The organism is Bacillus sp. S2(2019) (assembly GCF_005144805.1).
Lineage (GTDB): Bacteria > Bacillota > Bacilli > Bacillales > Bacillaceae > Bacillus > Bacillus altitudinis.
The window spans coordinates 173,015-230,685 of the sequence record NZ_SWFL01000004.1 but is presented as its reverse complement, the minus strand read 5'-3'; the positions used below and the strand labels follow the sequence as shown (position 1 = coordinate 230,685).

At 43.3% G+C, this 57,671-nt stretch carries 38 protein-coding genes and 1 riboswitch (2 of these 39 running past the window's edge); of the genes, 10 read left to right on the top strand and 28 right to left on the bottom strand.

Annotated features, from left to right (window positions below; genetic code table 11):
* The 8 genes from FBF75_RS15860 to FBF75_RS15825 form a co-directional block, all read right to left on the bottom strand.
* A protein-coding gene (locus FBF75_RS15860; protein WP_136944913.1) for a non-ribosomal peptide synthetase crosses the window boundary here: on the bottom strand, positions 1-7,948 show its 5' portion. Its footprint begins 2,747 nt before the window's first position; the window shows 7,948 of its 10,695 coding nt (coding positions 1-7,948); it begins with the start codon at positions 7,946-7,948; its stop codon lies off the left edge, out of view.
* Between the two features lie 19 nt (positions 7,949-7,967).
* A complete protein-coding gene (locus tag FBF75_RS15855; protein WP_169476115.1) occupies positions 7,968-18,683 on the bottom strand; it encodes a non-ribosomal peptide synthetase in 10,716 nt (3,571 codons plus the stop codon).
* A 147-nt stretch (positions 18,684-18,830) separates the two neighbouring features.
* Positions 18,831-18,924, bottom strand: a riboswitch (cyclic di-GMP riboswitch).
* Positions 18,925-19,292: 368 nt separating this feature from the next.
* Complete coding sequence (locus tag FBF75_RS15850; RefSeq protein ID WP_008347828.1) at positions 19,293-20,096, bottom strand: ABC transporter permease; 804 nt, start codon at positions 20,094-20,096, stop codon at positions 19,293-19,295.
* Positions 20,089-20,958, bottom strand: a complete 870-nt coding sequence (locus tag FBF75_RS15845; RefSeq protein ID WP_046527169.1) for an ABC transporter permease — start codon at positions 20,956-20,958, stop codon at positions 20,089-20,091. The genes FBF75_RS15850 and FBF75_RS15845 overlap by 8 nt, the downstream gene beginning before the upstream one ends.
* Positions 20,958-22,046: an ABC transporter ATP-binding protein gene (locus FBF75_RS15840; protein ID WP_007498225.1), complete on the bottom strand. Its 1,089-nt coding sequence runs from the start codon at positions 22,044-22,046 to the stop codon at positions 20,958-20,960. The genes FBF75_RS15845 and FBF75_RS15840 overlap by 1 nt, the downstream gene beginning before the upstream one ends.
* Positions 22,047-22,054: 8 nt before the next feature.
* The gene (locus FBF75_RS15835) at positions 22,055-23,140 is read right to left on the bottom strand and encodes an ABC transporter substrate-binding protein (RefSeq protein WP_008347834.1); all 1,086 of its coding nucleotides are present in this window, start codon (positions 23,138-23,140) and stop codon (positions 22,055-22,057) included.
* A complete protein-coding gene (locus tag FBF75_RS15830; RefSeq protein ID WP_136944911.1) occupies positions 23,137-25,122 on the bottom strand; it encodes a hydantoinase B/oxoprolinase family protein in 1,986 nt (661 codons plus the stop codon). The genes FBF75_RS15835 and FBF75_RS15830 overlap by 4 nt, the downstream gene beginning before the upstream one ends.
* Positions 25,112-27,181: a hydantoinase/oxoprolinase family protein gene (locus FBF75_RS15825; protein WP_017366592.1), complete on the bottom strand. Its 2,070-nt coding sequence runs from the start codon at positions 27,179-27,181 to the stop codon at positions 25,112-25,114. The genes FBF75_RS15830 and FBF75_RS15825 overlap by 11 nt, the downstream gene beginning before the upstream one ends.
* A 366-nt stretch (positions 27,182-27,547) precedes the next feature.
* Between FBF75_RS15825 and FBF75_RS15815 the strand changes: the two genes are divergently transcribed.
* From FBF75_RS15815 to comJ, 3 genes are all read left to right on the top strand, one after another.
* Complete coding sequence (locus FBF75_RS15815; protein WP_007498233.1) at positions 27,548-27,976, top strand: NucA/NucB deoxyribonuclease domain-containing protein; 429 nt, start codon at positions 27,548-27,550, stop codon at positions 27,974-27,976.
* Between the two features lie 126 nt (positions 27,977-28,102).
* On the top strand, positions 28,103-29,800 hold the full coding sequence (locus FBF75_RS15810) for a methyl-accepting chemotaxis protein (RefSeq protein WP_099496297.1): 1,698 nt from the start codon (positions 28,103-28,105) through the stop codon (positions 29,798-29,800).
* Positions 29,801-29,937: 137 nt separating this feature from the next.
* Entirely contained in the window at positions 29,938-30,324 is a 387-nt protein-coding gene (gene comJ / locus FBF75_RS15805; RefSeq protein WP_081114847.1) for a competence protein ComJ, read from the top strand.
* Position 30,325: 1 nt separating this feature from the next.
* Here comJ and FBF75_RS15800 read toward each other — a convergent pair whose 3' ends face one another.
* Both FBF75_RS15800 and FBF75_RS15795 read right to left on the bottom strand, forming a co-directional pair.
* The gene (locus FBF75_RS15800; RefSeq protein WP_048001303.1) at positions 30,326-31,132 is read right to left on the bottom strand and encodes an AAC(3) family N-acetyltransferase; all 807 of its coding nucleotides are present in this window, start codon (positions 31,130-31,132) and stop codon (positions 30,326-30,328) included.
* A gap of 24 nt (positions 31,133-31,156) precedes the next feature.
* Positions 31,157-31,576, bottom strand: a complete 420-nt coding sequence (locus FBF75_RS15795; RefSeq protein ID WP_026050043.1) for an Lrp/AsnC family transcriptional regulator — start codon at positions 31,574-31,576, stop codon at positions 31,157-31,159.
* Positions 31,577-31,692: 116 nt separating this feature from the next.
* On the opposite strand from FBF75_RS15795, the gene FBF75_RS15790 reads away from it, so the two are divergent.
* Entirely contained in the window at positions 31,693-32,457 is a 765-nt protein-coding gene (locus FBF75_RS15790) for an MBL fold metallo-hydrolase (protein ID WP_017366587.1), read from the top strand.
* Positions 32,458-32,503: 46 nt separating this feature from the next.
* Here the strand turns inward: FBF75_RS15790 and FBF75_RS15785 are convergent, their stop codons facing one another.
* On the bottom strand, positions 32,504-32,833 hold the full coding sequence (locus tag FBF75_RS15785; RefSeq protein ID WP_017366586.1) for a YckD family protein: 330 nt from the start codon (positions 32,831-32,833) through the stop codon (positions 32,504-32,506).
* A 238-nt stretch (positions 32,834-33,071) separates the two neighbouring features.
* Here FBF75_RS15785 and FBF75_RS15780 point away from each other — a divergent pair, with 238 nt between their 5' ends.
* A complete protein-coding gene (locus FBF75_RS15780; RefSeq protein WP_370529221.1) occupies positions 33,072-33,887 on the top strand; it encodes a transporter substrate-binding domain-containing protein in 816 nt (271 codons plus the stop codon).
* A 12-nt stretch (positions 33,888-33,899) separates the two neighbouring features.
* Complete coding sequence (locus FBF75_RS15775) at positions 33,900-34,577, top strand: amino acid ABC transporter permease (protein WP_008347854.1); 678 nt, start codon at positions 33,900-33,902, stop codon at positions 34,575-34,577.
* 224 nt (positions 34,578-34,801) lie between these two features.
* Here FBF75_RS15775 and FBF75_RS15770 read toward each other — a convergent pair whose 3' ends face one another.
* The 5 genes from FBF75_RS15770 to FBF75_RS15750 form a co-directional block, all read right to left on the bottom strand.
* The gene (locus FBF75_RS15770; protein WP_008342056.1) at positions 34,802-36,100 is read right to left on the bottom strand and encodes an arsenic transporter; all 1,299 of its coding nucleotides are present in this window, start codon (positions 36,098-36,100) and stop codon (positions 34,802-34,804) included.
* Positions 36,101-36,229: 129 nt separating this feature from the next.
* Positions 36,230-37,462, bottom strand: coding sequence for a PucR family transcriptional regulator (locus FBF75_RS15765; RefSeq protein WP_017358555.1), 1,233 nt, complete (start codon positions 37,460-37,462; stop codon positions 36,230-36,232).
* A 125-nt stretch (positions 37,463-37,587) separates the two neighbouring features.
* Positions 37,588-39,135: an L-glutamate gamma-semialdehyde dehydrogenase gene (gene pruA, locus FBF75_RS15760; RefSeq protein ID WP_072367505.1), complete on the bottom strand. Its 1,548-nt coding sequence runs from the start codon at positions 39,133-39,135 to the stop codon at positions 37,588-37,590.
* A gap of 23 nt (positions 39,136-39,158) precedes the next feature.
* Entirely contained in the window at positions 39,159-40,076 is a 918-nt protein-coding gene (locus FBF75_RS15755) for a proline dehydrogenase family protein (RefSeq protein ID WP_007498256.1), read from the bottom strand.
* Between the two features lie 160 nt (positions 40,077-40,236).
* Entirely contained in the window at positions 40,237-41,040 is an 804-nt protein-coding gene (locus FBF75_RS15750) for a nucleotidyltransferase domain-containing protein (RefSeq protein WP_136944910.1), read from the bottom strand.
* Positions 41,041-41,100: 60 nt separating this feature from the next.
* Between FBF75_RS15750 and FBF75_RS15745 the strand changes: the two genes are divergently transcribed.
* The gene (locus FBF75_RS15745; protein ID WP_008342068.1) at positions 41,101-41,415 is read left to right on the top strand and encodes a hypothetical protein; all 315 of its coding nucleotides are present in this window, start codon (positions 41,101-41,103) and stop codon (positions 41,413-41,415) included.
* A 70-nt stretch (positions 41,416-41,485) separates the two neighbouring features.
* Here the strand turns inward: FBF75_RS15745 and FBF75_RS15740 are convergent, their stop codons facing one another.
* On the bottom strand, positions 41,486-42,448 hold the full coding sequence (locus FBF75_RS15740; RefSeq protein WP_060832064.1) for an acetylxylan esterase: 963 nt from the start codon (positions 42,446-42,448) through the stop codon (positions 41,486-41,488).
* A 210-nt stretch (positions 42,449-42,658) separates the two neighbouring features.
* On the opposite strand from FBF75_RS15740, the gene FBF75_RS15735 reads away from it, so the two are divergent.
* On the top strand, positions 42,659-43,444 hold the full coding sequence (locus FBF75_RS15735; protein WP_060832063.1) for a carbon-nitrogen family hydrolase: 786 nt from the start codon (positions 42,659-42,661) through the stop codon (positions 43,442-43,444).
* 45 nt (positions 43,445-43,489) lie between these two features.
* On the opposite strand, the gene FBF75_RS15730 is transcribed toward FBF75_RS15735, so the two are convergent.
* A complete protein-coding gene (locus FBF75_RS15730) occupies positions 43,490-44,395 on the bottom strand; it encodes a LysR family transcriptional regulator (protein WP_060832062.1) in 906 nt (301 codons plus the stop codon).
* Positions 44,396-44,513: 118 nt separating this feature from the next.
* Between FBF75_RS15730 and FBF75_RS15725 the strand changes: the two genes are divergently transcribed.
* Positions 44,514-45,287: a class I SAM-dependent methyltransferase gene (locus FBF75_RS15725; RefSeq protein ID WP_035390510.1), complete on the top strand. Its 774-nt coding sequence runs from the start codon at positions 44,514-44,516 to the stop codon at positions 45,285-45,287.
* A gap of 229 nt (positions 45,288-45,516) precedes the next feature.
* Here FBF75_RS15725 and FBF75_RS15720 read toward each other — a convergent pair whose 3' ends face one another.
* The 5 genes from FBF75_RS15720 to FBF75_RS15700 form a co-directional block, all read right to left on the bottom strand.
* Positions 45,517-46,893 (bottom strand): MFS transporter, encoded by a 1,377-nt coding sequence (locus FBF75_RS15720; RefSeq protein ID WP_060832061.1) that lies wholly within the window; start codon positions 46,891-46,893, stop codon positions 45,517-45,519.
* 120 nt (positions 46,894-47,013) lie between these two features.
* On the bottom strand, positions 47,014-48,021 hold the full coding sequence (locus tag FBF75_RS15715; RefSeq protein ID WP_098680995.1) for a LacI family DNA-binding transcriptional regulator: 1,008 nt from the start codon (positions 48,019-48,021) through the stop codon (positions 47,014-47,016).
* Positions 48,022-48,098: 77 nt separating this feature from the next.
* Positions 48,099-49,046: a dihydrodipicolinate synthase family protein gene (locus FBF75_RS15710; RefSeq protein WP_098680994.1), complete on the bottom strand. Its 948-nt coding sequence runs from the start codon at positions 49,044-49,046 to the stop codon at positions 48,099-48,101.
* Between the two features lie 411 nt (positions 49,047-49,457).
* Entirely contained in the window at positions 49,458-50,015 is a 558-nt protein-coding gene (locus FBF75_RS15705; RefSeq protein WP_007498270.1) for a shikimate kinase, read from the bottom strand.
* A gap of 85 nt (positions 50,016-50,100) precedes the next feature.
* Entirely contained in the window at positions 50,101-50,874 is a 774-nt protein-coding gene (locus FBF75_RS15700) for an IclR family transcriptional regulator (protein ID WP_017366579.1), read from the bottom strand.
* A gap of 143 nt (positions 50,875-51,017) precedes the next feature.
* Between FBF75_RS15700 and FBF75_RS15695 the strand changes: the two genes are divergently transcribed.
* On the top strand, positions 51,018-52,379 hold the full coding sequence (locus tag FBF75_RS15695) for a hypothetical protein (protein WP_098680993.1): 1,362 nt from the start codon (positions 51,018-51,020) through the stop codon (positions 52,377-52,379).
* Between the two features lie 241 nt (positions 52,380-52,620).
* On the opposite strand, the gene FBF75_RS15690 is transcribed toward FBF75_RS15695, so the two are convergent.
* The 5 genes from FBF75_RS15690 to aroD all read right to left on the bottom strand — a co-directional run.
* Positions 52,621-53,931 carry an MFS transporter gene (locus FBF75_RS15690; protein ID WP_046342583.1) on the bottom strand — a complete coding sequence of 437 codons (1,311 nt, stop codon included), beginning with the start codon at positions 53,929-53,931 and terminating at the stop codon, positions 52,621-52,623.
* 45 nt (positions 53,932-53,976) lie between these two features.
* Positions 53,977-55,179 (bottom strand): CaiB/BaiF CoA transferase family protein, encoded by a 1,203-nt coding sequence (locus tag FBF75_RS15685; protein WP_046342582.1) that lies wholly within the window; start codon positions 55,177-55,179, stop codon positions 53,977-53,979.
* 86 nt (positions 55,180-55,265) lie between these two features.
* Positions 55,266-55,646: a cupin domain-containing protein gene (locus FBF75_RS15680; RefSeq protein ID WP_017366575.1), complete on the bottom strand. Its 381-nt coding sequence runs from the start codon at positions 55,644-55,646 to the stop codon at positions 55,266-55,268.
* 23 nt (positions 55,647-55,669) lie between these two features.
* Complete coding sequence (locus FBF75_RS15675; RefSeq protein WP_060832057.1) at positions 55,670-57,430, bottom strand: thiamine pyrophosphate-binding protein; 1,761 nt, start codon at positions 57,428-57,430, stop codon at positions 55,670-55,672.
* Positions 57,431-57,468: 38 nt separating this feature from the next.
* Positions 57,469-57,671, bottom strand: partial view of a type I 3-dehydroquinate dehydratase gene (aroD, locus tag FBF75_RS15670; RefSeq protein ID WP_099496290.1) — the 3' portion only. Its footprint extends 571 nt past the window's final position; only the last 203 of its 774 coding nucleotides appear in the window; the start codon falls outside the window, past its right edge; it ends in the stop codon at positions 57,469-57,471.

Genomic DNA, 57,671 nt, shown 5'->3' with positions numbered 1-57,671 from the left:
TGAAGAGGGTATGACCTGTGAAAGAAGGTGGTGCAGTGAGCCCATTCTGAATCAGAAGGACCTCTGCCCCGCAATCTTCTAGCATATAAGCAATGCGCTGCGCTGGATAATCAGCATCAATCGGCACAAATGCCGCACCTGCCTTGAGAACTCCGAGAACAGCGGCTGTCATCTCGAGCGATGGACGCGTGAGAATGCCGATGCGGTCTCCCGGTTTTGTGCCACTGGACATAAGTCTTGCGGCGACTGTATTCGCCCGGTTGTTCAGTTCTTCATACGTCCAGCTTGTGCCGCAGAAAGTTGCGGCTTTATGATGAGTTACTTCCTGTGACTTCGCCTCAATCAATGCATGAACCGTTTGATCTGTCGGGACATCTAGGACAGGTCCGGACCATTCATCAAGCAGATGTCGCTCTTCTTCTTTTGTTAAGATGGAGATGGTTGAGATCGGCTGATTCAATTTCGCAAGCATTTCGTCTATGATTCGCTCAACATATTGACTCCATCGCTGAATGGTACTCTTTTTAAATAGTGCCGCTGCATATTCAAAGCGCAAGCCCACTTGATCTTGTTCCTCAAAGATGCCGAGCGTTAAATCAAACTTTGCCTGAACGGCTTCTTGCTGTTTGTGCGAAAGCGTAAGTCCATTCAATTCCGGTAACGTCAGATCACGCTCATCCGTTGTCATCATGACACTAAATAACGGGTTGCGACTCGTGTCTTTCGGAAGGTCTAACTGCGCGACCAAATCCTCAAATGGGAATCCTTGATGTTCATAAGCTGATAGATTGTGATCTCTTATTTTTTCTAGCAGATGCTCTGCAGTTTCTTCTAACTGAACGTCATGTCGAAGGGCCAGTGTATTCACAAACATGCCCGGAATCCGTTCGATTGACGCATGTGTACGTCCAGCCGTTACAGCACCTATGACGATGTCATGCTGCCCAGTCAATTTATGAAGGAGAATGACAAAGGCCGTTTGCATCACCATGTTCAAGCTCACATTTTTTTCAGCCATGAGCGCTTTGAGATGCTGCGCCTTTTCAGCAGACAGGCATCTATCAACCCGGTCTCCTGCAAATGACTGCACGCTAGGCCGCGGGAAATCAAGCGGAAGTGCCAAGTCTTCTGGTGGCTGTGCATATTGCTCCAGCCAATACTGCCGCTGTTTTTCAAGTGCTACTTGCTGCTCTTCCTCTTGCTGCCATACCGCATAATCCTTGTAGTGCAACTGAACTGGCGGTAACGTCTTATGCTCATACAACTCCGCTAATTCTTGAATGAGCAGACTGCGTGTCACCCCATCTGCGATGATATGGTGCATATCCATCATGAACACATATTTATCATCAGACAGCTTTGCCACTTTCGCCCTCATTAGAGGTGCTTGATGTAATGAGAATGGTGTCATGAAGTTGTCTACGACGGATTGTACCTGATCGCATTCTACTTCAACCATCTGTAACGTAAACGGCACACGGCGATAAATTTTTTGGACGGGACTCCCGTCAATTTCAACAAAGGCTGTCCGCAATGACTCATGTCTATCAATTAAAGCGTGAATCGCTCCTTCTAGCTGCTTCAGATCAAGGTTTCCTTCCATCATGAAAACGGCTGGCATATGGTAGGTGACGGATTCTGGATGCAGCTGCTGTAATACGTACATTCGCTTTTGTGCGGAAGAGACTGGATAGAAATCTTGCTTTTCCGCTGGCTGAATGGATGTAACGAGCGAAGCATCAGCTTCTTCCAAATAGGCAGCTATCGCCCGTATCGTTGGCTTTTCAAAAAGAACCTTGAGTGGAACATGCTGATTCAGTTTGGCTTGGATTTTCGAAATGAGCACCATGCCTTTCAGAGAATGCCCGCCTAATTCAAAGAAATGGTCATCAATGCCAACTTTCTCAATTCCAAGAACATCTGACCAAATATCACAAAGCGTCTGCTCAAGCGCTGTTTCTGGTGCTGCATGTGCCGTGCGGTTCATATGTGCCTCATGAGGAAGCGGCAGAGATTTCGCATCCACTTTTCCGTTTTGCGTCAGCGGAATATGATCCACTTTGACAAAATAAGTAGGAATCATGTAATCCGGCAGTGTCTCTGAAAGCTTTTCTCTAAATGTCAGCGTTCCAATGTGATCAGGTGCTGTATAATATAACGCCAGCTCCGGTAAACGAGATGTGTTGATCACTTTGACATACACTTTTTGAATGGTTGAAAGGGCACGTACGGCATGCTCAATTTCTTGTTTCTCAATTCGATAGCCGCGAATTTTCACTTGATCGTCTACTCTTCCAAGGAATTCAATCTCCCCATTTGCATGCTGTCTGACCAAATCTCCCGTTCGATACATCCGCTCTTGAGGGAAATAAGGATTTTCAAGAAAACGCTCTGCTGTTAATTCAGGCTGATTCAAATAACCTTTTGAAACACCATCACCTGAAATGTAGAGCTCACCCGGTGCGCCATAAGGGACAAGACGCTGCTGGCGATTGCATACGAGCGCTCTTGTATGAGCAATAGGCTTTCCGATGATAGAACGCTCCTTTAAAGCGTCCAGCTCATGCGGTGTCATTAGCTTGCTCACTGTACCAATCGTTGTTTCTGTCGGACCGTAATGGTTCATCACTGCCACACATGGATGCTGCTTCATAAATGTTTCAACATCTTCAGAGACAATCGGTTCTCCTCCCAATACCACAAGCCGTAAAGCGTCAAATGTATAACCCTTTGAATCTGCCATCATATGAAATAAGGATGGTGTCATTTTGATATAAGTCAGCTCTTGTTCATCAATAAAACGCATGAGACGTACAGGGTCTGTATACACGTCTTCACGAGGAATATAGAGTGTCCCGCCTGCTTTTAGAACCGGGAAAATGCTTGTGTAACCAAGGTCGTATGCATAAGAAGACAGGAGTGCCGTTCGATCGCATTCTTGTAAAGTCACTTCATGTGTCAACCAATTGACGTAGTGTGATAGATTACGATGCGTGAGCTGTACACCCTTTGGCTTCCCTGTTGTTCCAGATGTGTAAATCACATAAGCCAGTTGATCAACCGATACGTCCGGCAGGTCTAGAGAATCGTTTCGTTGGACGGCTTTCTCCACATGTACGACCTGAATCGACTTGAGATACTGATAGGAATCGCCAAGAGACTCATTTGCCACGATGACTTTTGCCCCTGAATCTTTTAGTGTGTAACGAATACGTTCCGCAGGAAAAGCTGGATCAATTGGTACAAATGCACCGCCTGCTTTCATTACACCTAGCATCGAGACAATGACATAGACAGAGCGATCAAGAATAAGCGCGACTGTGCTTTCTTTCTCTACGCCTTGCATCTTCAGCTCACTGCAAAGAGCATTGGACATGCGATCCAGTTCGCAGTAGGTGAGCTTCCTTTCACCATCCATCACCGCAATGGCATCAGGCGTTTCCATGGCTTGCCTTGAAAATTGCACATGATACGGCTCATGTTGACCTGTTTGTTCTCCATCCCTTTTCTCCAGCCGCTCCATTTGCTCATGCTGATCCAAGAGATTGAACAAGCCAATTTGTTCATGCGGATGCTGGACCGCCTCACGAATAATCGCAAGCAGATGTGTTCCGAACCGGCGGATGGTTTCCTCTTTAAATAATGCCGTTGCATAGTCTAGGCTTAGTTTTATTTCTCCCTCACGTTCAAATGCTTCTAGAGACAGATCAAATTTGACGGATCGGTGCTGTATTGCATAAGGCGAAATGTTCAGATCGCCGAGCTTTAGTGCAGGAACATCCATGTTCTGCATATTAAACGAAACACTAAAGAGCGGGCTTCGGGTTGTATCACGATCAAGTGGCAGACGCGCGATTAACTCTTCGAGCGGATAGCTTTGATGTGCAAAAGCATCTACACTCGTTTCTTTTATTTCTTCAAGCAGCTGTATAAATGACTTTGTTTGTTCCGGTTTCCCGCGCATCGCAATGGTATTGATGAACATCCCCGGCATGTCCTGAATATCTGGATGTGTTCGCCCCGCAACAGGAGATCCGACAATGATATCTTCCTGTCCGCTGTAGGAAGCGAGCAGTACTTGAAATGCAGATAACAAGAACATGTACAGCGTCGTATCTGTATTCTTGAGCAGCTCATGAATACGCTGAGTTGTCGCTTGATCACAGCCAAACATCACCCGTTCTCCAGAAAAATCACGTTCCACGGGACGTGGGTAGTCTGTCGGCAAATCTAAAACCGGTATATCTCCTTCGTATTGCTTCAGCCAATACGTTTCATGCGCACGTTGTTTCTCTGTTTCTTCTTCACTTAACTGCCAGACAGCGTAATCTTTATAATGAATGGCTCTTTCTGCAAGTGCCTCTCCATCATAGGCTTTCGCCAAATCCTGAATGAACGTCTTCATGGAACTGCCATCTGTAATGAGGTGATGTGCTTCCAAGACTAATAGATGACGATCATGACTCACTTTGAGCAGTTGTGCCCGCAGGAGGGGAGCGGCTGTCAAATCAAACGGCGCCTGACGTTCAGCAAGAAATGCCTCGGCCTCTTCTTCCTTTACATCATGGACAGGGAGATCAAATGCCGCTCGTTCATGTACCCTTTGGACGATGTTCTCGCCTTTCATATGAAAACTCGTTCTCAAGATTTCATGCGTTTGAATCAACTCATCAAATGCTGAGGTGAGCCGCTGATGATCGAGCGTACCTTCAAGCGTTAAGACGATCGGAATATGATAGTTCGTACTCTTAGGTTCAAGTGTTTGTAAAATGTATAAGCGCCGCTGAGCTGGTGACACTGGATAGTCCTCCGCCTTCGCTGCGGGTAAGATCGGATGTCCTTGTTCTTCTTGACCGCCCTGGTCAATGTATGACGCAAGCGATCGAACCGTTGGCTTTTCGAATATCACTTGAATCGGAACTTCCTTTTGGAACACTTCTTGGATTTTGGCTGACATCATCATTGCTTTGAGTGAATGTCCGCCAGTCATGAAGAAATGCTCATCTATTCCCACCGCTTTCCCAAGCAGCTCCTCCCAAATTTGAGCAAGCGCCTTTTCCGTCTCGGTTTCAGGTGGAATGATCATGATTTCTTCACGATCAGCTACGTCAGGCGTTGGTAAAGCTTTTCGATCGACCTTTCCGTTTGCGGTAAGCGGAAAAGCATCTAGCTTCATGACGTGATGAGGTACCATATATGCTGGCAGTGCTTGATGAAATAGAGCCCTCACTTCTTCTTCTGTGATCGTTCCCGTATAGTAAGCGGTCATTTCTTTTTCTTCTGAAGGAGACGCATGGATGAGCACAACCGCATCATCGATCCCTGTCTCTTGTTGAAGAACCGTTTCAATTTCACCGAGCTCAATACGGAAGCCGCGGATTTTCACTTGATCATCTGTCCGTCCGAGGAATTCGATTTGACCATTTGAACCGTACCTAGCCAAATCTCCTGTTCGATACAAACGCCCTTCTGCCTTGAAAGGATCAGCGATAAATGCTTGCTTTGTTAATTCTGGACGATGGAGATATCCTCTTGAGACACCGTCTCCGCCGACATACAGCTCTCCTGGCGCGCCAATTGGCTGAAGTCTTTGATTGTCATCTAAAATGTAAGCGGTCGAATGATTGATCGGCTGACCAATTGGAATCGTGCCCGTTTCATCCCCTCTCACCTCATAAATGGTTGAGATGGTGGTGTTTTCTGTTGGGCCATACGCATTCAGTAAAACAAGTGATGGATGGTTTTTCTTCACAAGCTCTGCACTTTTCACATTGATCACATCACCGCCTGTGATCAATTTGGACAATCCTTTAAACATATGCGGCCGCTGCTGAGCGAGTTGATTAAACAAACCTGTCGTTAAAAAGAGCGCCGAGATTTGATTCGTTTGGATAAATCGTTCCAACCGGTTGATGTCTAATAACGTGTCACGGTCAACAGGATAAAGCGTTGCACCGTTCAGCAGTGTTGTAAAGATTTCAAAGGTAATGGCATCAAAGCTGACTGCTCCTGTATGTGCCATACGATCCGACTTGTTCAAGCCCAGTGTCTCCTGAGAACATGCCAATCTGACAATATGCTGATGCTCAATTTGAACACCTTTTGGCTGACCGGTTGACCCCGACGTGTACATGATATATGCCAATTGCGAAGGAGAGGTCTCGACTTCCAATGGTACGATTGACTGATTCGATATGTCTGACACATGAACGGCTTGGATGCTTTCATGAACTGGCGGCTGGCTGTCCGCATAGAGCAACACGGATGCACCGCTGTCTTCAAGCATAAAGCGGATTCTCTCCTCTGGCTGGGCTGGATCAATTGGTACATAAGCAGCCCCTGCTTGAAGAACCGCTAAAATGGCGATCACTGCTTCAGCAGATCGATTCATATACACTGCGACGGCATCTTCTTGTTTCACTCCGCTATCAATCAAATGTCCCGCAACACGATGGATTTCTTGGCCGAGTTCTTCATAGGTGAATGCCCGCTCTCCTTCGACTAACGCCAGATGGTCTGGCTGCGTTTGAATGCGTTCTTTCAGAAGCTCAGGAATAGACAGATGCTTTGGATAATCTCGTTCTGTCTTGTTCCATGCTTCAATCTGCTGTTTTTCTTCTTCAGTGATACACGTCACGTCATGAAGGCGAACTTCCGGATTTTCGATGATCTGCTTCATGAGGTTGGTCAGGTGTTTCGATATTTTTTCAATGACCTCTTCTTCAAAAGCCACCGCATTGTATTTGATTTTCAATGTCCATGTTTCACCTGGATATACAAGGACATTTAGATCGAAATTCGTTTGTTCAAATCCGTCTTTTACATCAATGGAAAACCCTAGACGTTCCGACATGGTGTCACCAGATAGCTCTTGATCTAAAGGATAGTTCTCAAACCCGACCAAGTGATCGAAGAGTTGTCCTCCTGCAGCTGCCTGTTGCTGAATGTCATAAAGCGGCATAAAATCATAGTTTTCCGCTTCCAGCGCATGCTGCTGAACTTTTTGAAACAGCTGTTTGAAGGTGTCTTCCTGATTCATTTCTACCCTGACCGGTATTGTATTGATAAAAAGCCCTGCCATCTGTTCTATCCCAGCCACACTTGGCGGCCTTCCAGATACGACTGTTCCGAAAGTGACATCATGTGCCGCATGGTAAGTGCCTAAAAGAACCGACCAAACAGCCTGGAATAGATTTGGTGCTGTCACTTGGCAATTTCTTGCGATCTCTTGAATGCTTCTGACCATTTCAGCATCCCATGTGAACGTCCATTCCTGATGGTCATATTGTCCGTTCGCTTCTTTTTGCTGCAAAAGCCCTTGATGCTGAACCGCACCGTCTAAGCGATCCTTCCAATAGCCTTCCGCTGCTTGTTGATTTTGCTTGCCAAGCCACTGGATATAATCTGCATAAGGTTTTCCTTGTGAGCGATCCGGCGTTTTGCCGTTCCGATAAGATTCGTAGTAATGAAACAATTTTTTCATCAAAACTCCCATGGACCAACCATCCATGATGATGTGATGGTTGCTCCAAATGAGATGCCAGTTTGTTTCATTCAGTTGAAAAACAGCGACCTTCAATAACAAATCATTCGTTAAATGGAAGCCTTGCTTTCTCACTTGCTTTTTATATTGATCTAGTACCTTTTGCTGTTCCTGATGATTCAGGTGAGATAGATTCTTTCTATACACATCTAGATTGCGCTCTGCCAGTACAACCTGTCGAGGCTTCTGTAATTGCTGATAGACAAAGGCTGTACGGAGAATGTCATATGTGCCGATGAGCTCATTGAGACTTTTTTCAAAAAGATCGAGATCAAACTTCCCTCTTATTCCAAGCTCCAGCTGTGTGAAATAAGAGGACGAATTAGGATCTAGCATGGCATGATATAACATGCCTTCTTGCATTGGTGTTAAAGGATATACCTTTTGAATCTTCTGTTTGCTCATAGTCCACCTCTTCGTTTGCTTAAAATATATCCATTAGCTTTTCAAGTTCATCCATGGTCAGGTCATCGTCACCTACATCACTAGGCGTAATTTGCGCTTCATCTTGTGATACACAATGTGAGATGAGTGCCTTCACGTTCTTTTCTAAAAGGTCCTTGAACTGCTCCATCGTTTGCTCTTCGAATTCAAGCTGGTGATATGAAATCGTCATATGGAACATGCCCTTTTCTACGAAACCAACAATATCTAATGCATGAGGTTTCTCTGATTCTGGACTTAACGATTGACCTGCCTGCCAAGTGGATCGACTTAGTTCACCCCCGCCAATCTGTTCATCAAACTGACCAAGATAGTTAAAGCTGATATCTGGCGTGACATCAAATGCGAGACCGTCCTTCATTTTGTCAGGCGTTAAGTATTTTAAAACGCCATAGCCGATTCCCTTGTTCGGAATGTGTCTGAGCTCTTCTTTCAAAAGCTTGATTTGATACGAAAGATCCTCCGCATGCGACAAATCAAGCAGCACAGGATACATGCTCGTAAACCAGCCGATGGTCCGCGACACATTGACCGCCGGAAGGATGTCTTCCCTTCCATGTCCTTCAAGGTGAATAAAGTGTCTGTCTTCTCCTGTCCACTCTTTCAGGCTCAATCCTAAAGCGGTTAGCAAAATGTCATTGATTTCCGTATGGTACGCCTCATGTACTTCTGTCAGTAGACTGCGTGTTTCTTCCTCAGACAGCGTAAAGCGAATGGTTTTTGTATGCAGCATTCTTTGATCCTCTGTAACATGATCCTTTTGCAGAGGTGCAGTTAAATGCCCAAGTACCTTTTTCCAATAGTCCCTTTCTGCCAGCAGCTCATCTGACACTGCATATTCCGTCAACTTCTGGGCATATGCTTGGAATGAATGTGTTTTTTCAGGAAGTGTCAGCTCTTCCCCACGCTTCGCCTGCTCATAAAGAGCCATGAAGTCTTCAAGGAAAATACGCCATGACACACCATCAATGACAAGGTGATGTACAACGAGCAATAAGTGATCTCCATGATCCGTACGGAAAATCGCAGGTTTGACTAACGGTCCCTCTGTTAAAGAAATACTCGCCTGCACTTCATTTGCCAGCTTTTCTACGTGCTCGATTTGCTGTGATCGTTCTCCTTGTACTTCTATCACGTCCACCGCTACATCGTTTTCGTCTACTCCACGATGACGCTGGATGATGCGTCCTTCTTCTATCGGATAAACCAATCGCAAAGCATCATGATGGGTCATCATCTGCTCGAGCACTTGCTTGACAAGCGCTTCATCCAAACCATTTGCCGCATGGAGCATAACGGACTGATTCCAATGATGCTGGCTGCTGAAGTTCCGTTCAAAGAACCAGCGCTGAATTGGTGTTAAAATGACCTCTCCTTCCACAGGTGATTGATCGGCTGTGAGAAGGTCCGCTTCTTCGATATATGGGCGAAGCTCCGCAATCGTTGGGTATTGGAAAAGTAGTTTCATATCGAGCTTCCAGCCTTCTTGCGTGAGTCTGCTTGCCATTTGGATGCCTTTAATCGAATCTCCGCCAAGGAAGAAGAAATGGTCGTGAATACCGACTTGGCTGACGCCAAGCACATCTTCCCAAATGCCGCAAAGCAGTGTTTCCACTTCATCTCTTGGGGCTTCGTATGCTGTTTGATTCGCTTCCACATCAGGTGCTGGCAGTGCTTTGAGATCCACTTTGCCATTTGCCGTCATCGGCAGTTGGGCTAGCTTAATGATCCATGATGGCACCATATATTCAGGTAAGGTGCGCTTTAGGCTTTCTTTCAAAGTGCCCGTTTCTTTATCTGTGATGACGTAAGCGACAAGAGCGTCTTGATCACTTGCGTCTTTGACCGTTGTCACGACGGCTTCTTGGACTGAATCCAGCGCAAGGAGCTGCGCTTCAATTTCTGACAGCTCAATACGGAATCCGCGGATGCTCACTTGATGGTCTTTTCTGCCGAGATAGATCAGTTCGCCATCCTCTGTCCATTTCACCAAGTCACCTGTACGGTACATGCGCTCTCCTGGATAAAATGGATCTGGGACAAACCGTTTGTCCGTTTCCTCTGGGAGATTCCAGTAGCCTCTTGCCAGTCCTTTCCCCGCAATCACGAGCTCACCCGGTACGCCTTGCGGCGAGAGGTCATATAACGAACCCATAATGTAAAAACGAGTATTGGCAATCGCTGTTCCGATAGGAAGCGTGCCTTGATCTGGATCAATGATCCCGCTTGTCGCCACGACCGTATTTTCTGTTGGGCCGTAGTTATTGACGAGTTTGTATGGAACGGGCTTCACCTGTTTTAGCTTGTCCCCGCCTGTCAGTAAGTAACGGAGAGAATGATTGTCCATCGACATAAACTGCTCACATAGCTGTGTTGGCAAGAATGCAATGGTGATGCCTTCGTGATTAAAATACGAATTGAGCTTGATCATATCGAGGCGAATCGCTTCGTCGATGATATGGAGCTCTGCGCCGGCGATCCACGTCGGGAACATCTCCCAAATGGAGGCATCAAAGCCAAAGCCGGCATATTTGGCGGTTCGGTCTTGTTTCGTCACCTGAAAAGCATCATTGTGCCAAAAAGCAAGATTGACAAGAGACTGATGCTCGACCATGACACCCTTCGGCTGTCCAGTCGTTCCAGATGTGTAAATCATATAAGCGAGATCCGTTGGTTTGATAGGAACCTGAATCTCGTGCGCTTCTCCTTCTACTGCCTCTTCTATGAAGAGGGTATGACCTGTGAAAGAAGGTGGTGCAGTGAGCCCATTCTGAATCAGAAGGACCTCTGCCCCGCAATCTTCTAGCATATAAGCAATGCGCTGCGCTGGATAATCAGCATCAATCGGCACAAATGCCGCACCTGCCTTGAGAACCCCAAGAACAGCGGCTGTCATCTCGAGCGATGGACGCGTGAGAATGCCGATGCGGTCTCCCGGTTTTGTGCCGCTGGAAATGAGTCTTGCGGCGACTGTATTCGCCCGGTTGTTCAGTTCTTCATACGTCCAGCTTGTGCCGCAGAAGGCAGCGGCTTTTTGATGAGATACTTCCTGCGACTTCGCCTCAATCAATGCATGAACCGTTTGATCTGTCGGGACATTTAGGATAGGGCCTGACCATTCATCAAGCAGTTTTTGCTGCTGCGCTGGTGATAATAATTGCATCTGATCTAATAATTGATCTGGTGCTGACACCATTTGTTCGATCAAGTAAAGGAAATACTCCTTCCACTTCTCAATCGACGACCGTTCAAAGATAGAAGAATTAAAATCAAACACAAGCTCGATTTGATCGTCAGATTCGTTTCCAGTTAAGGTTAAGTCAAATTTTGCTATGTTCTCATTGAACGGCTGGGGAATGATATCAAGTCCATCCATCGACAGGTCACGAATATCTGCATTTTCCATCGAGAACACCACATCAAAGATTGGATGGCGGCTTGTGTCACGAACCGTTTGCACTTGGTCCACCAATTCTTCAAATGGGTAAAGTTGATGTTCATTTGCCGCTAACACAAGCTCATGAACTGTTGACGCAAATTGAGAAAATGTCTGATGTCCTACTGGTTTTGTTCTGAGTGCCAGCGTATTCACAAACATGCCGATGACTGATTGAATATCAGGATGGGTTCTGCCCACCACTGGAGAACCGATCATGATGTCTTCTTGTCTCGAAAGCTTGCTTAAAAGCGTACTGTAGCAAGCAAGCAGCACTGTATACGTTGTACTGTTGAGTGATCTAACCAACTCATCCAATTGCGCTTTAAGCGCACCGTCTATAGAGAATTCGACGCGGTCCCCTTCAAACGTCTGAACCTTTGGTCTCGGAAGATCCTCAGGCAGCGCCAAAACAGGCAGTTCTCCTTGTAATTGTTCCAGCCAAAACGCCGCTTCGGCCTCTTTTTTCACAAGAGATTCTTCACTGTTTGACCAAACCGCATAGTCCTTATATTGAATAGGCAATTCATCAAGTTGGTCTCCTCGATACAAGATCGATAGCTCATCAATTAAAATACCGACAGACGCACCATCTGAAATGATGTGGTGCATATCAATCAACAGATAATGAACACTCTCCGATTCAGACACAAGCCCCACTCTGAGCAGCGGCGCTTTTTCTACATCAAATGGACGAATAAAATCATTCATTAATTGCTGAATGTCTCGGCCTTCCCCTTCGATGTTTTCAATGTTCACAGAAACATTCGTTTCAATTCGTTGAACAGGTTCACCCTGAACGAAGTCAAAACTCGTACGGAATGCTTCATGGCGATGAACAAGCTGGTCAATGGCTTTTTTAAATCGTTTTTCATCAAATACACCTTCAAGCTTTAAAGCAGCTGGCATATGATAGCTCTGCTCGGCATCTGTCATTTTTTGCAGAACAAATAATCTTTTCTGAGCAGATGTCACAGGATAAACAGCCGCTTCTTCCGCTTTTTCCACTCGTCTGATTTCAGTTCGATCTGTTTGATCCACCGCATGGGCAAACGCCTCTAAAGTGGGTGATTCAAATAATGTTTTCAACGTACATTCCACATGCATCTCTTCATAGAGCCTGTTCAGCATTTTCATGCCACGCAGTGAATGACCTCCGCATTCAAAGAAATGATCACGTCTGCCGATTTTCGGCACTTCAAGAACTTCCTCCCAAATGTGTGCCAATATACGCTCTGTATCTGATTGAGGAGGGACGTATTCATTTGAAGCCTGCTCACTTACATCAGGTACCGGTAATGCCCGTCTGTCTACCTTGCCATTCCCCGTTAGTGGCAATTCGTCTAATTGCATGAAGAAAGCTGGCATCATATAAACAGGGAGTTCTCGTCCTGCTTGCTCACGTAAATCCGACAGCGGAACAGCACCTTCTGCTGTGAAATATGCACACAATGTATCATTTGATATCGCAATGACAACGGCTTCCTTCACTTGCGGATGCTGCAATAGCTGGTGTTCAATTTCGCCAAGCTCTATACGCTGACCTCGAATCTTGACTTGATGATCGATTCGACCAATAAATTCAATATCTCCATTTGACAGCCATCGTGCGAGATCGCCCGTTTTGTACATGACTTCACCAGGTCGGAAAGGATTTTCAACAAACTTTTCGCTCGTTAGTTCTGGCTGTTGATAATACCCCTTGACCAGTCCGTCACCTGCGACACAAAGCTCTCCAGCTACTCCCGGCGGCTGCACATGTCCAAACTCATCGACAATATAAACAGCCGTTTGACTCACCGGCTTTCCGATCGGAATCGACAGTGCTTGTTCTTCAATGTGATTCACCGGATAATACGTTGTGAAAATTGTGCTTTCAGAAGGTCCATACATATGAATAAGTTTGTCTTCTCCAACCGTTTCAAGGGCTGCCACAACATGCGGCACAGAAGCACGTTCCCCGCCAAACAGCACTTTTCTGACGTTTTTCAGGCTGCCTTTTTTCATATCAATCAATAAGTGAAATAGAGCGGTCGTGATCATTAAAATACTGACTTTTTCCTTCTCAATCGCGCCAGAAAGCTCATTCATATTTAAAATGTGATCCTTTGGCAAAACAATGAGTTTCGCTCCGTTTAATAAAGCACCAAACACATCAAACATAAATGCATCAAATACATAGTTTGAAAGGCTCATCACCGTGTCTTCATGATGAATGGTGAGATAATTCGACTGCTTCACTGTTCTCAAAATGTTCCGGTGCGTCACCATGTTCCCTTTAGGTTTGCCTGTCGTACCAGATGTGTAGGTCAAATTCACCAAGTCCAAAGGCGAAACACATACAACTGGATTGCTCTCTGACTGCTGATCAACGGCTTGATCTTCTATTTCTATGATTTTCCCTTCAAATGCAGTAAGCACAGAACGATGACGCAGCACATGATGGGTCAGGACAAACTGTGCACCACTATCTGTCAAAAAGTGCTTGATACGTTCATCAGGGAAGTCAGGATCAATTGGCACATAGACACCGCCAGCCTTTAGCACAGCTAAAACGGACAGCACCATCTCATTAGAACGTTCAAAGAATAAAGCCGCTTTCATCCCTTTTTCAAAACCATGTTCGTGTAAATAATGAGCCAGCTGGTTCACTCTGCGATTCAGCTCTTGATAAGAAAGAACCTCATCCTTATATTGCAAAGCAGGCTGATGACCGTGCTGCTCTACTTGCGATTCAAATTGCGTCACAATGGTTTCTTCCACAGGATAAGGCGTAGGTAACGGGTTCCACATCTTCAATTGAGCCGCTGCCTCTTGTTCAGACAGTAAGCGGTATGATTGAATCGCTTGCTCCGGCACTTCAACCATCTGCTCCAGAAGATAAACATAATGCTTGAGCATCTGCTCGGCTGTACTTCGTTTAAATAACGCCGTACTGTAATCGAGAACAAAGGAAAGACCATGACTTGACTCCGTCGCTTGAAGTGTGAGATCAAACTTTGCAATATGGAAATTGGTTTCCTCGACTTCGACTTTCATCCCTCCAATATGCTGGGCTGTTGAATGATCTGGCGTTAGAGTAAAGACCGTATCAAATAATGGATGGCGGCTAAAATCTCTTTGCACATTTAGCTTTTCAAGCAGCAGCTCGAATGGATATTGCTGATGCTCAAACGCCCTCATCGTCTTTTCCTTTACTTGCTCAATCAACTGCGTCATTGAACCGTTCGGATCTACCTCTGAACGTAAAGCAAGTGTTTGGACAAACATGCCGATCATGTCATTCAAATCTGCATGCACCCGGCCTGCTGTTGGCGTCCCCACTACAAACTCCTTTTGACCTGTGTATTTTGCAAGCAATGTATAGTAAGCAGAAAGCAACACGGTATACAGCGTCGTATGATGATTCGCTGCAAGCTCCTGCAAACGGCCTGTTAACGTCTCATCTATGTTTCTGAGAACGCGGTCTCCAGTGAAAGACTGGACAGCCGGACGCTGATAATCAGTTAGCAGCTGCAAAGCAGGGATATCTCCTGAAAATTCTTTCAGCCAGAATGCTTCATCTATTTGACCGCCTTGCTCTGCCTGTTGTTCTTGCCAAACAGCATAATCTTGATATTGAAGCTTCAATGGCGCTTTCACTAATCCCTCATATGCGTCAGACAGCTCACGCAGCATCAAATCAATTGAAAGACCATCTGAAATCAGATGATGCATATCGAAATAGAGAAGATGCTCCTGATCATGTAAAGACTGTAGCCCAACACGCAAAAGCGGAGCCTGCTCAAGATGAAAAGGTCTGACAAATTGACGCATGTTCTCTTCCATCGTGCTGCCTGTCACCTGTTCTATTTGAAATGGGACGGATGAAGCTACCCGCTGACGAGGGACTCCTTTGACTGTATGAAAAGAAGTTCGCAGCATATCATGACGTGCGATCAGTTTTTCAAAAGCTCCCTCCAACTTCTCTCGTTGCAGCGTTCCTCTTAATTTCACAACGGCAGGCATATGATAGGCGATGCTCTGCTCCAGCTGAGTCACCATATAAACACGCTGCTGCGCTGGTGACAGTGGATAATCGGCGGCAGTCGGTGCTTTCGGTATGACCACTTGTGAAGACTTTTCCGCTTGTTCAATATAAACAGCAAGTGCTGAAATCGTTTGCTGTTCAAATAAAACAGATAAAGGGACCTCCACTTGAAAAGCCCGCTGAACGAGTGTAAGAACTTTCATCGCTTTGAGTGAATGCCCGCCTAGGTCAAAGAATGAGTCGTACACACCTATGTTCTCTTGATGAAGAACGTCTTCCCACAAACGAACAAGCTTCGTTTCTACATCGTTTCTAGGCGCTACATAAACAGCACTGACAGCCTTGTCTCCCTTTAATGTAGCAAGCGCACGCCGGTCGACTTTCCCACTCACTGTCAGTGGAAATGCCTCAAGCTGCTTGAAATAAAGCGGCATCATATAAGCTGGCAGCTGATGTTTGATAGCGGCTTGCAGGGTGTCCACGGAAAGAAATTCTTGTCGTGCTTGATAGTAAGCACTTAAAGCCTTTCCACCGTCCGGTTCATCCACGACAAGGACAACAGCCTGATCGACTCCGTCTACCTGCTCCATGACCGCCTCAATTTCACCTGTTTCGATGCGGTAACCTCTTATTTTTACTTGGTCATCTATTCTTCCAAGGTAATCAATTGTGCCGTCTGGAAGCCATCTCACTACATCACCTGTGCGATACATCCGGTCTTCAGGAAAAAATGGATCTGGTCTGAATGCCTTCTCCGTCAATTCAGGCTGATTCACATAGCCCCGTCCAACTCCTATTCCCGCAATGCATAGTTCTCCCACAGCTCCCTGCACCTGTAGTTGTTCATGTTCATTTAAAATATAAATCCGGTGATGGCCCAGTGGCTTTCCAATTGACACATAGCGCTGTTCTGGTGACTTCTGCAGCTCACTGAGATCTAGACGGTGAACCGCCGCATCCACACACGTTTCTGTCGGACCATACACATTCCACAAGGCAAAATCCGGCTGGCTGACACGCACAGCTTCAATCAGCGCCTGCGCTGCTTTCGCAGGGAGTGCTTCTCCCCCAATCAGCATATGAGTCAGTGCAAGCCCATCCAAATCAGCTGCAAGTAAAAGCTGCACGTGTGCTGGCGTTCCATCTGTTGCCTTAATTTGATGTTCTTTGTAATAAGCCGCTAGCTGTACACCGTTTCGTGTCGTTTCTCTTGGCACAATATGAAGCGTATGTCCAAATAAAAGAGCAGCAAAGATTTGTTTAACAGATGCATCGAAATGGAATGGTGCAAGAAGTGCCACTTGAAGCTGATTTGCCCCCTCATACACTTCGTGATGCAGGGCATGAACCAAATGATGCAGCTGAAGATGCTCGATCATCACTCCCTTCGGCTTTCCAGTCGTACCCGATGTATAAATGAGATAAGCCAAATCCTGTGATGTCGTCTGATCGATCAGCTCAGGCAGCGGACGATCTTCTAATTCCATATGCTGCTGGACAATCATTTTTTCCGCAATGGATGAATATCGCTGAACAAACGATTCTTCTGTTAAAACGATAGAAGCACCAGAATCTTCTACAATAAATTGAATGCGTTCCTCAGGTAATGCCGGATCGATCGGTACATATGCACCGCCAGCTTTTAATATCCCAAAAATGGCAGCCATCGCATCTGCCGTCCGTTCCATTAAAACGGCAACTGGCACATCACCCGAGACACCTTTCATCTGTAAAAATCGTGCCAGTTTGTCCGCTTTTTGATACAGCTCTCCATAAGTGAACGTTCCATTTTCCGCAACCACAGCTGCCCGTTCTGAATACTTTTTAGCTGCCTCATCAAATAAGTGGTGAACTGGTTTCGCTCCTGGTAAATCAAATGCTTCTCCCTTAGATAATTGAAGCAGCTGCTTTTGTTCATCTGCTGGCAGTAAAGAGAAAGCCCCAATTAGCTGATCTGGCTGAGAGACCGCCGCCTCCAGCAAAATCATCAATCGATCAAACAGCTTACTCATATCGTCTTCACTAAATAGGTCTGTACGGTAATCCAAATCAATGGTCAATGTATCTGTATCCCAGCGGTCTTTCACATGAATCGATATATCATTCATCCCGCTTCCACTAAAAATCGGCTCCGTAATGAACGAAAGATTCTCTTTTTTCTGCCACTGCATGACCTGATACTCTAAAGAAATATCAAACAGGCGTCCTGTAAATCCATCTCTTTCCCTTAAATCATTCATGAGCACATTGTAAGGATATTTTTGATGACGCAAGATCTTCATCTGATCCGCCATGACTTGCTTCACGAAATCAAGAAACGTGAGGGATCCTTGCACAGATGCGCGCATCGGAATGGTCGACACAAACATCCCAATCATCTTTTTTTCCTTTGCATTTGTCCGATTGCCCATAAAAGTTCCAAGGACCACATCCTCCATGCCGCTAAATCGGTGCAAGTAAATATAGACAGCGGACATAAACATAGAAAGCATACTGACTTTCTCTTCTTCACAAAAAACTCGAAGCTTCTCCTTTAAAGCATCTGGAATATCCCCTGAAAATCTCTCCGCATGTAAACTCATCTCGTAACCTTTATGCGGTGTTAAAGAAGCGAAATCTGGAATATTGGCAAATTGCTCGTTCCAAAAAGCTTGGTCTTTCTGAAAACGTTTAGAAGATTCATACGTTTGCTCACTCATGATGTGATCAACGAAGGAAATGTCTTCAATTGGAGAGATGTCTGTCCCCTGCAGCATGTCATGGTATAGATCAATGATTCGGTTTCCCATCAAGATAATTGAAATACCATCAGCCACAATATGATGTGCTTTACAGAACAGCCAGCACTCTTGATCACTGATTTGAAAGACCGTAAATTCAATTAAGGAACGATCAATCAGTTCCATCGGCTCACGAATCTCCTCGTTCGCCCACGCCCTGACTTCCTTTTCACTCCAGCCTTTCACCAAACGAATCGGCTGTTTTTCATATGGCTTGATATATTGAACGGGCTCCTCCTGCTCATGTTGATACACTAGCCTTAAACGAAGAGAATCAGTTTCACGAATGTACGCTTGAAGCACATCCACGATCAAAGAAGGATTTAGACCTGATACCGATCTTAACTTGGCAAACCCACCCAAATTAGAAATACTTGTGCCTGGATAAAATCTTTCCGTGTAGAATACTCGCTTTTGCGCATGTGTTAAGGGGTAATAAACTGTACTCATTCTCATCCTCCGCTCTTCTATGTTTTCTCCACCAACTGTGATACCCTGCACCCTCTATATCAAAAGAACCAAGTCTATTTCATTAAAATAGACGGAATAACAGAAAAGGAGCCCACCCCGAATAAAACGGAGGGACTCCCATTTTGATTCGGTAACCTGCCGACCATAGCAAAAAAGGAAATTTTTACCTTAGGACATGGCTTTGCGTCTCTATGTTTCCATAGATTTGCCTTTTTCTTCTTTTCTTTTAGATATTTTCTATTTACGTCCACTTTATATGAAATTATTGTTTTTTTCACCGAAAAATGGGTGTAAAGATTCATGCGTTATGCCGAAGGGATCACATCATAATTTACGATATTTACCGAAAATAACTAATAATAGTTGCGTTCCACCGAAAATAAATGACCAATTACCGCAAAAATTTCATGTTTTTCCTTAATTTTTTCAAATATGACCGAAAATGTAGGAGAGAGGTCTCCTATCACGCCTCGCATTTTCTTAAACCTTAAGAACTATATTCCATAAAACTTTGAATATTTTTACCATAAAAAACAATACAAAAAGAGCTGTCATTTCAAATGACAGCTCCTTGTTTCTTCATTATATTTACATCACCTTAGACAGACCAATCGTTTTCTCAATAATGAGCAACGCAATGATAGAAATGATAATAAATATGACAGATATCGCATTGACACTCGGATCAAAAGTTTGCTCAATGTAATTAAACGTCCTCACGGGAATCGTAATGGTTTGAGGTGAAGAAACGAACAAACTAATCGAGATTTCACCAAATGATGTCACAGCAGAAAACACTCCACCTGCGATAATGCCAGGCTTGATCAAGGGCAGTGTCACACGAAAGAAAGTACGTATGGGCCCTGCACCAAGATTCATGGAAGCTAGCTCAAGACGTGGATCAAGATTTGAAACACTGACACCCACGGTTCGTACCACATAAGGAAAACCAATGATGACATGCCCAATGACTAATGCCCACAAAGACCCTGTAAAGCCCATAGCCGTAAACAAATACAGCATCGCAATCCCTAATACCACCTGAGGAATCATAAGAGGTGACAAAATAAAGGCTTGAACAGCTTCCTTTCCCTTAAAGGAAAGCCTTGCTAAAGCATAAGAAGCCATCGTTCCTAAAAGAACAGTAAGCGGCGTCACAATCAATAACAGAATCACGCTGATACGCAAAGATTCCATCCATTCTGGATTCGACACGACCTCATGAAACCAGCGAACGGAAAACGAAGTCGGCGGGAATTCAGGAAAAGCATTCGGACTAAAAGCAGAAAGAACAATGACAAGAACAGGTACGGTTAAAAAGAGATAAACGAGTGAGCCTGCGGTCCATATCAGAACCGAAAGCAAACGGTCACTTATTGATTTTTTACGCATGCATCCTCGCCTCCCAACGCTTCAATAGATAGCTTAATAGACTGACGACCGCTAGCACACAAATCAATAAAGTAAAGGACATCGCAGCGGCAAGAGGCAAATTATACACCTGCATGACCTGCTGATAAATGGACAGTGGCAAGAGCGGCTGCATCCGTCCGCCGACTAGCAGAGGGGTAATATAGCTTCCTGCTGCAAGTGAGAAGACAATAATTGCTCCGGTGATCATGCCTGGAATCGTAAGTGGCAAGGTCACATGAAAAAATGTCCGTATACGCCCAGCACCAAGACTCATAGAAGCCGGTCTTAAGTGACGGTCCATATCAGTTAAGCTCGTTGCAATAGGCAGCACTGCAAAAGGCAGCATCACTTGAACATAAGCAATAATGACCGCATTCATATTCCACAGCATCGATAGCGGTTTCTCAATCAGATGTAAATCGATCAGCATGCCATTGATCAAACCATTTTGCGAAAGAAGAACGATCCATGCAAATGTCCGAATGACGACACTCGTCAAAAGCGGCGATACAAGTAAGATATAGAAAAAAGCCCGCAATCTTGGATGAGGTGCTTTCACTAGCACATAAGCTGCAGGATATGCCATCAATAAACAAATCACCGTTGTCTGTAAGGCCACCCACACAGTACTTCCAATTGCTTTCACATATGCATCTGTCGTAAATACATGTAAATATTGAGACAAACTATAGGATTGTAACGTATTCATCATCGAATCCACATCACGAAAACTGAGGACAAACATCATCACAAGCGGAGCAAGAAGGAATACAACTAGAAACAAACAAGCTGGCAGCAGCATAAACCAATGAATGCGCTGATTCTTTTTTTTGATTCGCATCACGCATGCACCTTCGAATCTAAGAAAACAATATCTTCAGGCTGCCAATGAATATGCACAGTTTCTCCAACTCGAGGCAGCTCGGGAAATGCTGCGTCTGATGCATGGACAATGATTTCACCTTGATTAAGCCCAACGACCAAACGTAAAGAGTGCCCAATATAACTGACATCTGCCAACACGCCTGTGACATGATTTGGCTGAACTTCCTCCCCGCCAGAAGATAACTTGATTCTCTCAGGACGCAGCATGAGTAAATGCTTCTCGCTCTTCTCTTTAAATGCGGCTTTTAGCTGAACTTGCTTCCCGTTTGATTGAATGAAATGTGGAACAGTGTATGTGGAAGTAACTTCATCATACTTCGCTTCAAATAGATTGACCTGTCCGATAAATTCAGCAACAAAACGATTATTTGGCTGACGATATACTTCTAAAGGTGTCCCAATCTGCTGAATTTTCCCCTCACCTAATATCCCAATTCGGTCGGAAAGACTTAAGGCTTCCTCCTGATCATGCGTCACAAGAATAGTCGTAATTCCGACATTCCGTTGAATATTTCGCAGCTCCGTCTGCATATTTTTTCTTAGTTTTGCATCTAAGTTACTGAGTGGTTCATCCAGAAGAAGAACGGCAGGCTGGATGGCAAGTGCCCGTGCAATGGCGACCCGTTGCTGCTGACCTCCACTTAATTGGTGCGGCATACGTTTGGCAAATGACTCTAATTGAACAAGAGACAAACTCTCCATCACCTTTTGCTTGATTTCCGCCTTCTTTTTCTTTTGAACCTTCAACCCATATGCAACATTATCAAATACGGTGAGATGTGGGAAAAGTGCATAGCTTTGAAAGACCATCCCCGTTTTTCTTTGATAAGGAGGTAAAGTCGTCACATCCTGATCACCAATATAGACGACTCCTTTTGTCGGTTCTAAAAAACCACCAATGATATTGAGTAAAGTTGATTTTCCGCAGCCACTAGGGCCAAGAAGGGAGAAAAACTCTCCCTCTTTTACCGTAAGACTGACATCATCAAGAGCAATCTGCTCGCCAAAATGCTGGCTGATATGTTCTAAATTGATTCCACTCATGCGATCACCTATTTTCCTCCGCCTAATACTTCATTCCATCGATTTGTCCATTGACCGAGCTCCGAAGTCGCTGTTTCGTAATCTACCCAAGTCAGCTTGCTATAATAATTTTCGCCAACCTTCACTTTCCCCTTAATTTTGTCTCCGTATTTCACATCAGAATTCGACATGCCATAGTAAGATTTTTCTGAGAAGGCTTCTTGAGCTTCTTTCCCGCTAAGGTAGTTTAATAGCTTATAAGCCGCTTCCTCATGCTGACTTCCCTTTGTTAACGCCCAGCTCGCAACTGCTGCTACAGCGCCTTCTTTCGGATATGAGAATCCAATATCCATCCCTTCTTCTTCAAGTGCAAATGCTCGGCCATCCCAATATGGAACTGCCGTCACGTCACCACGTTCTAACAGCGTTTGAATAGACCCTGGGTTATCAGGAAAAGCAGCTACACGCCCTTTTAATTGTGCTAGACTTTTAAATGCTTTATCAATATCCTTAGGATTTGATTCTGTCCCTCCTTGAGCATGGACAAGTGCAGAGAAAAATTGTAAGCCCGCTGAATAAGTTGGGGAAGAAATCGCCACTTTCCCTTTCAGCTGATCGCTCCATAAATCTGTCCAGCTGTTTGGCTCCTGTTTGACAAGATCTTTTCTATAAGCAATTCCAAGCTGTCCCATACTAAAGCCTGCTGCATATTGTTTTCCATCAACAGTGAGTTTCTTTTGAACAGAACGATAAAGCTTTTTCACATTCGGTGCTTGATCTTCATCAATAGGCGCAAGAACGTTTGCCGCAATACCTCTTTGAATCGTATCAGGCTGTAAAATAAGCAAATCATACGGTGGATTTTTACCATTAGATGCTTTTAATTTTGTAAACCATTCAGAATCTGCCCCAGAGACCGTTTGTACTTTAATGCCTGTATCCTTTTCAAACTTTTCGAGGATTGGCTTAATATTCTTTTCCCAATCCCCTCCGTAGACACCAACGATCACAGTCTGCTGCTGTTTACTTTGGTCCTGCCCATTTCCACCGCATGCAGACAGCAGTATCATGATGGATAGGACACCTGCAAATATGGTCATTAATCTTCTTTTCATAATTCGTTTCCCCCTTTTTGTTGATTCAACTGATGAAGTGCTTGAATAATATCCATCTTTGTTAACGGTTCTTGTCTATGACTAAAATGAGAATGAACCGCATGTTTATAGTGCGTACGCTCATTTGCTGGGTATGAACGAAGCTGCACAGCAAGCTCACTGCTGGCTTCGTCTGTCCACACTTTCTCATAAGCTGCTCTTTGTTTTCCAAAATCCCAAGCGACAGCATCAGCATCATTCATCTTTTCACGAAGCCTGCTCGTCTGTTCGTCATCAATTTTCCATTCATTATGATCTCGATAGACTTTGACGCCATATTGCTGAAGTGCTCTTTCTTCACTTAATAGACCTGCTTCCACTTCATGAAGGACTTTTTCTTTCGTTCTAGCAAATGGATTCCCCCATCCTCCTCCACTTGGTGAAACCAATTGAACAATATCGCCTTTTTCAAGACGCATGACATCAATTTTCGGCTGGTTTTGTGTCTCCCCATTTGGTTTGGTCAATTTCACCTCACCAATTGCTCCTGCACGTCCGCCCATTAACCCCCAAGGTTGAAACTTCATTCGTTCCATTCCTCGTGCCGTCACCATCGATTCTGGCTTGATCATTTCAAATTCTAAACCAATCGCATGTCCCCCTCTATGTTCCCCTGCTCCACCTGTGTTTGGCAACAGTTCATATCGGTGTACATGAATATCAATATGCTGTTCCAAGCTCTCAATAGGTGTATTTTTTAAAAATCCTGACGAATGATCAATTCCATCTACTCCATCAGTCCCTTTTTGAGCACCGCCGCCTCCGCCTAACGGTTCGACCACAGACATTTTTCTGCCTCCTGTTTGATCATCAGGAACAGAGAGAACGACGATAGCAGATTGACCTGCACCTGCCGCCGGCACTGCTTCAGGCAACAGCTTACCAATAGCACCTAGCACGACATTATACAGTCTCATTGTAATGGAATGCCGAATACCGACAGAAGCCGGATATTCTGGATGGACAAGCGTTCCTTTAGGTGAAATCACGTCTATCGGATACGTAATCCCACCATTAATCGGAATAAAAGGATCTTTACTAATGATGTAATTGATCAACCCTTGATACAAGAAGGAGTGCTTTTGACCATTGGTGACAAGATTAAAAGCTGTCTTAACTTGCGGGTCACACTCAGAGAAGTCCAATGTCAGCTGTTTCCCTTTGACCGTCAGCTTGATCTTTAATCGGATCGGCACGTCCGAAATCATATCATCATCCAAGTAATCAGCGAATTCACTCGTTCCATCAGGGATGGCTTCAATTACTTTGCCTGCGCGATCCTCTGCTTGCTTCAGCAGATCAATCATTCCTTGCTTCACTTCGTTTTTTCCGAATTTCTCGATCATTTCTTTTAGTCTGATTTCTGCTGTATTAACAGCGGCAATCATCGCATTAATATCGCCATCATTTAAATGACTCGCCCGGCTATTAGCTCTTAAAAAGGTACGAACAACCTGATTCTCTTTTCCACCTTCATAGATTTTCACTGGTGGAATTCTTAATCCTTCCTGATGAACATCTGTTGCAGTTGGAGAAATGCTTGAAGGGACAAGACCTCCCACATCACTTACATGAACAAAAGACCAGGCATAACTGACAATTTCATCTTCTATAAAAATAGGTTTGATGATATGAACATCTGGCAAATGAGTCGCTAAACCGTCTGTCGTATAAGGATCATTTGTGATGATAATGTCACCCGGCTGCATCGGTCCGCTTTCTTCAATCGCTTTTTTGAGACTCAGCCCTAAAAAGATCGTGACACCGACTGTTTTTGGGTAAACAAAGAAATCTCCAGAAGGCGTGGCTAATGCTGTGGCAAAATCCGCCGATTCTTTTACGAATGTTGTAAAAGATGTCCGCTCAATGACATGTCCCATGCCTGATGCAATCGCATTAAAATAACTCCTCATCATCTCAAGCTTTGCTGGATCAGTTCCCATGTAAAGCCGCCTCCCTTGAAATCACCAAGTTTCCTGAATGGTCTATGCTGCCTGCCCAGTTTGGCAAAATCAATGTTGTCGTATCATCTTGCTCAATGATGGCAGGTCCATTCACAACAGCACCTAATGACAAAGTACTCCGATTGTAAACAGATGCTTCGTACTCTTTTTCTTCTATAAAGATTCGTCTGTATGATTGTGGTATTAAAGGCTGTCCGCTGCTTTCATCAACAGGAGAGAAAGGCAGTGGAGGTGTTTCACCTATAACCCGAACTCGCAAATGAGTAAATTCAATGTTCGCCTGATCATCTCTATGGCCATATTGACGCTCATGCAGGTTGTGGAAAGCTTCAATCAGGTGATAGACGTCTTGTTCCTGCTTTAGCCAATCCACCGATAATGGCAATTCAATCTCAAATGCCTGTCCTTGATAGCGGGCATCTGCTAATAACAAAATGGACGTTTGATTGATATGTTGAATGTTTTGCTGGCTGAACCAATCCGTTGCTTTGCGAGAAAGCATTTCATAATCTTGTTTTAATTCGTCAATCGTATAGTCTTGTAAGCAGATTTTCTTAGACAACACAGCATCATGGATAAAATCGGCTGTAAGTGCACCTAGCGCACATAATGTTCCTGGACTTGGAGGGACGACCACATTTTTTGCATGAATTTCTCTCGCAAGGAAATTCGCAACAACAGGCCCTGCCCCGCCAAATGCCAACAAACTAAAATCTCTAGGATCAAACCCTTGCTGCTCCATGACATTGCTTAGTTCTGTGTACATATTGGCAACAGCCACTTGAATCAACTGGTCAGCCGCCTGTTCGACCGTTTTATGAAGCTGATCAGCAATTGGCTGAAAGGCTATTTCCGCTGCAGACCGCTGCAATTGTAAATGTCCTCCGGCAAACCGATCCTGATTGAGGTAACCGCATATGAGAAATGCATCGGTTAAAGCAGCCTTTTTTCCCTTTCCATACGAAGCAGGTCCAGGCTGCGAGCCAACTGATTCCGGTCCTGCTTTAAGAAGCCCGCCTTGATCAAGCCATGCGACAGAACCTCCGCCAGCCCCTATCGAATACATTGCAACAGATGGAAGAATGATCGGAAATCCTGAAAGCTGATTTGATTGAGCCATTGTAGGCTGCCCATTTTGAATGATCGAGATATCTGCACTTGTGCCACCAACATCAAACGTAATTAAATTGGGTTCATTTGCAGAAGTTGCAATTCTCGCCGCACCAATTACACCAGCTGCCGGGCCAGAAAAAAGTGTTTTAACGGGTGAAGTGGCTGCACTTTCTGCATCCATTAAACCACCATTTGATTGGGTAATGTATGGAGAAATTGGTACACCTTCTTCTTTCAAGCGGCTTTTCAATGTTTGTAAATATTGTTTCACCTTTGGTTGAATGTACAAATTGACAACAGACATCACTGTCCGCTCATATTCCCTCATTTGTGGCCATAATTCAGAAGACGTCAGGACTTCTAATTGTGGGTAATGGTGATGAATATAGGCTTTAGCTTGTAATTCATGAACTGGATTCTGATAACTATGTAAAAAAGAAATGACAATGCCTGCTAGTTTTTTAGAGATGACCTGCTGGACAGCATCATCTAATTGCTGCAGTTGGAGAGGTTTTTTGATCGAACCATCGTGTATTAGCCTTTCAGAGATTGGATATACATGTTTTCGTGGTATCAATGGTTCTGGCAATTGAGAATTGAAGTCATAAGGAATGGGTAGACGTAAACGCTGTAATGACAAAATGTCTTGAAAACCTTCCGTTACAAAAAGGGCTAAATCTGCTCCCTTTCTCTGCAATAATGTATTAAGACCGATTGTCATCCCGTGTACGAGATATTGTATTTTGGATAAATCGACACCTCTTTCTTTTAGAAGTTTCAGCCCATTGATAATTCCTTGAGCTGGGTCATCTGTCACTGTAGGTGTCTTGAGTTCAGTCAGCTCCCCTGTCGCTTCATTCATCAGCGATAAATCAGTAAATGTTCCACCTATGTCTATTCCGAGCCGATAAGAGACATCCGCCATTTGTACTTCCCTCCTGCAATGTAATTGGAATCATATTTTGATAAATTACGACATTTTTTGATATTTGACTCCATATTATTAAAGCATATCGGTCTAGTCAATTTTATTTTTTTGAAATTTCTGTGTGTTAAAATCTTGAAATTAGCCTAAAAACCAATCATAAAGCCATTTTGCATCAGCATATATGTTTTTTGAGCAGCAAAATTAAATTTTTATGAGTTTGTACAACGAGGAAAAGAGCATAAACAGGTAAAAAACGTTTTTCGAACTTTAAAAGACGTTTTTTCAAAACGAGGAGAAATTGGTAAGTAATTCTGCTATACTTCTGTTTACAAAATACGCTAAAGAGAAAGAGAGCTAGCATCTATGAAACTTCTTAAAACCATTCTCTTGCTTTTATTGATTGTCATTGGTATAGCGACAGGCTATGTCCAACTAGGGCAACATAAACAAGAGACGACAAACTCTTCTTATGACAAAACCATTCACTTTCCATCAGATCGATATCCAGAAACCGCGAAGCACATAGAAGAAGCTATTGACGAAGGCCATTCTTCCATTTGCACCATTGATCGAAAAAATAGTGATGAGCAAAGAGACAAATCACTTCATGGCATTCCAACAAAGCGTGGTTATGATCGTGATGAATGGCCAATGGCGATGTGTAAAGAAGGTGGAGCAGGGGCTTCTGTCAAATATGTACGTCCTTCGGATAATAGGGGGGCAGGCTCTTGGGTAAGTCATCAATTATCAGATGATCCTGATGGCACAAGAATCCAATTTATTATCGAGTAGCACGATCTTTCCTTTTTTCATAACAAAAATTTCTGTGTAAGTGCATTCACGTATATCAAACATTTTTTTCATGCCGATAATCTTTAAGGAGGGATACCCTACCTTATACCTAAAGGAGTAAAAAGCATGAAGAAAAAAGGAAAACTGAGGCTTGGCGCCAAAATAATGCTGATCTTTTTAAGTGTCCTCATCGTATTTTCAGCAGTGGTTGGTTATGTAGTGAACCGCGAAATGACAGAGAACATTAAGCAAATGGCCACCGAAAAAGCAAAAGGCGATCTAAAGCTAGGATACGCTTACCTAACTGAAAAGGTTGCTGGCTCGTGGCAGATAAAAGATGGCAAGCTTTACAAAGGAAATACTCAAATCAATAACCATGACACATTGGTTGATCAATTAGCCGAATATACTGGTGATACAATCACGATTTTCCAAGGAAATACCCGTGTTGCCACAAATGTCATGTTAAACGGGAAACGAGCTGTAGGAACCGAAGTCTCACCTGAAGTAAAGGCCGCTGTTTTGGATAAAGGCGAGAATTATTACGGAACAGCCAATGTTGCCGGGAAAGACTACCAAACGGCTTATATGCCCATCAAAAATGATACAGGGGAAACGATTGGTATTTTCTATACCGGTGCAAATCAAAGCATGATTTCACAAATGCTTCAGTCTTTCTTTATTCAATTTGTCACGGTTCTACTGTTAAGTTTAATTGTTTCTGTTATCATTATTTCTATTTTCACAAAGCGGATTCAGACACGTCTCAAACATATGGCATCTGCTATTAAGAGTGCAGGCGAAGGAAATTTAACCATCAACGTGACAGATCACACAGGCGATGAACTTTCTGAGCTGGCAGGTCACTTTAATAAGATGCGTGAGAAATTAAATCAAACCATTTTAAATGTGATCAAAACATCTGAATTAGTAGCCACCTCTTCTGAGGAGCTGTCAGCTAGCGCAGAAGAAACGAGTGCAGCATCAGAGAAGATTACCCATACCATTCAAGAAGTCGCTCAATCGTCTGAACAGCAATCAGCCCAAATGACAGCTAGTGAGCACACGATGAGACAAGTATCTAACGAGCTAGTAAACATCACTGAAAATGCGGGACAAATGGCAACAAGAAGCCAGTCCGCACAAGAAATGGCCCAAAAAGGTGTACAAAATATCGGTGAAGTCAATTCACAAATGACATCTATTGCAAAATCAATTGAAGAGAACGGTTCAGCAATTCAAGCGCTAGAAACACGTTCAGCCGAGATTGATCAAATTTCCAAAGTGATTACAGATATCGCTAACCAAACTAATCTACTTGCTCTTAATGCGGCCATTGAGGCAGCACGCGCAGGTGAACACGGAAAAGGTTTTGCCGTTGTGGCAGACGAAGTGAGGAAGCTCGCAGAAGAATCGCAAACCTCATCCAACATGATTTCACATCTCATTTCCGAAATACAAAAAGAGATGAATCATTCGACGAGTGCCATTAAACGAGTACGAGAGGAAGCGGCTCAAGGGGCTGTTCTTATTTCTCATACAGAGGATTCATTTATTGACATTCAGCAGTCAATGAAGGAAATGGCAGATGGCATTAAACATTTATCGGATGCATCCCAAAAAATCGCAGCTTATACAAATGATGCGAAGCAGACCTTTGCCTCTATCACAGAAGGCGTTAAACTGACGAGTGAACATTCACAACAAGTAGCAGGTTTAACAGAAGAACAATTTGCAGCAATGGAAGAAGTAACAGCTTCATCAGAGGCTCTTGCCCATTTAGCAGGAGACCTAAAAGAAATGGTTTCACAATTTCACATCTAGATCCCTCATACAGTAGCGCAAGACGGCGACAATCGTCTTGCTGCCTAACATTCTCTTCAATTATCTTACTTTCAAACATTCACTTTTCAACATGATCGCGAGCTGGACAAATTTTATGAATAAAGGAGTTTATCTATATGAATGATTTAAATCAAATGTATCCCCTATCTATCTCCTATCACCAAATCACCGTATACACTGGAAGCGCGACGCCACCTGTGATTGATTGGACAGATGACGATATTCTTCAAGGATTCGCAACTGGGGATCGAGGTATTTCTTTTGAAGGCATCAATAACGGAAAGGCTTCTATTATCGTGACATTAAACAGCCATGAGCCTCCATCATCCGTTGATAGAGTCATCACAGTGCCATTTACTCATTCAAGTGATCATGTTTATCTAACAAGCGTCATGGCACAGATACTGTCTTTCTCCATTCCAAAAGGAGACTATCAGCTCACCTGCTATATATCTGAGCACCCTGATCAAGATCTCTATTATTTTGATTTTCAGACTGCTTAGATCACGCCTGGTCGTACTGCTCAAGCCATTTTTCTGCAAAATCGACTGATTCTCTCATCGGCAATAAATACGAATTGGCTAGCCCGATTTGACTGTGGTTATAACTACATTCTGATTGTAAAAAATCACGACCAATCTGTTCAAATAGTTCTTCTCTTGTGATGATATCTTGATACTCTTTCCACACCCTCCAACCATTCTCTAAAATGGGGGCCCCTCGTGTCATGAGGTCTTGCTGTGAGATTCGATATTCAGCTAAGTGAAAAGCTGTCACACTCTCGAATGACGTGCCAATTAGCAGCACTTTTGCATCAAGATCGTACATACGTCCAAGAGGTGAATTTTCTCCTAAACCATAAGGAAGCGCATGGTGGTTCAACACTTCATGTTTCCTTTTCCCCCAGGCGGTGAATGAGAAATGAGGATGATTGCTTCTTTCTACGCCTGGGTATTTCCAAAAGGTCTCCGCTACCTTTCCCATTGCTGTTGGAGCTGTGTACGCCGGATCAAATGCAGGCATCGTGTCTTTGATCGGTTTCCACCAAGAATAAGGAACAGGCGGATTGATCCAATCAGCAGGATCAGACAGCTCTAATGTTTGTGCCGGCATAATCAGTGTTCCTTCATCTGTTAAAATATCCATCATAGCTTGTATAACGGCTATAGCTCCTCCATTCACCCAGCCAATAGATGACAAGGATGAGTGGACACATAAGGTCATGCCCTTCCTCACACCGAGTTGAACCAAATCCGCTTTGATTCTTTCCTTTGTGATCGGCTCAACCTGATGTTCGATTAATTTTTTCATCGTTTATTTCCTCCTGCGCCTCATCTATTCTTGATGAGTGAGACGTTTCACAGCGATAGACAATTTATAATTTGCATGCTTTGTTAGCTCCGTTAAAAATTGATCAAGCTCATCATGACTGGAGAAATGTCCTTCAGCCATATAACAGCCCTCTCCACTAATTTTAAACAGGTTTTTGATTTCTTCCTTTTGATGGAGAAACGATAAAAGCGGTTCATGATCATGACTTCGGGTAAAGAGCTGCAAAAATGTTTGGATGTTCTGCTGTGTCCGCCAGTTAATTGAAATGGTATAGGCTTCAATAATCCCCTCTTCTTCAAGCTTTAAAACTCTATTTTTAGCAGCTTGACCGGTTAAATGGACTTTTTCACCAAGTGCTTTCATCGTCAATCGACTATTCTTTGAGAGTTCTTTTAATATATCCATATCTGTTTTGTCTAGCATTGGCTCACCTCTTTCAAAAATCAAGTCGTTCCGCTGAAAGACTTTCATGATCCTCTGTCACATGAGGCTCTTTTAATATACTGTAAACTTAATGAGAAAAAAAGGAGGCCTTTCTAATGAAAATAACACTCATTCGTAATGCTACTTTATACCTTCAATATGGTCCGTCAACATTTTTAATCGATCCCTTTTTAGCAGCAAAAGGAACCTATCCACCGTTCCCGCATACTGCCAATCAACATGCAAACAATCCAATTGTTGAGCTGCCTGCAAACATTGATTTGGACAAGATATTACAGCCGGATGCTGTCCTGCTCACTCATTTACATGTAGATCACTTTGACGACGAGGCAAAAAAGAGATTAGCTCAAACTTTGCCGATCTATACTCAATCAGAGAAAGATCGCACGGAAGTAAAAGAAGCTGGATTTCAGCATGTTACATGCATTGAAGATGAAATGGATGTTTGCGGTGTTCATATCAAACGAACTGGCGGGCAGCACGGGACAGGAGAAACCGCTAAACGGATGGGACAAGTGAGCGGTTTTGTTTTCTCTCATCCTGATGAGCCTACTCTTTATATTGCAGGAGATACCATTTGGTGTGATGAGCCGAAAGAGGTTGTGAATACATGTCAGCCAGATATTATTGTGGTCAATAGTGGGGCTGCCCAATTTTTAGAGGGAGATCCAATTACGATGACAAAGGAAGAGATTGTAGACATTCACCATACTCAACCACAAGCTCAAATCATCGCCTGTCACCTTGAAGCCGTGAATCATTGTTTATTAACAAGAGCCGCATTAAAATCTTACATTCAAGAGAATCATGCAGATCAGGCCATTTTTGTCCCTCAAGATGGTGAGACGCTGACCTTTTAACACATAAACAATAAAAACCGGCACCTTGCTGCCGGTTTTCTTAAACTTATGGTCGATGGTGCTGTGGTTTTTTTAGTAATGGAACAAACCCGTTATTTTTTAAGTGATTGTAATGTTCATCCATTCGTTTTGTGATGTGCGTGCCTTGTTCCTTCGTTAACACACCATACTGAACGTATTTTTCGATCACTTCTTTTCGTTTAGACAAAATTTGCTGTTCAAGTACTTCAATTTGTTTTTGTTGCTCTGTCGTTAATTTTACTTGATGCGTGACGGGGCGCTTTTCCATTTGGGGTGTTTCTCCATGAGCCGTATTCACCTGAAAACCAAATAATAGCACCATCGTTAGTATGATCAAACCACTTGTTTTTTTCATCTCTGTCGTTCCCTCCTTTATTCGATTTTAATTTGCGCACTCTTTCCTTTTTTATACATTATTCACCCCATCAAATTGCACATAATATTCTTACTTTTTCGCTTTTCATCTGAAAACGTTGTCCTAACTGAAAAAGCGTGCTATGTTTTGTTTTGTATAAAAAATAGAGGAGGATTCTTAAATGAGTCGTTTTTATCATAGAAAACCTATATGGGTGCTGCTTGTTGTGTCTGCTCTCATGCTTGTCATGTCTGCTTGCAATCAATCAGGCTCATCTCAGTCTGGAGAATCAAAGTGGGATCAGATTCAAAAGAAAGGGAAAATCGTTGTCGCTACTTCAGGCACCTTGTATCCTACGTCTTACCATGATACATCGAACGGCAAGGATCAATTGACTGGCTATGAAGTGGAAGTCGTCAAAGAAGCATTTAAGCGCCTTGACGTAAAAGTAGAATTTAAAGAAATGGGTTATGACGGTATGCTCAGTGCCATTAATTCAGGTCAGGTGGATGCCGCTGCAAACGATATCGACATCACAGATGACAGGAAAGATAAGTTCGCCTTTTCAACACCTTATAAATACTCATATGGAACCGCTATCGTCAGAAAAGATGATCTGTCAGGTATTAAAACGCTAAAGGATTTAAAAGGAAAGAAAGCAGCAGGTGCTGCAACGACCATTTATATGGATGTTGCCCGTAAGTATGGTGCAAAAGAAGTCATCTATGATAATGCCACAAACGAGCAATATTTAAAGGATGTTGCAAACGGCCGTACAGATGTCATTTTAAATGACTACTACTTGCAAACACTGGCGCTTGCTGCATTCCCTAAGCTAAATATTACGATCCATCCAGACTTAAAATACATGCCGAATGAACAAGGGTTTGTGATGAAAAAAGACAATACAGAGCTTCAAAAAGAATTAAATCGTGTATTAAAAGAGATGAAAAAAGACGGAACCATGAAAAAGATTTCGGAGAAATTCTTTAATCATGCTGACGTCTCAAAGAAAATTGATGTTGATGTCGAAGATGTCGACATTTCTAAATAAGGAGCCGCAGCCGTGGGAGATATTCATTTAGAATATATCTTTAATCCTGCACTGGCAAAAGCGTCATTTCCGTTTGTGATGAAAGGCATCTGGCTGACGCTGCTCATTTCTTTTGTGAGCATGTTTTTTGGTACGATTCTTGGCTTTTTTATTGCCCTTGCTAGAATGGCAAATACATGGTTCCTTCGGCTGCCTGCACGGCTGTATATTTCATTCATGCGAGGGGTTCCCATTCTGGTCATTTTGTTTATCCTTTATTTCGGATTCCCTTACATCGGCATTGAATTTACAGCTGTCACTGCTGCTATTATTGGATTCAGCTTCAATAGTGCTGCATACATTGCCGAAATTAACCGGGCGGCCCTCTCCTCTGTTCCAAGTGGTCAAGTGGAAGCCGCCAAATCACTTGGTCTCAGCTATTGGCAAACGATGCGCGGAGTCATTTTGCCTCAATCCGTGCGCATTGCACTACCGCCCCTGACCAACGTCATGCTTGATTTAATCAAAGCTTCCTCACTAGCGGCAATGATTACTGTGCCCGAACTCTTCCAGCAAGCAAAAATTGTGGGCGGAAGAGAATTCGATTATATGACCATGTATATATTGGTTGCCTTGATTTACTGGGGCATATGCAGTGTGGTCTCATTGCTCCAAGACTTTTTGGAAAAACGCTATGCAAAATATCTATAACAAGAAAAAACAGATCCATGGGATCTGCTCAGATTGTTAACAAAGGGCTAAAATGAACTTGATTTTAGCCCTTTGTTTTCTTTTCAGCGTGATAGAAAACCTTTGCAGTCTAGGAAGGACGAGTACTGGCACGGAGCGAATTTGACATTCGTGAGCACCAGCACGCAGGACTGACAAAGAATGCGAGGGTTTGTCTATGCGCTGAGATCCATGGGATCTGCTTTTTAATGTATCAGCCATAACCACACATACAACCCCAATAACGTGATGATCAGAGTCGGTATGGTTAGAATGATTCCAGCTTTCATGTATGCCCCCCAAGAAATATGCACACCTTTTTTCTTCAAGACATGAAGCCACAGCAATGTCGCCAATGAACCGATTGGGGTCATTTTCGGGCCAAGGTTTGAGCCGATGACGTTGGCATAAATCAGTGCATCTCTCATCACACCTGCTGTATCTGTGTGACCGATGGCAATCGCATCAATTAAAACGGTTGGGAGATTGTTCATGACAGAAGATAGCACTGCTGCCAGGACCCCCATAAACATCGTTCCCGCAAGTAAACCGTGTGACGCCCCCTGTTCAATCCACGCCGCTAAAATTTCTGTCAGGCCGACATTTTTCAGCCCATACACCACGACATACATGCCGATAGAGAAAAACACAATCGACCAAGGTGCTTCTTTGACGACTCGTTTTGTCGCCACTTGTGGACTCCGTTTCGCCAGCCATAAGAAAGCAATGGCAATGCCGCCTACAATGATTGACACCGGAATGCCTGCCAATTCCCCAGCAAAATATCCAACAAGCAAGCATCCTAACACATACCAAGATAACCGGAACATGCGCAGATCACGAATGGCCGAAGCTGGTTCCTTCGCCTGCGAAACATCGTACGTTTTCGGGATGAGTTTCCGATAAAACACATACAGCACAAGCATACTAGCGCCAAGCGATACAAGGTTTGGGACGAACATGTTTGCTGTATATTCAAGAAAGCCAATATGAAAATAATCGGCTGATACGATATTGACCAAGTTACTAATGACAAATGGCAGAGACGTCGTATCTGCAATAAAGCCGCTTGCCATGACAAATGGCAGGATCATACGCTCATCCAGCTTCAGCGCTCTGACCACAGATAAAACGATCGGGGTTAAGATAAGTGCCGCTCCATCATTGGCAAAAAAAGCTGCTACCACAGCGCCGAGCAATGTTAAATAAATAAACATGCGGACCCCGTTCCCTCTTGCGGCTTTTGCCATATGAAGTGCCGCCCATTCAAAAAAACCAATTTCATCTAAAATCAATGAAATGATGATAATTCCAATAAATGCAAAGGTGGCGTTCCAGACAATTTGGGTAACTTCCCATACATCGCCCAAATGAACGACCCCAAAAGCAAGAGCAAGAATCGCTCCCCCGCACGCTGACCATCCAATGGTTAAACGTCCTGGCTGCCAAATGACAAGGACGAGGGTCATGATGAAAATCAAAATGGCCAAGGTGACTGATCCCAAAGGTGGCCCTCCTTTCACTTTCCTCATAAAATCTTTATCTATCATACAACGAAATAAGGCAATTGTATGCCATTTTATAATCTCGCATAAAAATCCGCAGGTCATCCTTTGCACCTGCGGAGTCCACGCCTATTGATCTTTTTTCATCAGCATCAATTCAATAAATAACTCACATCGCTGGCTAAAATGACTTAAATCAATAGACGTCATTTCAAAAATTTGTTTCATTCGATAGTTTAGTGTATTTTGATGAATAAACAACTGCTCTGCAGCTGGTTTTAGCTTGCAATTATTCAATAAGTAGACCTCTAAGGTTTTTAAAAATGATGTTTGGCTGTCACGGTCTTTTTCCTTTAGGCGCAACAAATCTGGATTAAAGTCGTTTTTCTTTTTTTGGTGACTGTAAATCGAGTCTAAGAACCGGAAGACCCCCAAATGCTCGTAATCGTATGGAATCAATTCCTGTCCGCCGACAATCTTCACTGCTTTCACGACTTCTATCGCTTCAAATCGACTTGTGCTCATTTTCATGACATCTCGATATTCTCTTCCCATCCCAATATATAAAGGAGATGGGTGTGTATGCGTTTTCGATTGAAGATGGGCGACGACATCCGCAGCGGTCGCTTTTGGTGAGTGGCGATCTGACAAACTGCCTAATATCACGACGATGTCTGCTTGCACAGAGTAGACATGATTGACCTTGTCTTCTAGCTGTAAATAGGTTCTAATCACATCCTTCACATCTTCTGCCGTCTCACTTTTGTTATCGGCGGCATGAACAACCATCACAGTAAAGACAGCTGGCAGTGGAATGCTTAAATTCTCAGCTTCCCATTTTAGCTCTTCTTCTGTATAAAAATGATCATCCATGACCTTTTTGAAGAACTCTTCAATCTTGCCTTCCTTTTTCTCCAACTGTTTCTTATTTTTATAAATAACTTTTCCAACCTGAAACGATGCCTCATGTAAGAATTGCAGCTCCTCTTGAGAGAGAGAATCTTCAATGTCCTGCACCCAAATAAAGCCCACAACCTCTTGCTTGTGCTTGGCGCTCACAGCTACTCGTCGATTAAACCCGAGCTCCTCATGACCATTCACATAAAAAGGATTTGAATCTGTATATAGCTGCTCAATGACCCCTGTTTTTTTTAACCAATCCACCACAGCACCCGGACATTCCTTTGAGAAAATGGTTTGCTGATTGACTGGGTCGAACTGCTGGATGCTGTAAGAATTATAAGCAAGCAGCTGACATTCAGTACTTTCTAAAATGACTGGTTTCTTTAAATAACCACTAATAAATGCAATTAATTTATCGACATCAAAAAATGTATGAAGCTTTTCTAATATCTCTTCCATCCCGATTGCTCCCTGAATAAGTGATACATTTATCATACTTCTTTCCAGTCATATTTGTATAGAAACAAGTCGTAGACAGGTAAAAAAAGCATGAACTCGCCTGCACGAGTTCATGCTTTTCCATATTAAAACATTTCGCTGATCGTTTTGGCCTGCATGTGCAGAGCAAGATAATCTGGTCCGCCTGCTTTTGAATCAGTTCCTGACATTTTAAAGCCGCCAAATGGGTGGTATCCCACAATCGCTCCCGTACAGTTACGGTTAAAGTAAAGGTTCCCGACATGGAACTCCTGCTTCGCACGGTTGATGTGATCACGATTATTTGTAATGACCGCACCGGTTAGCCCATATTCTGTGTTGTTGGCTACTTCAAGCGCCTCATCAAAGCTTGAGACTTTTGAGAAAGCTAGGACAGGTCCAAAGATTTCTTCTTGCATTAAACGAGATGTTGGCTCTAGATCTGCAAACACGGTTGGATGAATGAAGTACCCTTCTGAATCATCACTTGTTCCGCCAGTGACTAGACGGCCTTCTTGCTTGCCAATCTCGATATATTCTGTGATCTTGTCAAAGGAAGCTTGATCAATGACAGGTCCCATGTAAACATCAGCTGATAACGGATTCGCTGTTGTTTTCGTTTCTGTGATTTCCTTCACTCGCTCAACGACTTGGTCATACAGTTTCTCGTGGACGACTGCCCGAGATCCAGCTGAACATTTTTGACCTGAGAATCCGAAGGCTGATGTGAAAATGGCGTTAGCCGCTAATTCAACATCTGCATCCTCATCTACAACGACTGTATCCTTACCGCCCATTTCAGCAATGACACGCTTTAAATGCTGTTGTCCTGGCTGTACTTTTGCCGCACGTTCAAAAATACGTGTGCCCACTTCTCTTGATCCAGTGAATGTAATAAGGCTTGTTTTCGGATGATCTACTAAGTAATCTCCAACTTCTGCTCCGCTACCTGGCACGAAGTTGACAACACCTTTCGGCAGACCTGCTTGCTCCAGTTCTTCTACAAAGCGGGCAGCAATGACAGGCGTCGCACTTGCTGGCTTTAATACGACTGTATTCCCTGTGACGATTGGTGCAACGGTTGTCCCTGCCATGATCGCAAACAAGAAGTTCCATGGTGGAATGACAAGCGTCACGCCAGTTGGTGTGTACACATATTGATTGCGTTCCCCTTCGCGGCTGTTCACCGGTTTGCCTTTCGCAAGCTCTAGCATTTGACGGGCATAATACTCTAGGAAGTCAATGGCTTCTGCTGTATCTGCATCCGCTTCATTCCAAGGCTTCCCTGCTTCTTTTACGAGAAGGGCTGAATACTCATGCTTTTTACGGCGAATGCTTGCCGCAGCGCGGAATAAGACGCCGGCTCTTTCTTCTGGAGACGTGTAGCGCCATGTTTCAAACGCTTTTGCCGCAGCTTGAATCGCTTGCTCTGCCTCTTCTTTCCCAGCTTTTGATACGGTACCCACGACTTCTTCCTTCTTCGCCGGATTGATCGAGACAATCTTGTCTGTTGTTTCGATTCTTTCTCCATTAATCACAAGCGGATAGTTTTGCCCAAGCGATTCTGTTACTTTGGCTAATGCTTGTTCAAACGCTTGGCGATTTTCTTCCTGGCTAAAATCCGTGAATGGTTCATGCTTGTAAGGTGTTGTCATCTTTGTCACGCTCCCGTTTCAAATTATTTTCTCGTCATCCCTTTTAAAGCAAATGCAATGTTTGCCGGTCGTTCTGCAAGACGTCTCATGTAGTAGCCATACCACTCTCGTCCATACGGGGTGTAGACCCTCATTTGATAACCTTCCTTCACGAGTGCTTGCTGTGTTTCTGATCTCATGCCATACAGCATTTGAAATTCGAACTGATCTGTCTGTATATTGTGTTTTTTCACAATATGTTTCGTAAATTCGATCATTTGATCGTCATGTGTCGCAATGGCTGTATAGTTCCCTGAGAGTAATTGCTTTTCGATCAGCTTCTTGTAATTCTGATCGACGTCTTTTTTGTTTGGATACGCCACTTCGGCGGATTCCTTATAGGCACCCTTTACAAGTCTTAAAAATGGTTGCAACTCATTTAGGTCATCAAGATCTTGTTCTGTTCTGTACAAATACGCCTGCAACACCGTACTGACATACTCATATTGAGATTTCATTTCTTTAAAAATGTCCAGCGTTTTTTGACAGCGCTGTTCATCCTCCATATCAATTGTCACCATAATACGGTGTTTCTCTGCCGTATCTAAAATGCTTTTCATATTGCGATACACAAGGTCATCGTCAATATCTAAGCCAAGCGATGTCATTTTAAGTGACACATGGGAATTGAGTCCCGCCTCTGCAATTCGCTGAATGGTTTGAATACACTCATTCGTCCGCTCATTTGCAATCTCTGCCTTTGTGACAAACTCACCGAGGTGATCAACCGTTACGGCCATACCTTGATCGTTTAATCGTTTGATGACAGGGATAGCGCTCTCAAAATCCTTCCCACCGATGATTTTCTTTGATGCAACAGCACTTCCCCAATTACGAGCAATATGGTTCAAGAGACTGCTCTTTGACAAAAACAAGAAGAAATTTCTTGTGACCGACTCCATAAAGGGCACCTCCCACTCTTTGTAAGCTATGTCTTTATTGTAAGGCTCATGAGCTGTCCACTACAATATTTGAAGATGACAAAAATTCTGACTTTTTTTGTGGTTTTATCACAATAAGAGATAAAAAAGAGCCTACCGCTAACCGGCTGGCTCTCCCCTCCTACGCCCACACCTCATCAAGGGTAGACTGCAAAAGCTCATTTAATTCTTGCATCAGATTGTCTTTCGGCTGATTGTAGCTTTTCACCAATTCATCAAAACGCGCCAGCTCTTGATCAATAAATGGATGGACATGAGCGAGACGGTTCTCTACATCCATTTCTTCTCCGTCCATTTTACGTTTGAGCAGTTCGTGAATTTCTGCTAACAGCGGGCCTTCCTCCACAAGCTCCTTGAGTAATTCATGAAAGTCCATTGGTGGAACTGTTCGGTAACGTTCAATCCACTGACAGGCAAGCAGCGGACGAAGCACATAGAAATACTTCTTGATTCGCACCTGCTCTCCTCGTAAATGCCGGCTTTCATTCCGCTTCGCCATATTGAGGTAATGATACATCAAAGCCGCAGGGTAAAACGCTCGATCCTTTAATTCTCTTAGCTCCTTTGCCAAAGAGAAAGATTCAGCATAGATGATATCAGAAGACAACCATTCCATAATGGACGGATTTGATTTATTGAATAGGCGCAGTGCCTTTCTAAGCTCCCAGCCGCTGATATCAAGCATGTCATCAATCGGTCGTTCTATGACATCACGATGCTCTTCCATCGCCCAATACCATTCTTTCCGGGGAACATATAAAAAGCGAACATCATAATCACTATCGGTCGAGGGAAAACCCCATGCCCTGCTGCCTGATTCGACGGCAAGACAAATCTTGACGTCATACGTTTCTTCGATGATTTTCAGCTCTTTCTTAATTCTCTCTCTCAAGTGTCCATCAACTCTTTCTATAGAATTCTGCATGACTTCTTCACCTTTTGGGAAAATACGAATAAGACATATATGAAAAAGGAGTTGGATCTGATGTCTATATCTCGCATTATGAAATGGATCACTGGGATTTTTGAAGCTTGCCTTGCTATCCCTGTGATCGGAGGTCTATTCGTTATCAGCAATGGCTATTCACCGCTCATGGTCATGCTTATTCTGCATATTATCACACTCGTCTTATCGAAGCGAGACCAGGGACCAATGATCGGAAGTATCATTGGAATTGTCACATCCTGCCTGGCATGGATTCCGATTCTCGGATTCATCCTTCACATCATCACAGCCCTTGCCCTGATCGTTACAGCATTAGTACCTGATGAAAAAACAAGACAGAACACCAGTTATTAAGCTGATCGCTCCAATAGCTGAAAAAGACAAAGAGCTAAAATGAATGTCATTTTAGCTCTTTGTCATGCTCTTATGTTGATAGAAGCAAATGCTTTTGTAAAAAGGACAGCTTCTCTGTTTGAAAAGCAGGAATAAACTCGTGCCCAAAATATCGGTACACTTTCAGCTCTTTATCTGTTTCTAAATGATTGTATGCCGCAAACACGGTGGATGGCGGTGTCACTTGATCAATCAGACCGATCGCCATCAATGTTGGCTGTTTCACCCAGCCGGCTAAATTGATTAAATCAAAATAGCTTAATGTCTCAAATGCCTTTTCCTCCACTTTCGGATCACTGTTTCTTCGAAAGTATGAATTGATTTCTAAATAAGGCTGCTCCAAGGCTACATCAACCGCACGCTCAAAATTTGATAAGTAAGGATAGTCTGCCACAACGACTTTTGGAATATCTGAAAGGGCTGCGGCCGCAATCGCTAACGCACCCCCCTGACTTCCACCGATCACGCCGATACGGTGTTCATCTACTTCGGGGAAAGACTGAATGACTTCGAGTGCACGAACAGCATCTAGATAAACACCTCGATAATAGTACGTATCCTTCGACAAAATGCCTTTTGTCATCCACCCTAATGCATGCCCGCCTGGCGTCACTGATGTGTCTTCACTGCCACCTTGACCACGGACAAGCATTCCAAACGTCGCATAGCCATGCAGCGCCCAATTGACAATATCATGAATACCACCGTCATAGCTTCCGTTATAGCCATGAAATCGAACAAGAGCAGGATGCGGACCTGTTTGATCAGGTACGGCATACCAGCCTTCAATACGCGATTGCCCAAAGCTCTGATACGTCAGGCGGTATACGTTGACCCCTTTCACTGGATAATCAAAAGGGTCTAACGTTGGTTTGGCCTTCACTTGATTCAGTTCTTCCAGAGATGATTTCCAAAAGTGAGCAAAATCAGGACGTGCTGTTTTTTTGGGTTTATATTCTTTTAGATCTTCTAGTGGTAAATCGAACAATTGCATACCCTACTATTCCCCTTTGTTTTGTTAGTTATATGTATCATATCATTGATTTCTCGACTTAGAAAGTCATTTAACAAAACCTTCTGACATTTCTATTGGCAAAGATGGCGGAAAGCTTTATGATAAAGAAACTGGCTTGAAGACTAGATGCTTCAGGCAATATCACCCGAACCATTCATTGCATGAAACGAATAAAGGAGGCAGACCGACATGAACATCGCCCTGATTCAAATGGACGTACAAATAGGAGAACCTGATGTAAACTTTCAGAAAGCAGAAGAATGTTTAGAAGAAGCCATCCGCCAACAGCCTGATTTGATTATTCTACCTGAAATGTGGAATACCGGCTATGCGCTGGAACAAGCGGATGAGCTTGCCGATGCAGATGGCGAGCGAACAAAACAACTCTTCTCTTCCTTTGCCCGCAAGCACCAAGTGTATCTCATCGCAGGCAGTGTTTTAAATAAGAGGACAGAAGATGAAAACATCACCAATACAATGTATGTCTTTAACCGTCAAGGTGAGCTTTTGTTAGATTATGATAAAATTCATTTATTCCGCTTAATGGATGAACACAACTATTTAACCGCCGGTCATCAGCTTGGTTTATTTAACTATGATGAAGATGTCAAGATTGGCACCATGATCTGCTATGACCTCCGCTTCCCTCAGCTTTCTAGGACGCTCGTGAACAAAGGGGCGAAGGTGCTTGTTAATACCGCTCAATGGCCGTCAGCAAGAGTGGACCATTGGCGCAGTCTGCTCATCGCAAGAGCCATTGAGAATCAGTCATTTGTGATTGCGGTGAACCGGACGGGCACAAGCAGAGACACTGAATTCCCTGGTCACTCCATGGTGATTGACCCGCTCGGACGCATTCTACTTGAGACAAATGATGAAGAAGACATTTATTATGCAAACATTGATCTTCAGCTCGTAGATGAAGTGAGACAACAAATCCCCGTCATGACAGATCAGCGGCTGGATTTATATTAGAAAGCAGGGGACTCCCCTGCTTTTTACGTTTAATTAAACGTTTGTTTAAGCTTTTCCTTGATTCTGTTGAAGGTCCATGAAGGCTTGAGCGGCTTTCGTTAAATATCTTTCTTCCACATATGCAAACACAAGTGTGCGGGTTGGGCATGAATCAATGTGTAAATAAGTGACTTCTTTCCTTTCCTCTTGTGCCACCATTTTCGGCACCACCGTCACACCTAGCTCATTTTCAACCAATGCCTGAGCTGTTTGAATATGACTTGTTTCAAATGCAATCCTCGGCCGAAAGCCATGATGACGGCACAGTTCCATGACCACTTGCCGAAAGCCATATCCCTCTTTCAGCATAATAAATGGGGCGTTTTCCAGAAGGTGAAACGGGACAGACCCTTCTTGATCCGCTTGATTGATGATTTCATTGAGTTCATCCGTCAACCACGGTTGAGCCGTTTGCGGAATGGCGAGGAGAAGCGGCTCTGTCAGCATTTGTTTTGTTTTCAATGATTCATGCTCGACAGGCAGAGAAAGAATCGCAAGATCCAGTTTCCCAGCGAGTAAACGTCTTTCTAGCTCACGAGGCGATTCTTCTATCAAATGAACGTGAACGTGCGGATACGTTTGACAATAGGTTTTTAATAAACTTGGCAGGACATATCCCCCTGTGACAGCTGGCGCACCGATCTTCAGTTCTTTCCCTACCTCATAAGCAGCTTCCCCCATCTCACGTAACAAATCATCTCGTTCCTTCAAAATGGTCTCTGCTCTTTTGATCAATCGGTTTCCTTGAGGTGTAGGAGTGACTTGTCCATACTTCCGAATAAACAGAGGAGTATCTAATTCCTCCTCAAGTTTTTTAATTTGCTGACTTAATGAGGGCTGTGCAATGTGAAGTTTTTCCGCTGCTTTTGTAAAGCTTTGCTGCCGGTACACTTCCATGACATATTCCATCATTCGTATATCCACTTCTCTCACCTCATAGGTTTTAACTATTCATATCATATCTTTTATGTCTTAGACAAATCACGGGAAGAACCCTACGATAAAGAAACAACAAAAAGGGGGTAAAGGAATGAATCCATATTCAAAAGCCGAGAAACAATTCTCACAAAATGCAGAGAACTACCGAGATTCACCTATCTTTGCAGCTGGAAAAGAACTTGAATGGATGAAAACGGCGGCGAAGGCAAAGGGCGATGAGCATCTACTTGATATCGGCTGCGCGGCAGGTCATACCGTTTTTTCCTTTTCAGACGTCATCTCTAAAGGAATCGGGATTGATGTCACACACAAAATGATCGAGGTTGCTACAGCACTTGCGGATGAGCGCCAGCTGAACCACATTACGTTTGAGCAGGCATCCGCAGACGCATTGCCCTTTTCTGATGCATCATTTGATCTCGTCACATGCCGATTTGCTGCTCATCACTTCCCACATCTCCCGGCAGCCATGTCTGAAATCAGCCGAGTCTTAAAGAAAGGCGGCAAATTTCTACTTGTCGATCATTATGCACCTGAAAACCAAGCACAGGATGACTTTATTAATCATTTAAATAGACTGAGAGATCCATCCCATGTGCGAGAAAGCTCGTTATCAGAATGGAAAGAGCTTTTCGCTGACAACCATCTGACGAAAGAAGATATCCGTTACTGGGATCTGCATATTGATTATCAGGACTGGATTATACGAGGACGTACACCAGAAAATGTTCAAAAGGAAATCGTTGCCCACCTTCATGCTGCAGACGATGAAACGAAACAGCTGTTTCAACTGCAATTCGACGAACATCGTCAGCCAATATCCTTTTGCCTAAAAGCCGCACTACTTCAAGGGATCAAACATTAAACTGATCGAAAAAGTCTACCCTAGCCGGTAGACTTTTATATTATGAATATACATTTACACTATCTGATAGATATTACTTTTCATGTTTATGACAAGGAGTACTGATAATGTTTCTATTATAAGATAATTGCACTGAGGTAGGTTAGGCTTTTTCAAAAGTGTACGTAAATCCTCTGAATAAAAAAAGAACCTACCCTCTTTAGAATAAGTTCTTCACTGCATGCATCACTTACGGTGCAATATCTTCTAATACTTTCTCTCGCGTTTCGATCATTTTAAAAGCAAGAATTGCTCCCACTACAGTCACACTTGCAAAAAGAATAAAAATAGTTGAAACACCTCTCACCTCTAAAATAAAACCTATCATAATAGGAGCGATCGCTGAGGCCAGCCTAAGCCACGCTGTAGCAAATGCCGTACCAATTACCCTCATACGGGTTGGATAGATTTCAGGTGTATATAAATAGAGAAGAACTGTAATGGTCCCCATCATTCCGTAGGCAGCGGACCCTAAATAAATAACGCTTTCTGGAGAATTTGCTCCGCTGATCCATAAAGCCGTTAATAAAGCACCTGTTACGATAAATGCAATGGTTGCCCAGCGCTTCCGTCCTACTTTATCGATCAAAAATGCACAAGCGAATACCCCTATGGTCTGTAAAATATTTGTGAGAGAGGCTGCCCTTAATGAATCTCCAACTGGCAAATTGTAAACCGTATTATAAAGACTCGGTAACCAGTTATTTAATCCATTCGATACAAAGTAGGCAGAAAACCATAGTCCCCATACGATCAATGTTCTTTTACGATAAAAAGTAGAAAAGAGCTCTTTCCAGTCGCCTTTTTCAGTGCTGCTGGACACTTGCTTTGCAACAGGCATTCGTTTGTCCGTACTAGCTTCAATCTCTTCAATGATTCTTTCGGCTTCATCTAACCTGCCTTTTGAAATAAGCCATCTTGGAGATTCACGCAACATGAAAAAGAAGACAAAGACGATTAAACCGCCAATTCCACCAATCAAGAACATCCATTTCCACCCAAAACTAGGTACAACAAATGCACCAATTTGAGCTGAGATCATTAATCCTAATGGAAAAATCATCTCATAGAGCATAAAAAATCTCCCTCTGCCTTGGGCCCGGGACAACTCATTGATATATGAGGCCGCTACTGGCACTTCTCCTCCTACTCCAATCCCCTGTATAAAACGAAAAATAAAAAGGGCCATAAAGTTACCTGAAAATACACATGCGATACTCATAATAGACATGAGAAATACAGTCCACTTTGCACTAAATACACGGCCACGTCTTTCTGCTAACCATCCAAAGAAAATAGCACCAATCGCTTGTCCGATATAACCAGACCCAATAAGAAGACCAATTTGAGCAGGTGATAAATTCCACATGCCGATGAGAACTGGGAGAACAAACGCTAAAGATAGCGCATCAAAAGCATCAAAAAAGGTAGCAGATCCCATAATGATACGAGGTTTTAAATGCCATCTCGAAAAAGGTACACTTTCCATCCTAGTCAATAGTTGTGAAGCTCTATCAACAACTTGCTCATCATGAGAATTTGAATTTCCGCTGAGTTCTAACGTCATGATATCTCCTCCTTAATAGAGGAAATGATGCAAAAGTACATGCTGATGAGCACAAAAGAAATCGCTTACATTTTAAATGAAGAGACATTCTAAAGCGATCATATGAGTTTTCAGCATCTATCATTTCTTTTTTGGCGTTCCCGTGGTGCCACGATCTACATAGTACATCGGGAAGATATGTTCCATCTTCTCTAACTGTTCTCCTTCTAATAACTGCGTTAGTAAAGAAACCGCTTTTCTTCCCATTCCAACTAAATCAACATGAACAGAAGATAAAGAAGGGGTTAGAAAACTTGCAATGGGCACATCATCAGCACCAACGACAGACAAATCATGAGGTATTGACACATTTGCGATATCTGCCGCTTTCATGACCCCTATCGCCAAAAAATCTGAAGAGCAAACAACTCCAGTCATGTGCTGGTTTCCTTGGAGAAATTGAGAAACCACTTCTACTACTTTTCCCCCATCAAATTCATCTAACTCAAACACAAGCTCTTTGTTCATTGTTAATCCTAAACTTTTCAGTGTACGCTCATACCCCTTGTAATACCTCACACTATGCATCGAACTCATTGGACCATTGACCAGTCCAATGGTTCGATGACCTTTATCAAATAAGGACGTGACAGATTGGCACACACCTTCTTCATCATCAGGCCTGACACATGGAAATGGAGAATCCTCTAAGTAACTTCCGACAACGATAATGGGAATAGCTAAACTTTTTAACCAATCCATGCTCAATTCTTCATTTCTTGGAGAAAATAAAATGGCACCATCTACAGCCTGCGTTTCAAGTAATCGCTGCTGCTGTACAGATGTAAATGACATCAACATATTGAATTCAGTCTCATCTAATTCCTTCGCTATCCCATCTAAAATCGTCGAAAAAAATGGATTATTCAAAATATATGAACCACGCGGAACCACGACAGCAATATTGCCAGTCTTTCTTTTAACGAGCCCTCTAGCTCCTAAATTAGGACGATAGCCTAATTCATCAATCACTTGTTTAATTCTTTCAGCCGTTTGAGCACCTACTCCTGGTTTGCCACTTAATACTCGGGAAACAGAGGCGATAGATACTCCAGCTTTCAATGCGACATCTTTAATACTTACTGACACATTTCATACCTCCGGGAGTCTGTTGTTTTATACTCTATTATAACCTGACTCACCTTCATCATGAAATCAATGGTCTGTTATTTACTAACGTTTTCCTTAAGTAAACCAACACTTTGAAGGCCCTGACGAATCTCTTCTTTTTCCTTTTGAGTTAAAGGTAATACTGGCTTCCTCGCAAGCGAACTGCTGATCAAACCTCGCTGGAACATCGCTTCCTTCATTCGCAGATGAGAGGTAGAGGAAGGTTCATCCATTTTATACACAGCATGCTTTAATTCAAAGATTCTATCGTACACTTTATTAGCCGCTACAAGGTCTTGTTCTTCCACACATTTCACAAGCTCAGCAATCAAATCTGGTACAAAACAGCCGAAACCTACAAGCGCCCCATCAATTCCTTGAACTAATGTTGGCAATAAATATTCATCGTGACATGTGAGCAACGATACATCTGGTGCATGCTTTTTCAGTGCGCGCACATCGACTTCATATTGCGCCATGTCTCTTTGACCGATTTTAAATGAGACAACGTTTGGAATCTCCGACATTTCTAATAATTGACTGGTTGTATAAGAGGTTTTTGTCCATGTTGGATACTGATGGACGATGATTGAAATGTCAATTGCTTCTGCAACATCTTTAAAGAATTGGACAGGTGACTCAGGCTGCATACCGAATCTCAGCCATGAATGTGGCGGCATAAGAAGAATACCTTCTCCACCAGCTTCCTCCACTGCTTTTGCATGCTGGATCGCTTCAATTGTCCCTTCAGCTGAAACCCCAGAAATGACAGGAATTTCTCCCTTTAATTCGTCGGCTGCAATACGCACAGCTTCAGCTCGTTCATGTGGCAGCAAAGTCATAATCTCGCCAGTATGTCCATTGACAACGATCCCATTAATCCCTTCGTGCCCCGCCACCCAGCGAACAAGCTTACGAAAAGCAGGTTCATCAATTGAATAGTCATCTTTAAAAGGAATTAAGACTGCCGGGAATACACCGCTCCATTTTTTTTTATTTTTCATCAACAAATTCCTCCCCATCCGTTATAGTAAACGTTTACGGTAAGCGTTTACGTTAATAATCATAGAATGATATAACCGAAGGTGTCAACCAGATTTTTAAAAATTATAATAATTCAAAAAACTATTATTGGAATTTAGATACTATTTTATTTTTTCAAAAAAAGAAAATGAGAGATATATTTCGTTTCCCACATCAATCAAATAACCTCATCATCTTGACCTAGTTGTAGTCTAATCACCACTTTTTTCAAACGGCTAGACACACCACATAAAGGATGCATACATTTTGATATAGTGACGAAGGAAAAAACATCTTTTCTTCTTTTTTTCATCCATCATCCAACTTAGACTGTGATTTCTTTGACTACTCCTGATCTAATAGAAAAAGTCTACCCCATAGGATAGACTTTTTTATTTCGAATATAGATCCCAGCCAAGCTTGAGTGTGTCGACAATATAATTGGCGACTTCTTCAGCTTCTAGATGATCTGTTTCCACTCTTGAGTTATGAAGGGAATAAATTTCCCGGCGCTCTTCAAACAGCTCTTTCATCTCGTCAAGCGTGCGGTTATGAAGAACAGGACGGTTTTCAATTAAAATATCCAGCCGCTGCTTCCAATTCTCCCAAGATAGGTCAAGGAAAAGAACCGTACAATGCTTTAAGCAAGATCGTTTGATTTCTTCCTGTTTAAACGCACCGCCTCCAAGAGACACGATCTTTAGCTGAGTATGTTCACATAAATCGACGATATAGTCCTTTTCAGCCTGCCTGAAGAACGCTTCTCCTTTTTGCTGAAACATTTCTGGAATCGTCATGTTGTACTTTTTCTCAATCTCCTGATCAACATCAATAAAATCTCTATATAACTTTTTGGCAACCAGCTGCCCAATGGTTGTTTTCCCAACGCCCATAAAGCCAATGAGGACAATATTTCGCTGTCTCACAGGAATCTCTCTATTGTTTTTCATGTTCGTGACACGTCCTCCTTACGACAAGGAATGCTACATAATGTTTCTATTATATGATAAATGGGCTGAGAAAAGATAGGCATTCTTAAAAATTGTGTTTGACGACGTAACCGAGCTGTTCGGAGAGCTTCTCGGCATGCTCTTTCACTTTTTGCTGCAGCTGAGGGATGACATCTTCAGTAAATCGTTGGGTCGGTCCAGATATGGATAAACATGCCTGCACCTCCCCATGAATGTTAAAGATCGGTGCCGCCACTGCCGCCGATCCGACTTCCCGTTCATCAATACTGCAAGCGGTATGCGTTTCAAGAATATGCCGACATTCTTTTTGCCATTCCTCCATCGTCATGTGATCAGCCTCAGACGCGAAAACTTGCTGTTGAAACTCTTCGCTTTGGAAAGCAAGCAGCACCTTTCCACCAGCACCAGCGTATAACGGCAGCTTCTCACCGATTTTCACAAGATGCCGAATCGATTGCAGCCCTTCGGCTTGTTCAATACATACCCTGCTTTTGTGATCGAGCACATACAGGTTGACGGTTTCCTTTGTTTCATCACGAAGTGTGTACATGAGCGGTTTTGCCAGTTCCCTCAATTTGATGGACTTCCCAGCAATATAACCGAGAAGATAAAGTCTTTGACCGAGCCGGTACTTCATTGTCTCTTGGTTCTTTTCCACAAAATGATTCATTTCAAGTGCCTTGAGCAGTCTCGTTGTGGTAGACATTGCTAAGTTCATCTCTTTTGAAATGTCCGTTAGCGTCAACTCTTGACGTTCTTCGCTAAAGCAAGAAAGAATATCCAAAGCGCGCTGAACGGTACGCAATCCTGATTCTTCTTTTGACTTCTTATCAGCCATGTTCACTTTCTCCTTTTCCCCTTTGATTTCTTATCGACATGATTGACCAATTTTGCTATAATCCATTTTAAATGTTCCATTAAAAGAAAACAAATTCCACTGTACGGAATAAAACCAATAGATGTTTTGATGGAGGAGATATCATGATCTACCTGCTACTTTTCACACTTCTTATTAGCTTATACATCGTTCATCAACTATTCCCTGCTCCCATTCTCTCCTATTTGGTTGGTCTGCTGGCGGCTACTTCGCTCACCATTTCCTTTAAGAAGGCCAATGGACTTTATTTGAAAACGGGTGCTATGTTTCTCTTGATTGGATTGGTGTTATTTTTCTGGTCAGAACAGCCTTTGCATACGCTTTTTCTTCATTTTCATTCCATGCTAGGCTTGCTTTCTTTATTTTTCATGTTGCCATTTATTCATTCTCTCATACATGTTGGACATTTCGATACTCAATTAAATAAACTGCTTACCTTACATACAACAAGTACAAATCAGCTTTATCGCAAGAGTTCATTTGTCACTCATGTTCTTGGCATGTTTTTAAATATCGCAACGATTCCCTTATTATATACATCCTTGAAACCGTCGCTGAACGCCCTTCAGGAACAAGTCAAACAGCACCTTTATACGCGCAATCTTTTAAGGTCATATGCGCTATGTCTTAGCTGGAGTCCTGTCGAAGTACTGGTGAGTGTCACCATTGATGCAACCAAATTGAAATATTATCAGATTGCACCCGTTACGTTTTGTTTAATGGTGCTTGTGCTGTTGACGGATTGGTTGCTGTTTTCTCGTCAAAGCAAACGATTGCCGCATATCATCCAGCCGGCGGAAGCTCACTCCAACCCTCATCGCATCAAGAGAAAAACCATTCAGCTTGCTTTCATGCTGCTCAGTTTTATGACAGTCGTTTCGCTTGTTGACGCCTGGATTGGGAAAGGTTATCTGTTCGCTGTTGTGCTGACGATTATTCCTTTCGCTCTATTATTCTCGTCTATCATCAAAAAACGAAAACAATATGTAGCTGTCTCTATTCCCCATTGGAAAGAACGAACCCGCCAGCTCTCCAATTATATGTGTCTATTTTTAAGCGCGGGCTTCTTTGTCGATATGCTACTTGTCACAAACAGCCTGCAGCCGATTCAAGCATTTATCGTCAGTATATCAGATCATGCCATTTGGGTTTATGGGGTCATCGGGCTGTATTTTCTCATCACCGCTCTTTGCGGTTTTCACCCGCTCGTTTCGCTTGCTCTCTTAGTGAGCTTGATGGCACCTGTCATTCATGAACTGCCTGCCCTTCCCATCGCAATCATGCTCATTATCGCTGGAACCTCAACGGTCATGTTTAGCCCATATAATGTATCTGTCTCCCTATTAGCCGATTTGATGAAGGTCAACCCTTACCGAATCACTCGATGGAATATCTGGTTTGCTGGTTTTTATATCAGCATGGGTATCGCATGTGCAACGATCATCACCGTCATCTTTTATTCATAGAAAAAGAGAACCCAATGAGTTCTCTTTTAAGATTGTTGACAAAGGGCTAAAATGAACTTGATTTTAGCCCTTTGTCTTCTTTTCAGCGTGATAGAAAACCTTTGCAGCCTAGGAAGGACGAGCATCGGCGCGGAGCGAATTTGACATTCGTGAGCACCGAAGCGCAGGACTGACACCGAATGCGAGGGTTTGTCTACACGCTGAAAGAGAACCCAATAAGTTCTCTTTTTCTTACTCTCTATTATTTTAATTGAATCCGTTCAATCTTACCTACAATAAAGATATACGACAACGCTCCGCCTAATGCCACTAGGCTGACGAATAAAATACCGCCGTTGTAAGAGCCTGTCGCCGATACAATGAATCCGATGATCAGCGGGGTGATGATGCCGGATAAGTTAGCAAAAAAGTTGAATACGCCGCCAGCCAGCCCGACCATTTCTCTTGGTGCCACCTCAGACAGCATGGTCCAGGAGATATTAGACAGTCCTTGCGCAAAGGACGCGATGGATAAAATAGTCAGCACAAGCGGGATATTCGTTGTAAAATTCGCTAAAACAATGGTACTTGTCAGAAGCAGACCGACCACAACCGGCAGCTTTCTTGCTACATTGACCGATACACCCTTTTTAAGCAGCCAGTCAGACACATAGCCTCCAAACAGCACCCCAAAGAATGCAGCAATGTATGGCAGGGATGCCGCAAAACCCACTTTGAGAAAGGCCATATTTTTCGCCTCTGCTAAATAGGTCGGAAACCATGTTAAAAAGAAAAAGAGGGTAGACGCAACAGAAAATTGACCAATATAGAGTCCAATCAATTTACGATATTTTAAAAGTGCGGCAAAGTCTGCCCATTTCAATTTCTCCTGTGATGCCACAGTCAGTCCTTCGCCTTGACGGATCAATTCTAACTCATCTTCATTGATCTTCGGATGCTCTTTCGGTTCGTGATAAAACTTGTACCAAAAGAAAGCAAATATAATACCGAGCGCACCAGCAGTGATAAAGACGGTTCTCCAATCGAAAGTTGTCATGATCCAAAAAAGAAGAGGTGTCGCAAATGCAAGCCCCACATACTCTCCAGCGGTATAAACCCCTGTTGCAAATGCGCGTTCCCGCCTTGGAAACCATGTGGTCACAATGCGATTATTCGCAGGAAATGCGGGAGATTCTGTAATTCCGATAAACAAACGGCAGCCAAATAAGAAGGCAAAGCTGTTCGCAAACGCCTGTAAACCGGTGAAAATAGACCAAGTCACAAGTGATATTCCATACGTTACCTTTGATCCAAACTTATCAAGAATAAAGCCGCCAGGGATCTGCATGGCTGTATAGGTCCAGCTAAATGCTGAAAAGATGAGGCCTAATAAGGCAGGGTTTAATTGCAATGAAGACTGAATCGCAGGTGCAACAATGGATACACTGGCTCGATCAATATAGTTAATAGCGGTAATAAAAAACAACAGAATCAAGATGCCGAAACGAGCTTTTGTTGGTTTCACATAAGCAGGCCGCAAGTCGTTCCCCTTCAGTTCTGAATGCACTTTCATAACCATCCTCCTTTGTTTCCGCAGCGTGCGGATCGGTTGAGTGTCTTAAATGACCCCTTTTTCTTCTAACTGTTTACACTCTTCTTCTGTGAAGCCAAGCATTTTCGTTAAAATGTCATAATTATGTTCACCTAAATCAGGCGCAATATGGCGAATACGGCCGGGGGTTTTTTCAAACTTCGGAATGATCCCAGGCACCTTCACTTTTCCAAGACGCGGATGATGCACCTCGACAATATTTTCTCGTGCTTTAAATTGCGGATGCTCAAAGATATCCCGAATGCTTAGAATCGGACTCACAGGCACACCATGTGTATCTAGAATGTCTAGGACGTCATCTCTTGTTCTGGACGCAATCCACTGCGAGACGATCGCATCCATTTCATCGTTATGCTTCAGCCTAGCTGCATTCACAGAGAATTTCTCGTTCTCTAGTAAATCTAAGCGATTCATCGCCTCTGCCAATCGATTAAAGGTCGAATCTGTACTCGTCACAAGAACCAAATAATGCCCATCCTTTGTCTCATAGGTGCCGGCAGGGCTTGAATGACCGCTTAACCCTGGTGAACGCTCACGCACCTTCCCTAGCTTGTCATATTCAGCAACCAAAAACTCTAACATGCGGAACACAGATTCATAGAGAGCCAAATCCACCATTTGCCCAGTTCCTTCTGAATGAGTGTCACGGTAATACATCGCTGTCACAGTGGCAAACGCCACATAGATTCCTGCGATATAATCCGTAAGGGAAAAGGACGGGCTGACTGGATGCCGATCTGGAAACCCTTGAATATATGTAAAGCCGCTAAACGCCGTCGCAGGTGTACCAAACCCCGCCTTGTCCTTAAATGGACCGGTTTGCCCATAACCCGAAACACGAATCATAATTAAACGAGGGTTGATTTCTTTTAATACATCGTACCCAACGTCCCATTTTTCAAGTGTTCCTGGACGAAAATTTTCAATGATCACATCAACCTGCGCTGCCAGCTTTTTAAAAATGTCTTTTGCTTCTTCTTTGTGCAAATCGAGTGTAAGAGATTTCTTATTCCTTGAAAGCCCTGACCACCTCAAAGGTTCACCATCTGCAAAAGGACCAACATGCCGCAGTGTATCCCCTTTTCCAGGAATCTCGACTTTAATGACCTCTGCACCGAAATCCCCTAGAAGCACCGCGCCGTATGGTGCAGCAATCATCGTAGAAACATCTAATATTTTGATTCCTTCAAGCGGTGTATTCTTATTCATTGCTTGACTCCCTTTCGTTCAATTGATAAAGGGCTAAAATGCTTTCTATTTTAGCCCCTTTTCTTCTTTCTCTCGTGCAAGGTTTTTTAGTCCTTCGGAAGCTGCCCTTGCGGTGTATAGAGCCAAATCAGCCATAAAGGTTCGTCCCCTGTGTTTACATGCTGATGCGGGACACCATCAGGAATAAACATAAAGTCATTTTGCTTAAATGATTGTCTTTCTCCATCGCAAATGACTTCGCCGGACCCTTTAATCACATAATCAAATTCCTCTGAACCCGGGTGATTGTGTACCGAGCTTGCTTCGCCCGGCTCAAAAATAGTGAGTCCTGCCATCATATGCTCTGACCCTACGGTATCTGGTGTGATCGTTTGAAACACTTTCCGAATCATTTTCTCTTCTGGATGATCTAAACCTAACCATAATGGATGACCGTCTTGAAATGGATTTAATACTTTAATTTTCATTGTTTATTCCTCCCTAGTCATGTTTAGTTCACACTGACATGTGAACGTTTTGTATTTGGTGAATAAATATCATTAATGTTCCAATGTCCATCAGTAGGCACTGGATCATTTTTCATCGCTACATCAATGACACATGGTTCCTGAGAAGCAATCGCTTCAGCCAAAGCTTCTTTGAATTCAGAAGCCGCTGTAATTTTGATCCCCTTCATCCCATAACCTCTCGCAATGGCTGCAAAATCAGGCGAATAGCTTTCTCCATCTTTTCTAAAAACAGTGCCGTATGTCGTTTCATAGTGTGCCATTTGCAAGCCGGCGATCGTCCCAAACGCACTATTGTTCATCACAATCCACACGACAGGAATGTTTTCTTCCATGGCTGTTGCGAGAACAGATGGATTTTGACCGAATCCGCCGTCCCCAACAAGTGATACAACGACACGGTCAGGCTGGGCAATCTTTGCTCCAAGTGCAGCGGGAGCGCCAAATCCCATCGTCGCAAAACCACCTGGGGTTAAAATAGTGCCTGGCGTGTATACAGGAAATTGCTGTCCGACCCCATTTTTATTCCAGCCAACATCGGTTGTAATGAAAGCATCCGGCGGCAATACTTCTCGCACTTCCTGCAAAATACGCTGTGGTTTCATTGGGAAAGACTCGTCTTGAATATTCGTCAAATTGCTCTTCTGAAATTCCTCACGATATGCCGCAATGTCCTTTTTCAATTCAGGGCGATCCAGACCTTCTGGCAGTCTTTCTTTCGCCACACGATTAAGTACAGTCAACGCCTGCTTGAGATCTGCTACCGCTCCAATTTCCACAGGATAATTTCGGCCAATTTCATTCGGATCAATGTCAATATGAATGAGCTTGGTTGATTGGAAATTGAACGTATACTCCGATTCCCACGAACTCGCATCTGCTTCAGCAAAACGGGTGCCTAAAGCCAATATATAGTCCGCTGCTTTACACTGATCATTGATAAATTTCGTCCCCCAAAACCCTGTCATGCCAAGGGTCATTGGATGATCATCCGGCATCGCCCCTTTCCCCATCAAAGAATGGGCAACAGGGATGCTCAAATGGTCAGAAAATGCCTTTAACTCTTCTGCTGCATCGGCTAGTAAAATGCCTCCCCCTACATATAAGAGCGGTTTGTCTGCCTGCAGCAATCGATCTAATATCCGATTCGCTGTTTGATCATCAATAGATGGTTTTTCAACGGTTTGTGTATGATGAGCGATTTGTTCAAATAACGACACATCTAAGTCTTTTGAGAACACATCCATCGGAACTGAAATTAGGACTGGCCCAGGGCGGCCGCTTTCAGCTAACTGAAACGCTTTTGATAAAATTTCTGGAAATAATTCTGGAATGTCGACTCGCCATGCTCTTTTCACAAATGGGCGATAAATTTCGTATTGAGAAGCATCGGAATGAAGATTGATTTCTTGGTGTGGGTGCTTTCCGTAGTAATGACTTGGAACATCTCCTGCAATGACAACCATTGGAATGGAATCGAGTGCGGCATTCGCTACGCCTGTTGCCGCATTGGTGAGTCCAGGACCTAAGTGACTGAGCACAACAGCCGTCTGTTTTTTCGCTCGTGCATAACCGTCTGCTGCATGCGCCGCTATCTGTTCATGTCTAACATTCACAAATTGAATACGGCTTTTTTCTAGGGCTGATAAAAAAGCAATATTCGTATGACCGCACAGACCGAAGATATGCTCAACTCCTCGATTTTCTAAATACTGAATGACCTGTGTAGATATATTCTTCTTCATGTTTCTCTCCTCTCACGGTGCAGCTATGAATCTGCTACTCACTGATTCTTTGAAAACACAATCGATAGAACGGTATTCAAATCCTGTATCGCAACTTGTCCAGGTGCTGAGCTTTCTTTCCCTACAGCAAAGGTCATGACAGACCCAAAGAGTCCACCTACCATTCTTGTGAAGGCGCCATATTCCCCCATCGCCATCGAAATAACGGGGATGGACAGATGCTTTTTCGCCTTGCCTGTCG

What these genes read in the sequence shown, in the direction of transcription:
- FBF75_RS15800 (WP_048001303.1), bottom strand. Translation starts at nt 31,132, where the DNA reads ATGAAAAAATTAATCGAACATCAGGTTGAGCCGATCACAAAGGAAAGA.
- FBF75_RS15675 (WP_060832057.1), bottom strand. Translation starts at nt 57,430, where the DNA reads ATGAAGAAGAATATATCTACACAGGTCATTCAGTATTTAGAAAATCGA.
- FBF75_RS15835 (WP_008347834.1), bottom strand. Translation starts at nt 23,140, where the DNA reads ATGAAAAGAAGATTAATGACCATATTTGCAGGTGTCCTATCCATCATG.
- FBF75_RS15840 (WP_007498225.1), bottom strand. Translation starts at nt 22,046, where the DNA reads ATGAGTGGAATCAATTTAGAACATATCAGCCAGCATTTTGGCGAGCAG.
- FBF75_RS15695 (WP_098680993.1), top strand. Translation starts at nt 51,018, where the DNA reads ATGATCTACCTGCTACTTTTCACACTTCTTATTAGCTTATACATCGTT.
- FBF75_RS15730 (WP_060832062.1), bottom strand. Translation starts at nt 44,395, where the DNA reads ATGATGGAATATGTCATGGAAGTGTACCGGCAGCAAAGCTTTACAAAA.
- FBF75_RS15700 (WP_017366579.1), bottom strand. Translation starts at nt 50,874, where the DNA reads ATGGCTGATAAGAAGTCAAAAGAAGAATCAGGATTGCGTACCGTTCAG.
- FBF75_RS15720 (WP_060832061.1), bottom strand. Translation starts at nt 46,893, where the DNA reads ATGACGTTAGAACTCAGCGGAAATTCAAATTCTCATGATGAGCAAGTT.
- FBF75_RS15825 (WP_017366592.1), bottom strand. Translation starts at nt 27,181, where the DNA reads ATGGCGGATGTCTCTTATCGGCTCGGAATAGACATAGGTGGAACATTT.
- FBF75_RS15785 (WP_017366586.1), bottom strand. Translation starts at nt 32,833, where the DNA reads ATGAAAAAAACAAGTGGTTTGATCATACTAACGATGGTGCTATTATTT.
- FBF75_RS15815 (WP_007498233.1), top strand. Translation starts at nt 27,548, where the DNA reads ATGAAACTTCTTAAAACCATTCTCTTGCTTTTATTGATTGTCATTGGT.
- FBF75_RS15755 (WP_007498256.1), bottom strand. Translation starts at nt 40,076, where the DNA reads ATGGAGTCGGTCACAAGAAATTTCTTCTTGTTTTTGTCAAAGAGCAGT.
- pruA (WP_072367505.1), bottom strand. Translation starts at nt 39,135, where the DNA reads ATGACAACACCTTACAAGCATGAACCATTCACGGATTTTAGCCAGGAA.
- FBF75_RS15765 (WP_017358555.1), bottom strand. Translation starts at nt 37,462, where the DNA reads ATGGAAGAGATATTAGAAAAGCTTCATACATTTTTTGATGTCGATAAA.
- FBF75_RS15810 (WP_099496297.1), top strand. Translation starts at nt 28,103, where the DNA reads ATGAAGAAAAAAGGAAAACTGAGGCTTGGCGCCAAAATAATGCTGATC.
- FBF75_RS15790 (WP_017366587.1), top strand. Translation starts at nt 31,693, where the DNA reads ATGAAAATAACACTCATTCGTAATGCTACTTTATACCTTCAATATGGT.
- FBF75_RS15830 (WP_136944911.1), bottom strand. Translation starts at nt 25,122, where the DNA reads ATGGGAACTGATCCAGCAAAGCTTGAGATGATGAGGAGTTATTTTAAT.
- FBF75_RS15745 (WP_008342068.1), top strand. Translation starts at nt 41,101, where the DNA reads ATGTCTATATCTCGCATTATGAAATGGATCACTGGGATTTTTGAAGCT.
- FBF75_RS15705 (WP_007498270.1), bottom strand. Translation starts at nt 50,015, where the DNA reads ATGAAAAACAATAGAGAGATTCCTGTGAGACAGCGAAATATTGTCCTC.
- comJ (WP_081114847.1), top strand. Translation starts at nt 29,938, where the DNA reads ATGAATGATTTAAATCAAATGTATCCCCTATCTATCTCCTATCACCAA.
- FBF75_RS15780 (WP_370529221.1), top strand. Translation starts at nt 33,072, where the DNA reads ATGCTTGTCATGTCTGCTTGCAATCAATCAGGCTCATCTCAGTCTGGA.
- FBF75_RS15850 (WP_008347828.1), bottom strand. Translation starts at nt 20,096, where the DNA reads ATGCGTAAAAAATCAATAAGTGACCGTTTGCTTTCGGTTCTGATATGG.
- FBF75_RS15735 (WP_060832063.1), top strand. Translation starts at nt 42,659, where the DNA reads ATGAACATCGCCCTGATTCAAATGGACGTACAAATAGGAGAACCTGAT.
- FBF75_RS15795 (WP_026050043.1), bottom strand. Translation starts at nt 31,576, where the DNA reads ATGCTAGACAAAACAGATATGGATATATTAAAAGAACTCTCAAAGAAT.
- FBF75_RS15725 (WP_035390510.1), top strand. Translation starts at nt 44,514, where the DNA reads ATGAATCCATATTCAAAAGCCGAGAAACAATTCTCACAAAATGCAGAG.
- FBF75_RS15680 (WP_017366575.1), bottom strand. Translation starts at nt 55,646, where the DNA reads ATGAAAATTAAAGTATTAAATCCATTTCAAGACGGTCATCCATTATGG.
- FBF75_RS15750 (WP_136944910.1), bottom strand. Translation starts at nt 41,040, where the DNA reads ATGCAGAATTCTATAGAAAGAGTTGATGGACACTTGAGAGAGAGAATT.
- FBF75_RS15740 (WP_060832064.1), bottom strand. Translation starts at nt 42,448, where the DNA reads ATGCAATTGTTCGATTTACCACTAGAAGATCTAAAAGAATATAAACCC.
- FBF75_RS15855 (WP_169476115.1), bottom strand. Translation starts at nt 18,683, where the DNA reads ATGAGTACAGTTTATTACCCCTTAACACATGCGCAAAAGCGAGTATTC.
- FBF75_RS15845 (WP_046527169.1), bottom strand. Translation starts at nt 20,958, where the DNA reads ATGCGAATCAAAAAAAAGAATCAGCGCATTCATTGGTTTATGCTGCTG.
- FBF75_RS15685 (WP_046342582.1), bottom strand. Translation starts at nt 55,179, where the DNA reads ATGAATAAGAATACACCGCTTGAAGGAATCAAAATATTAGATGTTTCT.
- FBF75_RS15710 (WP_098680994.1), bottom strand. Translation starts at nt 49,046, where the DNA reads ATGAAAAATAAAAAAAAATGGAGCGGTGTATTCCCGGCAGTCTTAATT.
- FBF75_RS15690 (WP_046342583.1), bottom strand. Translation starts at nt 53,931, where the DNA reads ATGAAAGTGCATTCAGAACTGAAGGGGAACGACTTGCGGCCTGCTTAT.